Origin of the sequence: Myxococcus xanthus (assembly GCF_013116825.1) — a bacterium.
Classification (GTDB): domain Bacteria; phylum Myxococcota; class Myxococcia; order Myxococcales; family Myxococcaceae; genus Myxococcus; species Myxococcus xanthus_B.
The window spans coordinates 1-55,290 of record NZ_JABFNS010000041.1 but is presented as its reverse complement, the minus strand read 5'-3'; the positions used below and the strand labels follow the sequence as shown (position 1 = coordinate 55,290).

The following is a 55,290-nucleotide window of genomic DNA, read 5'->3' as shown; positions in this document are numbered from 1 at the left end:
TCGTTCCGTTCCTACTACTCCGAAACCGATCGCCACCCAGCGTCGCTTGAACAGGCTGGATTCAATCCACAACCAAACGGCAGGTACGTCTACCGAGCAGTCCCCGAAGAAATCGTCGGAGCAGAACACCGCACAGACCGCCCTGAACTCGTAGCAGAAGGGCTCCGCCACCTTGCGCGTTATGATGCGGAACCACACATAGCCACGCGTACCTTCCTGGTCATGGCGGTCACACGCATCGAGCCAGAAGAACTCTTCGACATCTGGATTGTTGACCGGTTTGGAGACCCCCGCTGTCTCACTCCTGAGACAACGAACTTGGCACTCCGACGTTTAACGCAAATGTAGCTATGACCGCAGACGAGAACGCCCTCCAACCAGAATTAGCAATCAAACGCCTGCCCTCGAGAAGAATCCCCCCTGGCGCCTTGTTCCAAGCGCTTCACAAAGAATGAGCGCGTTCACTTTCACCGCGCCCGGCCGCGCTTGGTCACTTTCCCCGTAGAGCTCCGGCCTGGCGCGCGGAAGCACACGCCTGGCGCCACAGGTCTCGTAGTTTCGCGGCGTTAGGCCGCCCGGCCACCAGGTGCTCGAGTGCCGCGGTACGAGTCCGGGCCATAATTCGGGCCCGGAAGCACACTCCGTCCAGAGTGCCGGACTCCTGCGCGCCGTTCACTTCCCCGGCCCACCTGCCCTCTTCTCGCTGGGGCCCAGCTGGCCGCCGCGTGGCCCGCCTGTGGCGCAGCCCGGTTTATCCCCGCGCGCCAGCGCCTTCGCCGCGTGACGCCCCTTTCGTGCGCGCGTGTCCCCCAGCGCTTCAGGCCGCAGGCCTTTGTCCTCCTCGTGAGCCCCACGAGCCCCCACGCAGCCCTCGAAGCCCCGGCCCTCCGCCCCGCGCGCACCTGGGCGCGCGTGCCGTTACCAGGGCCGAGCCGAATGGCCGGAAATGGGTAAAGGCGGCCATTCGGCGTCACCGCCCCCACGCTGTTTCGCGCGCTTACGAGCCCTCATGAAAGGCCGAAGTGCCGAGGCCGATTGCCGCTTTCCGCTGGTTGCGGCCGCCTGCCGCCCATTGCGCGGCCCAACTCGTCCCCAGTCACATTCACCGCCTGCCCCTGCCGGGCGCAACCATGCCTACCGATGACGCCAGCACGCCTACCCCGCCTACCCCTGACGCCAGGGTGGGGGGTGGTGCGTTTTTTCGTACGGGCCTCGCCGCCGGGGCATGTATCTGGGGCCCTTTTCGAGAGAGTCACCCCCGAAAAAGTGAACACCCCTCCCCTGTTCATTTGCGCTCGGTAAGTGAACGCCTCGCGCTGTTCACTTTCGCCGCCTGCGGCTGGGGCGGCCCGCATGGGCCCCGCCCACGTCCGCCCCTCACCGCCTTCGCGCAGCTGCCCGCCCCGCCCTGGGGCTCTCGCGGGCGCTCAGCGCGGAGGCGGCGTGCCCCATCAGCAGGGCAAGTCGTTCGTCACGCGCACCAGCTCGTCGTCCGAGGGGTGCGTGTAGATGACGGTGGAGTCGACGCTTCGCTGCCTCGCGAACTTTTGGGTGAGGCGGATGTCCTTCGTCCTCCGGTACACCCCGGTGCACGCGGTGTGGCGCACGGCGTGGAAGTTCAGGTGCCGCTCCAGCCCCGCGCGCTCCTGCCACACCGCGAAGCCGTGGCGCACCTGCCGGGTGGACAGGCGCAGGCCCTTGCGGCTCAGGAAGAGCGGCGCCAGGGGCCCCACGTCATGCCCCTGCGAGCGCTTCAGGCGCAGCAGCTTCTCCAGCTTCGCGCGCACCGTGTCCGAGAGGACGACTTCCTGGGGGCGCGGGTGCCGGCGGCAGCCCTTGAAGACATGCAGCTCCACGTGCCGGCGTGCGCGCCCACGCTCGTCGAAGATGTCGCCGATGTTGAGGGCCACCAGCTCGTGCTCTCTCAAGCCCGAGGCCAGCGCGAGGCTGTAGAGGCAGTGGTCCCTGAATCCATCCTTGTGCAACCCCGTAGCGCGCAGCAGCAGCGCCACCTCCTTCTCCGTGAGGGTGCGGGGTGCGCGAACGACAGCGGCATAGGCAGACATGGCGACTCCTTCGTGAAGAGGACGCGGCCATGCACGCTCTGTCGCCCCGACAAGACAAGTCCCAACCACGGCAGCCCATTGAATCCCGCGCCGGGGCCTCGCACGGCTTTTACCTCTCCCAACCTCAACAGGAAGGAATCCCTGTGAATCAGCTTGTTGCATTCGACTTCGAGTCGCACCACGTCCGCATCGTCCCCGACGTGCAAGGGGAGCCCTGGTTCGTCGCCAAAGACGTCGCGGCGGCCCTTGAATACCGCATGGCCAGCGACATGACGCGCATGCTCGCAGACGATGAGAAGGGATACGCAAACGTGCGTACCCCCGGAGGAGAACAGGAGGTGTCCATCATCAGCGAGCCAGGGCTGTATCGAGCCACCTTCGCGTCCAGACCCCAGAGTGACGAGAAGGCCGAGAAGGTGGAGCGATTCCGCCGTTGGGTGACCCACACGGTGTTGCCCTCCATCCGCAAGACGGGCAGCTACACGGCGCCAGGCGCACCGTCACCACAGCCACTCCCAGCGCTGCCCCCACCGCTCCAAGTCCAGGTGCTGGCCCACCTGGAAGTGGCCAGGACGCTCGCCTCCTTCGTCCCAGGCCTCAAGCCCGAGCTGGCAGCGGCCTGCGCGCTCGATGCCATCCACCGAGACACGGGGCTGACGATGGAGCCTCACCGCAGGGGGCTGCCGGCCGCCGCCGAGCCACCCGCGCGGCTCAACGCCACGCAGCTCGGCCAGAAGCTGGGGCTGTCCGCCCGGAAGATGAACCTCCGCCTGGCAGCATGCGGCCTCCAGCGGCGCAACGAGCGGGAGGAGTGGGAGCTGACGGACGCTGGCCGGGAGTACGCCGAGGCCGTCCCCTTCAGCCGCAACGGCCATGCCGCCTACCAGCTCCTCTGGCGACCCGAGGTGCTCGGCGTCCTGGAGGATGCCGCGCGTTCCTCGTCGATGAGCGCCGGCCTCGGCTGAAGGAGAACACCGTGACGCTCGGCATCGTCAAGCGCACCGAGGACGACCTCACCCAGTGGCTGGCCACCGAGTCCGGATTCATTTCCGGGCTGTGCCAGTACGACAACGAGCCGGTGGTGCTGGAGCCCTACCAGCAGTCCTTCCTCGGCAACCGCTCCCGCTTCCGTTGGGTCGCGAAGAGCCGCCAGGTGGGCTTCTCCTTCTTGTTCGCGCTCGAGGCCCTGGCGCGGTGCCATCTGCGCGACGGCCACACGGCGGTGTTCGTCTCGTACAACTTGAGCGACGCGGTGGAGAAGGTGCTCATCGCCCGGCAGGTGTACGAGGAGCTGCCGCTCGCCTACCAGAAGAAGCTCGTGACGGATGCCAAGACGGAGTTGGCGTTCGAGTCCAACGCCAAGGGCCGGCGCCTCTCGCGCATCATCTCCGTCCCCGCCAAACCTCCGCGCGGGAAGCGCGGTGACGTGTACCTGGACGAGCTGGCGCACCTGGTCAACGACCGCGAAGTCTACACAGGCAGCACTGCCCTCATCCTGCGCTCGCATGGCCAGCTCACCGGGGGCAGCACCCCGCTCGGCCGGCGCGGCATCTTCTGGGAGATAGACACGCAGGAGCTGCGGAAGTACCCGCATCACACCCGCCAACTGGTGCCCTGGTGGCTATGCCGCTTCTTCTGTCTGAACGTGAGGCGCGCCGCAGTGGAGGCGCCCCTCATGTCCACCGAGGAGCGCGTCGCTCGCTTCGGGCGCCCCGTCCTCACCGAGCAGTTCGACTCGCTCCCCTTGGAGGACTTCCAGCAGGAGTTCGAATGCCTTTTACGTCGACGAGTCCTACAGCTTCCTCCCCTACGAACTCATCCTCCCGTGCACCACGGACGAGCTGTCCTTGGCCCAGGATGCGTCCGACGTGCCCGTGCCCCAGGGCCGCCTGGTGGCGGGCTTCGATGTGGGCCGCACCCGAGACCGTTCGGAGCTGGCCGTCTTCGAGGAGGTCGAGGGCCGCTTCACGTGCCGCCTGCTAAAGAGCTTCGAGGGCGTCGCATTCGCGGAACAGGAGGCCCACCTGCGCCGCCTCCTCTCCGTCCTGCCCGTGGCGCGCCTCAGCGTCGACCGCAGCGGCATCGGCATGAACCTGGCCGAAAACCTCACCCGCGACTTCCCCCAGGTGGTGGAGGAGAACTTCACCAACGAGGCCAAGGAGCGCTGGGCGACTGACTTCAAGATTCTCCTCCAGCGCCGCGACGTCACGCTGCCGCGCCAGCGTGAGCTTGTCGGGCAGATTCACTCCATCAAGCGCCGCGTGCTGCCCTCGGGGAAGGTGTCCTTCGATGCCGAGCGCACGAGCCGCGGGCACGCGGACAAGTTCTGGGCCGTTGCCCTGGCGTGCCAGCGCGAGCGAGGGCCCGAGCGACGAGGTAGCGGGGAGATCGGAGTTCGGGTTCTTGGCTAGTCTCTCCAATCCAGAGCAGTCTAACGTCACCGCTGCAAGGACACATGGCGATGCCCACATCTAGGAACAAGAATCTTGCCTCAGTCTTCATCAGCGCTGCCAAGCGAGCACGGGCAATAGCCAGGAAGCAGTTCTTCCCCCCGTTCGCCAGGGAGCCCTGCGATGATCAAGCGGTCGCCACAGTGGAGTACACTGAAGACGGATTTCGCTTCGTGGCCGACGGCATCCTGCAGGAAACGCTCTGCCACAAGCGTTTCGAGCGTGTCGGCTTCGACACGAACAAGGGGTGGAATTTGGGAGGAGACGGCCTCCTGCTGATGGTGTTGGAGAGCCCGCATGCAAACGAGTTCACTCCAGACCTAAAGCCTCTTGGCCCGGCACAGGGGAAAACTGGCCAGAACATTGGAAACTGCATGAGGCTCCAACATCATCGCCTGGACCATCTTGAAAGGGTCGCCACGGGGCGCTATCGGCTGGTCCTAATGAACGCCATCCGATACCAATGTTCGCTGGGAGTAGCACCCACGTCAATCTACCGAGACATCGTCTTCCGCAACCTTTGGGAAGACGGCGGACGGGCGAACTTTGACGCAAGACTTAAAACATACACTAAAGACATTGAAAACCATCTAACCCTCATCTGCTGTACCAAGGGGAAAACGATTCTGAAACGCGGGAAAAGGTCAGGCAAAACAGACCTGAGCGACCTCGTCTACGACGCCGCCAATACGGTGGTCACAACGGACAGGCTCTTCCGACTTCCTCATCCAAGCAGCAGAGGGTTCTGCACATGACACGCATCTCGGAAATTCTCGGCCCCGACTATGACTCGCCAGCCACCCTGCCAGAGTCCTTGGCGTTCTACCAAAAGCCAAGAACAGTCACAAAGGCCCTAAGGCACGCAGAATCAACTGGCGATGCGGCAACCGTCGAACTTTTGAATTGGGAATTAGGAATCTTAACAATCTCTCTAGCGCCATCCACTGACGCTTCGCCATTTCAAGGACGCCCTTACGAAGCATACGCCCAGGCCTATCACCTCACAGACAGCACAACGGCATACGCTCGCGAGCGAGTTACAGAAACACAGGACCTCATCCTCAAAATCCACCACCTCACATTCATCCTTCTTCGCTCAGAACCTAGAGGCCGGGCATGGATTGAACTCCAGCAAGAACTCCTAGCGACCTACCGAACGTATATCGACAACTCCCTCTCAGCCTACCGAAAACACATCGACGACTCACTTAAGAGCCAAGACAAAGCTCCAAAGCGCGCCGCCATAGGTGGCTACATCGATCTAGCGCTAAGGGGAGCCGCCCCGCTCATCGCCCGCCCTGGAATTATAAAAAAGGAGGCCCAGGCCGAATGGGCACAATGGCTCATTTCATTAGCAGAACAGTCACTAACGTTCCCAGAAGACGCCGAGAAAAGTCCTTATCGCCATCGCTGGGTTGCGGACTACCTCGAACACCTAGCAGGCCTGCCACTAGCAACAACTCCGCAGGATGCTCGAACTAGGGCCACTGCGCTCCTCGGCGATGCCACGACATTTTACGAGTCCGACCCACTTGCAGACACAGGCTCGTACAAAGTGGCGGAAGTCGAGTGCAAGCTACGAAAACACTGGGGGGAGCCAGGCGACAAGGCGCACGAAGACAAGATCCGACGCATGGTCAATGCGACACTGCGCCGAGCGGAATTTCTCCGGAAGCAGGAAAACTGGCTTGTGTCGGCCCATTTCATCCGCGATGCGCGAAAGCTGGTCGAACAAGGACGACGGTTCTTTACGCAAGAGGACATCACTCGGCTTCAACTGGCTGAGCAAGCTGCAATCAACATAGGCACGACATCAGGGGAATTAACCCCATACAGCTTCTCAATTGAAGTTCCTGCAGAACTCATGGACTACACTCGCGAGACACCAGAACAAACGATCAACGCCCTCTTTGAGCAGGCGATCAACGAAATCCCCAATCGCCAGAAGATTGAAGAACAGGCACGAGAGACGAGTGCCGAAACACCGCTGTTCGCGATGCTCAGTCGGAAAATACTAGCCCCTGGAAAAGTTGCGGGCGAGAGCGACTCTCCAGAAGGGAATTTGGACCTCGACATCGAGAGCCGAGCAATGACTCAAGCGCTCCTCTTCGGCACAGCCGTAGCCAACACAGCAATCCACGCAGCGCAAGCCATAGGGCTAACAGAAGCGCACCTCGTCGCACCGCTCTCTCCGCTGGCGCTGGATGACGAAACCATGCTGCTGCTCCGACACGGGTGCGAGCGCCTCATTGCTCAAGACTTCATTTCCGCCTCGCACATTCTCGTGCTGAGAATAGAGGACGTCCTGCGCCAACACCTCCGCAACCTCGGAGTCGACACCACTGAATTCAAGCCAAACATCGGCGATGGCACCTCTCGAACCGATGACGCTACTCTCGGGCAGTTGATGCGCCGAGCCCTTCCAGATGGCCGAACAATAAAAGAGTACATAGGGAATGACCTCTGGATGCATATTGATTCACTTTTGAATTCACAAACAGGCCTCAACCTTCGAAACGAATTCGCCCACGGGCTTGCTCGTCCGCAGCATTGCACGGCAAATATCACTGGAATCACCCTCGCGCTTCTATACCAATTGGCAAATGCTGTAAGCATTGCACCCAAAGCCACCAGCAACCAGCCATAGCAGGTACGGCGAACAAGGCCCAGACTCCGCTTGGCCGCTACGGATGCGCGCCGAACGAGACTCCCTCGAAGGTTAAGTAATCCTCCGAGGGCCTAAATCGAGGCGTATTAGAAGTTCGACAGTCTGTGAGCCGTGACCTTCAGCCAGGCCTGCCGCCGGAAGGGGTACGTCGAGCAGATGCGGTGCCACGTCCACACCGCGCTCCGCGTCCACCACTGCGCAGGCGGCTGAAGGCCGACCTCCCGCAGGTTGCCGAGGCCACGAAAGCCGACGCCGTCGAGGCCGAAGCCAGCGTTGGACTCCAGCACCAACACCTTGTCCGTCTCCGAGTGGTGGTCCAGGACGAGGAAGGTGTGCCCCGAGCCCCACTGACTGCGCCACCCCTGGATGAGCGTCCAGGGGTGGGGCGGCACGTCCGCCGACGGCGCCGGCAAGGCCATGCCGGACTCGATGGCGGCCGTCACCGGGGAGAAGTAGTCCTCCGTGGAGGCAATCATCATCTGCCTGTGGCGTCGCATGTCCCACGAGAAGGCCGAGCCATGCGCCTCGGAGAAGGCCTTCACCAGCAGGGCCTCGACGAAGGTGCAGCAGTTGTTCAGCCTGGGCGGCGCCAGCGGGACACGGACGCCGGGCAGCGCCCACGGGTAGTACGCCCGGCTCACGTCGTACCTGTAGTCGAGGAACGCCCCCAGGAGCGTGGTGAGCCGTTCCTCCGGGACGGCCATCCGCTCGTCGTCGAACGACAGCCGGGCCATGGCAGGCGCGCGCTCCCGGGAGGCGAGCGTCGCGTAGCGCTGGGTACGCCAGCGCGTGCAAACCCAGGTGCCGAGCACACCCAATTGCGGCACCACCAGCCGGGAGTAGTCGGTGTCGGGCGTGGGGTATCGGGCCTTCTCCTCGAGCACGAGGTAGTCACCCGCCTCGACGTAGCCTTCGGGTGACGTGCTCGTGTCCGGTAGAGCGAAGCCACGCAGGCGCGCGGGCAGCCTCGCGACTCGGTAGGTGTCCATGGTGTCTCCTCCGCGTTGAAGAGGGCCATCAACGTGTTCGCCAGGGACGGCACCGCAGAGCCATCCCTGGTGTGTCGCAGTTCGTCTCGACACACCCCCAAAGCACTCCCACCCGATGTCCCCGAAATCGGGCCCGAGGCCTTTGTCCTCACTGGAGGTGAGGCGCGCGGCCCCTAACGCCCTCTCACGACGAGGGCACCCCTCCCACCGCGCGCCTTGCCTCCACCTGGTGAGGGAGGCCCGTGTGCAGCGTGACGTCAAAGTCTTCGTCCTCTCCTCTGGCTCGGGCGCGCCACGCCCCGGGCCAGGGTTCACCATCGAGGCTTCCACCCTCGACGGACTGCAGGAGGCCGCACGCGTCGAGTTGACGGCCCGCGGCCAGCGCGTGCGCGCCGTCTCTCACACCCCCACGGGCCTCCTGGCCTACGTGGAGGACCTCCCGTGACGGTGCCTGCGGATGTCCACCAGGCCGAGGAGCGCCTCCAGTCGATTCTGAAGGCAGTAGTGGTGGGCGCCCGTGTCGACGAGCCCGCAAGCCGCCCCGGTGGCGAGGAGTCCGTGGCCTTCAGCGAGGCGGGCGCCCTTCAGCCCCCATATGAACCGGAAGCCCTCTGCCTCCTCGTCGAGCACTCCAACTCGCTGAGACAGAATGTCGATGCCTACGCGACGAACATCGACGGCTTCGGGTTCCGCTTCGAGCCCGCCATCGACTTCGACGGGGATGGGGCGCAAGAGAAGGTGGCCGACGCCATGGCCCTGGAGCGCCTGGCCGCGCGTGACGCCGGCACGCTTCCTTCCGGGACGCCCCTACTTCCCACGGACGAGGAAGTCGCTGCGCATGCGGAGGAAGTGCGCCAGCAGGCCCGGGTGGAGAAGGCCCGCCTGGAGTCCTTCTTCGACTTCTGCTGCTTCGACTCCAGCTTCGTCGAGCTGCGCCGCCGCACCCGGCACGACTTGGAGGTAACGGGCAACGCGTACTGGGAGGTGCTGCGCGACGGAAAGGGCGACATCGCTCGCTTCGTCTACGTGCCCTCCTACACCGTGCGCCTCCTGCCCCTGGACAAGGAGGCCGTTGAGGTGCGCGAGCGCGTCCGCATCTCCGCCGTCAGCTTCGACACCGTCACCACTCGTCGGCGCCTGCGCCGCTACATCCAGGTGCAGGGCAGCGAGCGGGTGTACTTCAAGGCCTTTTCAGACTCGCGCGTCATCTCCCGCCTCACCGGCCGCGCATTCCCGGACGTCGCCGCCCTCAAGGCCGCGGACGCCTCGGACGGCCCCGCTACGGAGCTCATCCACTTCGCCATCCACTCCCCGCGCTCGCCCTACGGCATTCCTCGCTGGGTAGGCACCCTGCTGTCCGTCCTCGGCTCCCGGCAGATGGAGGAGGTCAACTACCTCTACTTCAACAACAAGTCCGTCCCGCCGCTCGCGCTCCTTGTCTCCGGAGGGCGCCTCTCCGACGCTTCAGTGCCGCGCATCGAGCGCTTCATCGAGGAGAACCTGAAGGGGAAGGCCAACTTCCACAAAATCCTCATCCTCGAGGCGGACGGCGCAGGCACGGGTGACGGGGGCCGCGCGAAGATTGAGCTGCGCCCGCTGACGGATGCCCAGCAGCAGGACGCTCTCTTCCAGGAGTACGACCAGCGAAACATCGACAAGGTGGGCAGCGCCTTCCGCCTACCGCCCCTGCTGCGCGGGGACGGGCGGGACTTCAACCGCTCCGTGGCCGAGGCTCAGCTGCGCTTCGCTGAGGACCAGGTGTTCCAACCCGAGCGCGACGAGTTCGACTTCTTGCTGAATCGGAAGGTGCTCGCCGACATGGGCGTGAGCTTCTGGAAATTCAGGTCGCAGACGACGGCCACGCGAGACCCTGAGCGCATGACGGAGATGGTGGAGCGCCTGGTGCGCGTGGGCGTACTGACACCCGAGGAGGGCCGCCACCTGGCCGGCGACATCTTCCACCGCGAGTTCCGGAAGATTTCGGATGATTGGGTCCGACGCCCCCTCACACTCACGTTGGCGGGCATCCAAACCGGCTCCACCGACTTGACGCCGCAGAAGGACAAGGGCTCGCTGCTGGGCGAGGCGAAGCGCCTCTTGGGGCTGCGAGAAGAGCTTCGCGCCGAGGAGGAGCGCCTAGCCCAAGGGCGCCTGGCGCTGGCCCGCCGCTACATGGACACCGAGCACGTCCCTGTCCCCCGCGAAGAGTTCGACACCTGGTTCTCGGGGCAACCCACATGACGCCCGAGCAGCTCCAACGCGCGTGGGTGCTCCAGGCCCAGGCTGACGCCGAGCGCGGTGTCCTGGAGTGCCGCATGTGCCATAGGCGCGGCCCTCTTGAGGAGACGACGACGCTGTGGCGCAACGGCCTCCTCGTCTTCGCGCTGTGTGACAGGTGCGCGACCAGCCACGACGTCGTCTTCTCCCCCACTCCGGCAGGTGTCGAAGTGCGCGCCAGGCGCCGCAGCCCCGTGGAGTTGGTGGCGCAGGAGGTGCCCCGTGTGCCTGGCCGCCGCTGACAGCCTGCTCGTCATCCACGAGGCGCGCGCGGTAGCGGACACCCTCCTGGGGGACGTCCTCCGGCTGCCAGTGGCCAAGGCCCTGGACGTCGGCACCGCCGCGGGCATGGACCGCGCCGTGGCCCTGCTTGCCGCGCGCCTCCGTCGCGCCGTCGGGCGCGCGGATGTGGACGCCATGCGAGAGGCGGTGGCTGTCCTCGACGTGGACTGGAGGACGACGACAGCAGTCCAGCGCAGGCGCCTCATCGCCCAGGCTCTGGAGGCCGCTGGCCGGCAGACAGCCGTCATCCCCTCCCGCATCCAGGCGCCCCTCGGCGACGCAGCCCAGGAGGTGGTGGCGTCCACCCGCAGCCACGCCCGACGAGAGCAGGGCCTCGCCCTCGCCGCCCGCTTCAATGCCGTGGACAGGCGCGTGGCGCAGCACATCGTCCGCCCCCAGGGCAACTTCATCCGGGACGAGTACGGGCGCCGGCTGGACGCCTTCGGCGAGGAGGCCCGGCGTCTCGTGGCCGAGGGGCTGGAGGCCGGCCTCGGGCGAAGCGACATCGCTGAGTCCTTGGAGAGGGCCGCGCGCGGCGCGCTCATCGAGCGAGCCCCCTTCTACTGGGAGGTGGTGGCAAGCCACTTCATCGGCCAGGGGCGCTCCTTCAGTCAGATGAGCAGCTACGCCGAGGCAGGCATCCGCCGCTACCGCATCGAGGCGGTGCTCGACGAGGCCACCACCCAGGTGTGCCGCTTCCTCCACGGGCGGACATTCTCCGTGGGAGAAGCGCTCCAGCGCTTCGAGCGCGTCGAGTTCCTCGAACGGCCGGAGGACGTGAAGCAGGAGTTGCCCTGGGTGCGAGAGCGCCTCGACGCGGACACCGGGCGTACCCTCCTTTACGTCAACCGAGGTGGCCAAGAGACACGCTTGGCCGAGGTGCTCCGCTCCGCCGCCGGCACCCGCGACGACGTCGGCGAGTTCCGCTCCCTCGCTTCGGACAGAATGTTGGTGGAGGTGGGCGTAGGCTTCCCGCCGTACCACGGACTCTGCCGCACCACGACACTCGCTGTCGTGTGAAGGACGGGCGTACCGCGGAGTTAACCCGAGGTGCGGTTGACGTGATCGGCGCGGTCTGAGCTTCATAGGGGATGAGTGTTGGCCTCCCCACCCCGGAGAAGCTGCGCCAGGCCATCGAGGCGGTGGGGGCGTACGTGGTGTACCTGCCGGCCTACAGCCTCGACCTCAACCCCATCGAGCTGTGGTGGGCCGACCTGAAGCGGCAGTTGCGCAAGCTCGCGCCTCGCGCCGTCGAAGAACTGGCCCGGGCAGTGCGTCGGCTCCGCGCGGGTACTCCTCTCACGAAGCTCACCGCCTGGTTCCGCCACTGCCTATCCTTCCTTCACCTCAACTGCTCTCCGGGTTAGCCCCCTCTGTGTCGGTTCCAGTAGTGCTGCCTCAGGTACTCCAAGGCATCCGGAGGCGTCTTAAGCAGTCCTTCCTTCATTCGCCACTCCGGAAGCTCGCCTCGACGGCCTCCAAGATGGACGCAGAAGTGCGCCTCTGCAGCAAGGTGCCAGGAGAGCTGGTGCTGCACAAACCCCTCGTCGAACCACTTCCCAAACCGCCTGAAGTATTCAGTCAAGATACCTTCGGCCCTATCGGCATCGTGGTGGAAGTAGTCCTGAAGAAAGCGCTCAGCTATCTCAATGATCAACAGCGTGTCAGGGTCATAATTATCTAGTTCTTGGCGCCAGCTCATCGGAGCCCCCGCTGAAAGAGTTCAATAGCCCTTTGAGTATGGATGCTCATTTGGCTATCCGAAGGCCACGGCCAATGGCCCACGGTACGGCCATCGGGACCAAGCCCGGATGGCGATAGCTTCCGCCACATCGGTCCGGAAACAATATCGTACGGCATTCCTCCGTGGAACAAGGTTATGGGCTCGAGCTGGCGGTGAAACCGAACGAAGTCCGCCCTAGGAAGCTCTGCACCAGATGCTCACGCTGCGTGTCCTGGTGGGCCAATGCGTCCCGGGCTGTGGGCAGCGAGGCGCCGCAGGTGGCGCACCAGGAGACGCGGCACCCGCCGGCCAGCAACAGAGCGGCCACCTCGGGGTGAAGGACGAGCATGTCCAGCGCGTCGGAGCGGTGGGCGCGGGGAATGCCCGCGCGGACGAGCTGCGTGACGAGGGCCTCTACGCAGGCCCATGCCGCGCGTGAGACGTGAAGTCCCTCAGCGCGGACGGTGCTGCCGGTAGCAACTACACTCGCTCGCCCTATGGACTCCATCGCATTCAACATCGTTGATGCTGACGTTGACGATGATTCCGCTGTCCCCCGTCGTCTCGGCCTCCGCATCCTCATCAACGGACGCCCGCTCATCGACTTGGTGCGCGAATTCGAACGCCCCATGGCAATGCGCGAGGGGAGCCTAAGCATCGCGGGTGCCTACACCTGGCTGGCCTACGGTGGAGCCACGAATGACCCGTCGCAGCACTTCTACGCCCCCCCTGGCAAGCAGGACGAAAATCACGACGACCGCATTTCAGTGCTGGCCTGCGGCGACTGTGGCCTATCTGGCTGCTGGCCTCTGGTATGCCGAATCGAAGTGCGAGAGGACCGAGTGGTTTGGCGTGACTTCGCCAATCCCCACCGCGGTCCAAACCGCGTGGCGGGCGAGTGGAGCTACGTAGGCTTCGGTCCGTTCGATTTCGAGCGCCGAACCTACGAGCACGCACTCAAGTCGCTCATCGCTGAAGACTGAAGCCCCTACACCTCCCCCCATTGCCCCTGGTGACTGAATGGGCCTTCGCCACGAACATCCAGTCGCCACCGCGTAGCGATGTCCCCGATTTCGCGCCGCAGGCCTTTGTCTCTTCCGGAGACGAAACGCCATGCAGGCCACCTCGACACCTACCCCCACCTCACCTCCGACGGCGGAGGGCAACACGACGACGCAGGAGTCTACCTCCACGGCCAAGGCCGAGGCGACGCCCGTCGTCTGGCCTCGCGACCTCAACCTCCCCACTTCGGGAGAGCTGGCGTGGGGCTTCGACCCGGAGGGACTCCGCGATGGGTAACACCCTCTCGAAGGCCCTCGCCCGGGCCCGGCATGTCCTGGAGTCCCTCCAGGGCGAGCCGGTGGAGAAGACCATTTGGGGCAGCCCCGCTGGCAAGAAGCGCCTGGCGAAGCGGCTCGTGGCCATGCTGCCCGCGCACAAGACGTATGTGGAGCCCTTCGCCGGCAGCGCCGCCGTCCTCTTTGCCAAGGAGCCCTCGGACGTCGAGGCCATCAACGACGCGGACACCGAAATCGCCGACGCGTACCGGCTCCTCCAGAAGCTGGCGCCCGCGAGCATGGCCAAGCTGAAGAAGCTGCCGTGGGTGGGCGACGAGAAGACGTTTAAGAGCCTCTTCGATGCGAAGCCGAAGGGCGACGTGGAGCGACTGCACCGCTTCCTCTATCTGACGCACTTCTCCTACGGGAAGTTGCGCGGACGCAGCTTCAGCCCCAGCGGCGCGGGCACGCAGGCGAAGACGCTCGCGCGGATTGAGCAGTTCGCCCCGCGCCTCAAGCGCGTGAAGGTGTACAGCGGCGACTATGAGCGCGTGGTCCGCAAGTACGACGGGAAGGACACCGTCCTCTTCTTGGACCCGCCCTACCCTGGCTACAACGTCGACGTCGGCGAGGGCCAGTTCGACGAGGAGCGCTTCTATGGCGTCCTCAAGTCGCTGAAGGGCCGCTGGCTCATGACGTATGGCATTCGGGGGAAGTTGCCCCAATTGCTGAAGGGCTCCGACTTCTTCGTGAAACGAATTCGCACGCCTCGCACCATCGCCGCCATGCGCGGCGTGGGCGGCTCCTCCGTGCTGACGCAGCTCCTCGTCTCCAACTACCAGCCCGCCGCGAAGGCGCTGGAAGGCGGCCCGGACTTCACGGTGGACGACTGGCAGCCGGAGGAGTCGCCCGACACCGCCTCCTTCGTCGCGACGAAGCCGCTCCTCAAGGGCGTCGAGCCCGACGACGAGCGGTACGTCCTGGGCGTCGTCCTGGAGCCGGAGACGGTGGACGCGCAGGGCGACATCTACTCCCCCGCGGAGATTCGCCAGGCCGCGCACCGCTTCATGGAGGAGTTCGGCGGACTGGGCCTCATGCACCAGATGCGCGTCAACGGGCACGTCAAGGTGCTGGAGAGCTACCTGGCGCCCGTCGACTTCAACCTGGGCGAAGTGCCGGTGCGCAAGGGCACCTGGCTTCTCGCCGTGCGCGTCCTCTCCGACGAGCTCTGGGGCCGCGTGAAGGACGGGCAGCTGACGGGCTTCAGCATCGGCGGCACCGCGCGCCGGCTCCCCGAGGCATCTCCCGCTTCCGAGACGCCTCCTTCCGACACACCAGCCGCTGACTCCCAGCCGGAGGCCGCATGACGAGCACCACCCAAGGCCCCGCCTCCGTCCACCGCCTCATCGACATGGTGGTGGAGGAGGTGTCCCTCGTGGACAGGGCCGCCAACAAGCACCGCTTCCTCCTCGTGAAGAGAGACGACATGCCCGACGCCCCTCAAGACACCTCGCAGGCCGAGGGCACCAACAGCGCAGCCTCGGACACCTCCAAGGCCGATGACGCGCTCGTCGCCACGGCCCAGCAGGCCCTCGAAGCGGTGACAGCCCTCGTCGAGGCTTTGGCTTCCACGGACGGCATCGACGGCGTGCGCGTGGTGGAAGTGGCCCAGCATCTGCGCACGCTAGCCGACGCACTGGAGGACGAAGACGAAGACGACGAGGAGGACGTCGAGGCGCGAGCCAAGGCCGCCAATCCCGCGTCCCCTCCGCAGCCGGCTGCGCCCGCGCCGAGCCCCGACGCCTCCGGCGTCATGGAAGGCCTGACGAAGCTCACCGACGCCGTCCGCGCGCTGGAGGGCTCCGTGAAGGAGCAGCACCAGCGCCTGGGCCGCGTCGAGAAGCAGTTCGGCCTGCCCAACAGCAGTGCTCCCGCGGAGCGCCCGCCCAAGCCCACCGTCGAGGACGTCGGCTGGCCGCTCGACCTCAACAAGCCCCTCAACCGGGAGAGCGTCGACAAGGCCCTCTCCTTCCACGACGTCTGAACGTCCCCACCCGCCACCAGGAAGCCTCAACGCCGAAGGAATCCCCATGAGCCGTCTCGACAACAGCACCCTCTTGGCCAAGGCGGACCTGGCCCTCGCCGACCTCACGGCCGGCGGCGGCATCCTCCAGCCCGCCCAGGCGCAGAAGTTCATGCGCCTGCTGATTAAACAGTCCGTCCTGCTGCAGCAGTGCACCGTCGTCCCGATGGCGGCCCCCAAGCAGCAGTTCAGCAAGCTCAAGTTCGGCAGCCGCATCCTCCGCCCTGGACAGGAGGCCACCGCCGTCCCCGCCGCCCAGCGCGTGAAGCCGGACCTCTCCCAGGTGGAGCTGGACGCCAAGCTCTTCAAGGGCGAGGTGCGCCTCTCCGACGAAGTGCTGGAGGACTCCATCGAGCGCGGCGAGCTGCGCCAGACGCTCATGGAGATGATGGCGGACGCCATCTCCCGCGACATGGAGGAAATCCTCGTCAACGGGGACACCGCCTCGGCGGACCCCTTCCTCGCCACGCTGGACGGCGTGTTGAAGCAGGCCACCAGCAACGTCGTGGACGCGGCCGGCGCGCCCATCTCCAAGGACGTCCTCGGCGACTTGCTCAAGTCGCTGCCCTCGGAGCACCTGCGCGACAAGAGCAGCATGGGGTTCCTCTTACCAGCGTAGACGCGGACCTGGACTACCGCAGCACGCTGGCGGAGAGGGCCACGGCTGTAGGCGACAAGTTCCTCGAGGGTGACGCGCCCGTCCTCTACTCGGGCGTCCCGCTGCGGCCCATTCCCCTCTGGCCGGAGAACCTCGGCGCGACGAATGACCGCACGGCGGTGTTGCTTTGCAACCCCAAGAATATCCACGTCGGCATCTGGCGGCAGATTCGGCTCGAGTCGGCGCGCGACATCTCCGAGGGCACGCTGAAGGTGGTGGCCACGCTGCGCTTCGACGCGAAGTTCGCGGAGGAGCCGGGCACGGCCAAGGCCATCAACGTGCAGTTGTGAGGCCCACCATGGACAACACCTATCTCGTCCGACTCAAGGCATACGACGCGCGCCGCGGCCACGTGCTGCGGCGCTACACGTATGCCGGAATCAAATTCCAGGAGGAGCGCGGCTGGTACCGGGTGGAGAAGCCGGTGGCGGACTACCTGCGCACCGTGCACCAGTTGCCCGGTGACACCTACTCGCCGCTCGCCTTCGACGTCTGCACGGAAGCCGAGGCGAAGTCCCTCGACGCCACCGAGGCCGACGAGGCCCGCGTGAAGCGCAGCGCCAGCGACGAGCTGAAGCTGAGTGCGGCGCGGCCCGCCGGCACGCTGACGACGGAGGACCTCCCGAAGGCAAGCGAGGAGAAGGACACGCGCCGCGCCAAGCGGGAGAAGGACTGACGTGTACGCCACGGTGGCCGACATGCGCGCCGAGGGCGTCACAGCGGCCATGGCGGGCGACACCCGCCTGGCCGTCCTCCTCGAGGAGGCGACGCGCACCATCGACAAGGTGACGGGGTGGTACTTCGAGCCGCGCTCGGCGACGTTGCACCTCGACGGGCGTGGCACTCCGTCCCTTTGGCTGCCGGTGCCACCCATTCGCCTCAACCGCCTGGCCCTCTACGGGACGGACGTGTCCTTCTCCAGGGAGCGCCTGGTGGTGGTGGGCGCTCCGGTGGGCCCGGGCTTCGACGGGCCTCGCCTCACCTTCCGCCATGGCCGTGTCTTCCCGCGTGGCGAGGGCAACGTCACGGTGGGCGCGCGCTGGGGCTACACCGAGGCGGACGGGACGCCCGAGGGACGCACGCCGCCCGCCATCCGCCGCGCCTGCATGCTCCTCGTCCTTCGCAGCCTCTCGCCCTTGGCGGACGAGGCTTCCCTGGAGGAGCGCACGCGCTGGCGCGTGGTGGAAGAGAGGACGCGCGAGCAGAGCTACCGCCTCGACACTGTCCGCCCCGCGGTGCGGCCTCTCACCGGAGAGCCGGAGGTGGACACCCTCCTCGCCCCCTACGTGAAGCCCTCCTTGCCCGGAGCCGCGTAGTGAGAGGCAGGCTCATCTTCCCCATCTTGGCCGAGCTGCATCGCTTGGACACCGCCGCCATGGCGGGCCCCGGCCCGGGCCCCCATGCCAGCGGGTACGACGCGGACTTCCGCGAGCCGGTGCTGGTGGACGAGGACGACGACGGCCTGGCCGAAGCCTTCCGCCGCGAGTTTCCGCCCATACGTGTCCCCTGCCAGGTGGAGCCGGATGCCTTTGAGTCATTGCGCATGACTCCTTCCGGCAACAGCCCCCGGACGAGCTTCGAACTCGTCTTTCACTTCCGAGACTTGGAGCGCCTCGGCCTCGTCGATGCGGCCACTGGCGACGCCCTCATCCGTCCCAGTGACAGGCTGGGGGCCCTGTACGACGTCACGGGCACCCTCGTGCAGGCGGTGAGGACTCCTCCCGGGCTGTACGTCACCGAGGCACGCCCCACGGGCTTCGGACTCCATCGCCGGAGGCCTCGCCGCAACCTCCTTCTCGTCACCTTCAACGACAGGCCCCAAGCCCGAGGACTCACATGAAAGCGCTGCTACTCACTTCACTTCTCGCCACCGCCCTCCTTGTCCGCTGCCGCGCGCCGGACGGGTGCGCGCCGGTGTCCACCCGGTGCGCCGGCAACGTCGCCGAAATCTGCAACGGCGACGGCAACTGGCAGACGCTGGCCGACTGCGACGCCATCAGCGAGCACAGCAGCACGGCCTTCACCTGCACCTACGTCAACGAGGAGGGCATCGCCGGCCACACCTGCCTGCCCACCACCGTGGACGCAGGCACCGAGGCCGGAGGTGTTCTGTGAAGGGCTACCTCCAGTCCCTGCCTGGCGTGGGCACCCTCTTCCAGCGCGACATCCAGCCCGCGGAGGTGTGGGCCTTCTGGAAGTACATGCAGGAGCGCTTCCGCACCCAAACAGCCAACAAGGCCGACTCCCTCGAAATGCAGCTTGCGGCCGAGGCGCTGCAGCGCATGGGCATCCTCGACAGGCAGCGCTTCCTGGAGAAGTACGCCACCACCGTGGGCCGCACCCTCTACGTGCCCTTCGAGGTGGGCGTGCCGAAGGGCGGCTGGGACTTGTGGGCCCAGGTGGTGGTGTGCGTCCACGAGCACCAACACGTCGTCCAGCATGACGAGGAGGGCCCCAGCTACGAGTTGGCCTACCTCACCAGCGCTTCCGCGCGCGCCCGCTACGAGGCCGAGGCCTACACCTGCAACCTGGAGCTGCACTACTGGCGCTACGGCACCTTGCCCGCCGTGCGCCCCATCGCCGAGGGCCTCAAGCATTACGGCTGCCGGCCGGAGGACGTAGAAGTCGCCGCGCACACGCTGGCCCTCACCTCGGTGTCCGTCCGCCACGGCGCGGTGGTGAGTGAAGCCACGCACGTGGCCCTCGAGTGGCTCAACTCGCACGTCCCCCACCTGCGGGCCAAGCAGGGCTGAGGCGTCCATGGCCGTCTCGCGCACCGGAGACTGGGCACGGGCCCGCCAACTGCTGGCGGCGGGCTCGTCGCGCCTTGAAGGGGCGATGCAGACGGCCCTGCGGCAGGAGGCGCACGCCCTGCGCAAGGAAGTCGTACAGGGCCTCACCCAGCAGGCGCCTGGTGGCGAGCCGCTCCGCCCGCCTTCCCCGCTCACGCTGGCGGCGCGCCAGCTCGCGGGCGTCAGCGGGACGAAGTCCCTCCTCGTCTCCGGTGCGCTGCGCAACTCAATCAGTGTCGTCGTGGAGGGCGACGAGGCCTTCATCGGCGTGTCCCGCACGGCGAAAGGCCCCGACGGAGAGGCACTCGTCGACGTGGCGCAGCTCCAGGAGTACGGGGGGCCGCCCGTCATCGTCCCGATGACGCCGAAGATGCGGCGCTTCCTCTTCGCGCTGCTGCGCCAGGCCGGCCTGGCTGGCCAGTCACGTAACGGCGGCGGCGGGCGCGGGGTGGTTGTGACGCAGACGCCCGCGCGGCCCTTCCTGCGTCCCGCCTTCGCACGGTTTCGCCAGGGGGCGAGCCGCCGGTTCCTCGCGCGGGTGGCCAAGGAGCTGGGCCTCGGAGGGCCCGGGTAATGGCCCTCCCCTCCCTCACCTCCGTGACGCCCTCCTCGGGCCCCACCAGCGGCGGAGACATCCTCCGCCTCTCTGGCACTGGCTTCGCCTCGCGGGTCGCCGTGCGCCTGGGCGGACTGCGCGCGGAGGTGCTCTCCGTCCGTGAAGAGGCGGGCACTGCCCATGTGGACGTGCGGACGCCCATGCATGAGGTGGGCAACGTCGACGTGGAGCTGCTCAACCTCTCCGCGGACGGACACCCTATTCCGGGTGAGGCCGCTCTCCTTCCGGGCGCGTACCGTTACCTGCGCCCGCGCGTCGCGAAGGAAGCAGACCTCACCCGCCTCGTGCGCACCTTGCTGCGCGAGCTGAAGCGCCAGGTGGTGGCCAACGTCAGCGCCAGCGTCTCCGTCGACTACGACGACACGGTGGCAGACGGCCTCAACGTCATCGCCATGGCCTCGCTGCCCTCCGTGGTGCTGTCAGGCCCCACGCTACGCGAGAGTCGTCGCTACTCCACCAACGTGTTGCACGAGGACGTCGTGCAAGGCCCCTCCGGCGCCGAGTTGGTGCGCAGGCGCCCCGCGTACACGGTGGACTTGGCCTTCACCCTCACGGTGGCCGCCAACCGCACCGCCGAGCTCTTCAACCTCATGGCCGCCGTGGCCACTTTCATCAACCGCAACCGCTGGCTCTCTATGGCCCGGGACGCGGAGGACGACTCGCGCGGCACCGTCCGCTGGGAAATGGACGCGGACGGCGAAGTGCGCACGCAGCTCGGCAGCCGCGACGACGTACGCGCCTTCACCTGGGGCCTGGTGGTGCGCGGCTTCGACGTGGACGAGGGCCTGCCTCTCGACATCGGCAAGGCCGTCGCTGGGACGCACCTCGAAACGGACTCACTCCCTGGAGGCACCACATGAGTGTCACCCTCACCAATACCCTGGGCAGGCTCGTCACCTTCCTGCTGCCCCATGAGTCGTACTGCCTTGCGCGTGGCGCGTGTGCCTGCGGAGTGCAGCTAGGCCGCAGCGGCCGGCGCCTGCCCTCCTCTCTCACGCTGGCCACGGGCGTCACGCTGGAGGACGTGCCCGAGGCCGCGCTCTCCGTGCCTGCAGTGGCGGCTGCCATTCGCCGGGGCGAAGTCGCCCTGAAGCGGCAAGCCCCCACGGCCACGCCGTCGTCGCCGCCCTCTGCCGCGCCGGAGGTGTCGGCGCGTGTGTCCCGCAAGAAGCGAGGTGCCTCGTGAGTCGTGAGTTGCTGTCGTCGAAAGTCGTCGTGGAGGAGGAGGAGCCGCGCGTCCGTGGCACTCCCTCGGCGCCCACCTCCGTGGCCGGCGCCGTGGGCCTGGCGGAGCGCGGCCCCATCGGCCAGGCCGTGCTGTGCACCTCCTTCGAGGAGTACCAGGCCACCTTCGGCGGCTTCACGCCGGACTCGGACTTGGCCCTCGCCGCCATGGGCTTCTTCGAGCAGGGAGGCACCAACCTCTGGGTGGTGCGCACCGCCCACTACGAGGACGCCTCCGACCCCGAGTCGCACACGGCCACGCATGCTGCGGCGGCCCTCACCACGGGCGGCGGGCCCACGCCCGCCGTCGTGCGCGGCACCATGCGTCCCCCCTTCACCCTGGCCGACGGCCAGCGCCTGGAGGTGTCCGCTAACGGCGCCGAGGTGGTGGACGTCGTCTTCTCCGGCACCGCGGCTTCCGTCTCCGCGGGCCGCCCCGGCCCCTACACCCTCACCGCCGGGCAGTCGCTCCGGGTGCGCGTCGACGACGGGCGGGACGTCTTCATCCCCTTCAGCGAGGAGGACTTCGACGACATCGCCCAGGCCACCGCCCAGGAGGTGGCCGCCGTCCTCAACGCGGGACTCATTGGCGGGCGCGCCACCGTGGAGGCCGGTGTGCTGAGAATCGCCAGCGACACCCAGGGCGCCTCCAGCCGCCTGGAGGTGGGCGACGCGGTGGCCAACACCGTCTTCGGCTTCGCGGGCGGCCCGCAAGTGGGGAGCGGCAACGTCCAGAGTCTGCGCGCCGTCGAGTTGGCGGAAGTCCGCGCCCTCGTGGAGGCCGCCGTGACGGGTGTCCGCGTGGCGCCTTCTTCCCTCGGGACGCTGCAACTGCGTACCCAGTCCACGGGCCCCTCCGCGTCCCTGCGCGTACAGGGCGACGCGGGCCCCGGCCTCGGCCTGGACGCGCTGCCGCATACGGGCGACGCCTCCGGCGCCACCGACGTCCTCCACCTGGAAGCCAAGGACGCGGGCGCCTACGCCAATCGCCTCGAGGTGGAGGTGCGTCCGGCGACGAATGGTGCGCCCGACACCGTCGACATCCTCGTCCTCGAGGACGGCACCTACCGCGAGTCCTTCCCCAACCTCTCCTCGGCCCGGGGCGACGCGCGCTACGTCGAGCGCGTCCTCAATGACGAGCGCACCGGCTCCACCTACGTCCGGGCCTTCATGGTGCAACCCGACGCCCTCCCTGACGTGCAGACGGTGGCCCTCTCGGGCGGCGCGGACGGCCTCGTCGGCTTGGACGACACGGACTTCATCGGCTCTGAGGCCGGCCGGAGCGGCCTTTTACGCGCTCGACGAAGTGCAAGACGTCTCCCTCCTCCTGGTGCCCGGGCGCGCCACGCCCGCTGTCCACAACGCCATGGTGCGCTACTGCGAGGTGGCGCGCGACGGCCTCGTCTTCGCCGTCCTCGACTCGCCCGCGGGCTACAGCGCCACGGACATCGTCTCCTACGTCTCGCAGGAGGCCGCCCTCGAAGGGCTCTCTGAGCACGCGGCCCTCTACTGGCCCCGCGTCAAGGTGCTCAACCCCGCCCGCGGCGTCTTCGGCAACGTGGAGCAGCTCGTCGTCCCGCCCTCCGGCATCATCGCCGGCGTCTTCGCACGCAACGACGGCGCTCGCCCCGGTGGTGTGTATGAAGCGCCCGCGGGCATCGAAGCCGGGCGCATGTTCGGCGTCCTGGGCTTCGAGTCCAAGGAGACGTTGGAAGAGAAGAAGCGGGACGTCGTCTACCCCCGCCGCATCAACCCGCTCACCACCGGGCCCGGCCTGCCGCGCTTCATCGACGGCAGCCGCACGCTGAAGGCCAGCGGGAACTTCCCCTACGTCGCCGAGCGGCGCGGGGTGTCCTTCATTGAGAGGTCACTCCGTGCTGGACTCGAATTCGCGAGGCACCGCAACAACACGGAGGGGCTGCGCGCCCAGGTGCGGCGCTCCATTGCCGCCTTCCTCCTCGCGCAGATGAAGAATGGCGCCTTCCGCAGCCAGGAGCCCGCCAAGGCCTTCTTCGTCGACGTCTCGGACGCCCTCAACCCGCCGTCCGTCGTTTTCGCCGGCAAGCTGGTGGCGCGCATCGGGCTCGCCACCAACAAGCCCGCCGAGTTCATCGTCCTGCGCATCGCCCAGGACACCCGCGCCCTCGAAGCCGAGCTGGCCTCGGGAGAGTAGCCATGCCTAAAGGGACTCCATGGAGCGGCCTTTGGCGAGGCAGGGAGTTGATCAAAGATTGGCTCGCGAAGCAGCAGGCTCCACTCTGCGCGTGCGGATGTGGAGAACAAATTGTCCTGAAGCCTGCCCATCGACATGCAGGCATCCCCCAGTTCATCCTCGGGCACCATGCACGTGCGAGACGGGGCAATTACAAGGGTGTCGATTTGTGGGTCGCGGCCAATGCAGGCCAGCATCGTTGTCAGTGTGGCTGCGGCAAGCCAATCGCACTGAAACCTCGACACCACGCGACGGGAATTCCTCGCTACCTCAAGAACCACCACCCAAAGCCGCAACTGGGATTCGGCGCTGAACATCCGCTCTTCATCAAGGACCGCTCCAAAGCGAAACGCCCGTGGCAATTTCCTGCATGGATAAAGAAGCTGGCCATTGAGCTCTACAACTATCGCTGTGCTTGGTGTGGAGCATTCGAACTCGTCGACTGCGACCACATCACCCCTGCGTCTCTGGGCGGAGCACCCACGGTCGAGAATGCACAGCCTCTATGCCCCACCTGCCACAGGTGGAAATCCGGTATTGAGCCAACCTCTCGGCTTGGGAAAACGCCCCAATCTCGAAGCAGAAAGCGAAGAGGAGAACGGCAGTGACCGTCATCGGAAGCCCGAGGTCGTTCCATAAGCGTTTCAAGTTTTTGGTCGAGATTGATTCGGTCGCGTCGGCCGGTTTCCAGAAGTGCTCCGAGCTGTCTGTCGAGGTCGCCAACGTCCAGTACTTCGAGGGCGGCAGCCTCATCCCCAACAAGTCCCCGGGGCGCCTCACCTTCTCCGACGTCACCCTAGAGAGAGGCGCCACGCAGGACCATGAGCTCTTTGACTGGTTCCAGGACGTCGTCCACACCGCCAGCGGCCTGGGCTCGCCGGACAGCCTCTACAAGAGGCACCTCGACATCGTCCAGCAGGACCGGGACGGCACCACCCTTCGTCGGTGGAGCCTCGCGCACGCTTGGCCGGTGAAGTTCCTCGCGGGGGAATGGGACAACGAGTCCGATGAAAATGTCATCGAAAGCGTTGTCCTCACCTACGATTTCTTCGAGCTGTCCAAGTAGGACTCAGCCAGCGACGTAGCATCCATGGGCATGGCATGCGGGCGGGCGGTTCCCATTCAGAAGGGGCGCCCGCTCCGCCCATGAGCGAACAAGCTGATTCACGAGCGTGACTTCTGCGCAACGGCTGCACCAGGACTTCTTCGTGGCCCAGCCCAGGTAGAGCGACCCCGGGTGCACTTTGTTCTTGCTGCACCAGTCATAAAGCTTCTGCCCGCCGCTGTGGTGCCCCGTCCCACCGTCATAGAAGCCATGCAGGTCGGCAATGAGGTCTCCGATTCGCGTGCAGAACCGCTGGGACTTGCCGGTGTTACTCCCCACGTAGAGCGGTTCGCATTCGGCCCCTGGCGCGCCCGTCCACGCGTTCCGGGAGACGAGGTACACGCCACTTCCTGCTGGGGGCCAGGGCTGGTCCTTCTCCATGCACCGCGCCAGCAACTCTGAAATCCGAAACGGCCCTGACCAGACCAACGCGCTCATGAGTCCCCCACCCAGGTTGGGTACCGCGTCCATCGATGTCCCCGATTCGTAGTTCGAGGGCTTTGTCCTTCCCGGAGGAAGGACATGGCGAACATCATCTCATGCCCCTCGGGGCTGACAGGCCGTATTCGGGGCATGCGAGTGCGGGAGGAGCGCGTCCTCGCGGACCGGAAGCTGGCAAAGAGTGGCGGCCAGGTGGATGAGCTGCTCTCCGCGTGCTGGGAGGAGATGCAGGAGGCAGGCCCCTATGCCTTCGCAGACGGGAAGGTGGATTGGGGCCAGGTGCTGCAGGGAGACCGCTTCTTCGCCCTCCTCCAGGTGCGCGTCCTCACCTACGGCCCCGAGTACGTCTTCGCCGTCCCCTGCCAGAATGCCGCCTGCCGGGCCCGCATCGACTGGGAGCTGGACCTGACGCAGTTGCTGGTGCGCGCCCTCTCGGACGTCAGCCGCGCGGCCTTCATGGCCGGCAACCGCTTCGAGACGACGCTGCCGGACGCCGGCACGCGCGTGCGCTTCAAGCTACTGACGGGGGAGGACGAGCGACGGCTGCCGCAGCTGCAGCGCGCGGCGCCTGAGAAGCTGCTGTCCTCCGTCCTCACCTACCGGGTGCAGGACATCGACGGCGTGGATTCGCGCGACAAGCGCCGCTTCCTCGAGGACCTCACTCTGCGCGACGCCGACTTCCTCGTCGACGAGTTCGACCGCGTCGACTGCGGGGTGGACACCACCCTCGAAGTCGAGTGCCCCGAGTGCCTCATGCGCCAGGAGGTGGAGCTCCCTTTCGACCGGGGCTTCTTCCTTCCGGGGCAAGCCCGGACGACGAGACGACGGGAGCGCTCCACCTCTTCCCCGGTGTGACGCTGGAGACGTGGCGCGAGGGCCTCTTCAACCTGTGCTGGCACCAGCACGGCGGCAGCGGCCTCGCAGTTCCTCTCGGTGATGCCTTGGAGCTGCCCACCTCGGACAGGGACTGGCTCCTCGAGCGCATCGGCCAGCAACGCAGTCGCGAGGCGAAGGCCTTGGAGAAGTCCGCGAAGCGGAGGTAGCGCGTGCTCAACAACCTCGGCCTGGGCTTCGTCTTCACGGCGCGGGACTTGGCCTCTGGCACCTTCCAGGGCGTGGAGCGCAACTTCATGAGCCTGGACAGGCGAGTGGGGTTGGGCACCGCGCGTATTGAAACCGCCTTCCAGCGGCTCGGCGTGGCCATGGCCATCTTCACGGCCGGCGCCGTCACCGTGGGTGCATCCCTCTCGCTGGCCAACGTCGCCGGCCAGTTCGAACAAGCCCTGGCGGGCGTGGCCGCCGTCTCCGGCGCCTCGGCCGAGGTGCTCGGGCAACTTCGTGACGCGGCCATCCAAGCCAGCCTCGCCACGCAATTCACCCCCACCGAGTCCGTGCTGGGCCTGCGCGAGCTCACCCAGGCCGGCTTCACCGCTGCTGAGGCCATGAAGCTGCTGCTGCCGGTGTTGGACCTGGCGGGTGGCTCGCTGGGAGAGCTGACACCCCAGGGCGCAGCGGGCCTCGCGTCGCAGGCGATGAAGGCCTTCGGCATCTCCACCGACAAGGCCGCCATCTCCGTCGACCAGATGCTCCAGGCCGTCAACGTCTTCGCCTTGAGCGCGAACGAGTTGCCCCTGGCCCTCGGCACCGCTGCGCGCGGCGCACAGGCCCTCAACCAATCCCTGCCCGAGACACTCATTGCATTGGGGTTGGTGAAGAATGTCGTCCCCGGCGTGGAGCGCGCGTCCACCGCCGTCGCCGTGGCCATGGAGCGCATGGCGGACCCGCAGGTGCAAGAGCACCTACGCGGTCTGGGCGTTGCCGTCACCGACTCCAAAGGCAACTTCCTCAGCTTCCTCGGCATCCTCGACAAGCTGTCGCCCGCACTCGAGCGCATGACGGAAGCGCAGCGCTCCGCCTTCCTGCTGAAGTCCTTCGGCCGCGAGGCGCTCGGCGGCGTGAATGCAATCCTCACGCAGTTCACCAATGGCATTCGCAAGGACACTGGAGAAGTCGTCCGCGGCGCCAAGGCCCTCAAGTACCTGCGCGATGAGTTCGAGAATGCGGGCGGCACGGCCACGAAGTTCCGCGAGCAAATGCTGGACACGTTTCAGGGCCAGAAGACGCTGCTCGCCGGCAACTTGGAGACGCTGGCCATCGTCCTGGGAGAGTCCTTCACCCAGGTGTTGAAGCCCCTCGTCACCATCCTCGCGAGGGCAGTGCAGCAGGTGCTGGGTGTATTCCAGGCATTGCCCGGCCCGGTGAAGCGCGCCTTCGCCGCCTTCGCGCTGGGGGCCGGCGGAGTCATCACCCTCGTCGGCGCCGTCATCTCCGCAAAGGTGGGCCTGGCTCTGCTGGTGGTGGGCCTCAAGGTGCTGGGCCTCACCCTGGGCAGCCTCCTGGCCACGGTGCTTCCGGCGGTAGCCGCTGTCGTCCTCCTGGGCGTCGCCGTGGCCGGGCTCGCCTACGCCTTCCGGCACAACCTCGGGGGCCTGGGCGACTTCGCGCGGCGTGTGCAGGAGCAGGTGACGCTCGCCTTCCGCAGCCTCGTCCAGCTCTTCGAGGACGGCGGCTTCTCCGGCGCAGTGAGGGAGGAGCTGGGCCGCGCTGAGAACGCCGGCCTGAAGGACTTCCTCATCAACGTCTACCTGTGGACACACCGCGTCCACAGCTTCTTCTCCGGCCTGGCCGATGGCTTCTCCGCTGGCCTGGAGGCCGCGCGCCCCTCCCTCGACGCCTTCCAAGCGACGTTGCGGCGGGTGGGTGAAGCGCTGGGCTTTCTCTCCGAGAGGGACGACGCAGCCACGGCCGCCGCGAAGTTCGCTGCCTTCGGGGCCTCCGGCGCCACGGTGGGACGCGCCCTCGCCCGCGTCTTCGACTTCGTCGTCAGGAGCCTGACGGCCGCCGCGGAAGTGGTGGAGGGACTGGCGGGGCAGTGGGGCTACATGAAGGCCGGCGTTGACGTCCTCCTGGGCAGCCTGGCGCACCTGGGCCGCGTCCTCGGCGGAGCCCTCTCCGGCCTCTTGGGCACCAACTCCGCCTTGCAGCAGGGCAGCAGTGGGTGGGCACTCATGGGGCAAGCCATCGGGTTCGCCATCGGCAACATCGCCACCGTCGTGGGCGTTTTGGTGTCCGCGGCCTCCCTCGCGGTGTCCGTGGTGGGGGGCATCCTCAACGCAGCCCTGGCGGCCTTCTCCGGCATCGTCGACGTCTTCTGGGGCGTGGTGTTGACGCTCAGTGGCATCCTCACCGGCAACTGGGCCGAGGCGTGGACGGGCATGAAGCTCGTCGTCTTCGGCGTGGTGGACGCCATCTCCGGAGTCCTCCTGGAGCTGGTGGGCGCCATCCTCGGCGTCGTGGACGCGGTGGCGAGCCTCTTCGGCACGGACACCGTCCTCCAGCAGGCCCTGCGGTCAGCTCGGCTGGGCCTCCACCGGGATTTGTCCGTCGCCTTCGGCCTTGGGGACTCGCCTGGGGCTGCCCCGGCGCCCGTCGTCTCCACGGCCACCACCTTGCCGGTGGACTGGCCCCTGGAGTCGTCGTCCATGCCGGCGGTGGCAGCCCTCCAGGCCTCGCTGCCGCAGTCCGAGGTGCTCTCCTCGCAGCCGGACGCGCCTCCTGCGCCGCCCGTCCTCGTGAGTGTCCAGGTGGACGGCGAGGTGCTTGCCCAGGCCACGGCGCGCGCCGAGAGGGACGCTGCCTCCCGCAGCTTCTCCCCCATGCCGGCTTACTGATGCCGCCCTTCTCGCAGCCTATGAAGCGGCGGTGGGATTGAAATAGCGAAGTACCTCGGCATCCTGCTGAAACACCTGCTCCGTGATGAGGAAGACCTCTTTGAGCCACGGATGGGCCAAAGCTTCCTCTCTGTCCAACATCTGCCCCAAGAGGCGAATGCGCTTCCACGGTGAATCGACGGAGTCCGTTACAGTCATCTCAAGGTTGTCTTCGCCCTTACGAAGCGCCAGTACGAATGCCACACGTTTTCCCTCTGGGCCTCCCTTCCCCCATTCACCAAGGCTCACGACAAACGAGACAATCCGCTCGGGATGGATGTCCGTGTACTGCGCGAAGTAGACGGCATGGTTGACACCGTCACGGTAGACGTAGCCCTGCAGCCGCGTCGCTGTCCCGCCGCAGCAGTCACAGCGGGAGGTACGAGGTGGAAGGAACTGGAATGAGAGCATGGGCAAGAAATAGAGGTTATCGCACTCTGGCCAATGTCCCCGAGCAGAGTCCGAGGCCTTTGACTGAGGCATGGAGGAATCTCTGCCGTGTCCCTCGCCTCTTCCCTCGCCCGTAGCCCCCGCTGCATCCTCGTCAACGTCCTCACCGGCGAGGCCATGGAGTGCCTCTTCAACCCCACGCAGTTGGTGGAGAAGGTCCAGGTGAACTGGAATCGCCTCGCGGTGCCGGGCCTCTCGCACCAGGTGCTCCAGTTTCAGGGCACCTCCAACCGGCAGTTGGCAGGCGTGGAGTTCTACCTGGACGCCTTCTTCGCCACGCAGCAGGCCGACACGTCCAACGTCATGGCGTTCCGCGCCTTCTTGCGCGCGCTCACCGTGCCTCCGGCGGGCACTGAAGGTGTGCTCGCGACGGCACCTCCGCGCGTCCTCGTCCTCTGGCCCGGCGTCATTACCGTGGAGTGCGTCGTCGCTAGCGTCGAGTTCCAGTACCGCCAGCTCGCCGTCGACGGCCGCGTCCTCGTCTACACCGCCACCGTCACCTTCGAGGAGGTGCTCGACACCCGCGTCACCTCCGAGCAACTCCGCCAGGAGGTGCCGTAGTGGCCCCTCACGCCGGCAGCCGCTACTCCTTCTCCCTTTGCCTGCGGGACGAGGCCGGCCGCCTCTTCCTCACGGAAAGAGTCCCCTACGGCTTCCAGCCGCACGCTGACACGCGCGTCCACCTCGTTGCGCAGGGCGACTCCCTCTGGGGCCTCGCCGGCCGCTACTTCGCGCCCCTCCCGCGCGCCTGCGGCTTCTGGTGGGCGATTGCGGACTACCAACCGGAGCCCATCATCGACGCGACGCTGGAGCTGGAGGCGGGGCGGCGCCTCTACATCCCCTCGCTGCGCGTCCTCACCGACGTCATCCTCAGTGAGCAGCGGCGGAGGGCTAGCGAATGACGCGCCCCTTCGACAGGAGCGCGCCTGGCGTGCGCCTCACGCTGCTGGCACACGAGAAGGCCCGCGGCGGTGAGCCCCTCTCGCTTGAGGGGCGCGTCCTCGGGCTCACCTTTGAGGACAGCGCGACGAAGGCCGACAAGCTGTCCCTCCAATTGGACAACTTCGACCTGGCGCTCTTCGACAGGGCCGAGCTGGTGGGCGGCACGGTACTGGAGGTGTCCTGGGGCTACCCGGGCCTCATGGCGCCGCCTCGGCGGGTGGTGGTGAAGAAGCTGAAGGGCTTTCAGGTGCTCACCGTCGAGGGCCAGGCGCTCAGCGCCCTCATGCACCGCGAAGCGAAGACGCGCACCTGGTCAGGGAAGACGCGCGCTCAGGTGGTGCGGGAAGTGGCCGCCGAGTACGGCTACGAGGAGGCCTCAGTCCACGTCGAGGACACCGGAGAAGCCTTCGACACCATCCACCAGGCAGGGGAGACGGACGCGAGGTTCCTCCGGCGCCTGGCCGCGCGGGAGGAGTTCGAGTTCCACGTCGACGACAGGGGCCTCACCTTCGGCCCTCGCAACCAGGCCGCCACGCCCACCCAGGTGCTGTGGTGGTACGCGGACGCAGGCCGGGGCGACATCCTCTCCGTCAACGTCGAGTCGGAGCTGGGCCGCCGAGTGGGCCAGGTGGGCGTCCGTGGCCGGGACGCCATGGCCAAGGCGAACATCGAGGCCGAGTCGAGCAGTGCCACCGTAGAGCGCACCACCCTCGCGGACTTCCTCGAGGTGGTGGACAAGCGTACGGGCACCACATCGCTGCAGCTTCGCAGCAGCACCACCAGTGTCCAGCCCACCTCGGCATCGACACCTGCCCAGGCCCAGCGCGAGTCCGCGGCTCGCTTCCGGCGCGCAGAGTCCGGCACCGTGAAGCTGTCCCTCCAGGTGGTGGGCAACCCCAGCTTGCGCGCGAAGTCCGTGGTGGAGGTGCGCGGCATCTCCAGCTTCCTGTCCGGGAAGTATTACGTCACCGAGGCGAAGCACGTCCTCTCCTCCTCTGGCTACACCTGCGAGTTGAAGCTGTCGCGCGACGGCACCGGCCGCCGGCAGCAAGCCAGCCCGGAGAAGCAGGGCCAGCCCCAGGGCGGACAGCCCAACACCAGCGCACCCGAGACGACTGGTGCGCTGAAGGAAGTGGAGGCATTCGAGAGGGACACCGGCACCCGGTACATCGAGTACCGACGTGACGGGCAGCCCATCGGTGTCGAGGACCCCGAAGCCGGAATGAGTCTCCCCAGGTAGCGAGCCCACCATGAGCACCTTCGACGACGACATCCTCGCCCACGACACGCGCCTGTTCGGCATGTACGTGGGCTACGTCACCAGCCGCGACGACGAGGCGCAGCTCGGCCGCGTCCGCGTGTGCATCCCCGGTGTCCTTGAGCCCGAGTCCGCCTGGGCCTGGCCCCTGGGCACCTCCGGGGGCGGCGCCAAGGACACGGGCTTCTTCGCGATTCCCATGGTGGGCGCCGAGGTTGCCGTCTTCTTCAACCAGGGCGACGTCGACGCGCCCTACTACCTCAGCGCGCACTGGGGGCGGCCCGGCGGCCAGAGTGAGGTACCCGAAGAGGCCCAGGTGTCTCCGCCCGACAATCGCGTCCTCGCCACGCCCACCTTTCGCGTCGAGTTGGACGAGTCCGCGGGGAAGCGGAAGCTGAAGCTCACCAACCGGAAGACGGGCGACTGCCTCACCTTCGACGCGGAAGCCAACTCCGTCACCCTGGAGGCCACCACCGCCCTCACCCTGCGCGCGGTCGGCGCCATCTCCGTGGAGGCCGCACAGGTCACCATCGCCGGGCGTGTGGTGCGCCCCATCGCCGAGCCGATTTGAGGAAGCCCATGACGCTGCCCATCTGCATCCACATTCCGCCGTTGCCCGAGGCGCCCACGCTCACCCTGCCCGGCGGCGCCACCTTGCAGCACCACCAACTCCTGCAGGCCGTCCAGCCGGCGCTCGCGCCGCTTATGCCCATTTTCGACGTCATCGGCGCGGTGCTGGCACTCGTCGACGTCGTGAAGGCGATACCTGACGCACTGGGGGCGCCGCCGGACCCGACAGCCATCGCCGCGGCCCTGCCGAATCTGGCCGAGAAGGTGTCCAAGCTGCTTCGCCTCGTCCCCCAGCTCTCGGTGCCGTACACCGTGGTGGGCGTCATCGACATTGTCCTGGGGGAACTGGGCCAAGCGCGAAACCAGCTCGCCCACCTCCAGCAGCGCCTATCGAGTGTGGCGCGGGCCCGGCAACGTGCCGCCCAGCTTGGGGACGCGGGCCTCCTAACCGTGGCCGGCTGCGCGGAGGCCAACGTCGCCCAGGAGGCCGCCAACGTCGGCAAGGCCTTGGCCGCTCTCTCCCAGCTCATGGCCCTCCTCAACGTCCTCCTGGGCCTGGTGGGCGGCCCCCAGGTGCCGGACTTCTCCAGCCTCGAAGGCCCGCTCGACGGCGCCATCGCACCACTCGACGCCATCGTCCGCACGCTGCAGCAGGTGCGCGCGGCCATTCCCGTTCCATGAGGAGGACGTAATGAGTCGAGCCCCCCAGAATCTCCTCGTCCCTTTCCGGCGCGACCGAAAGCGGGACTTCGCAACGGGGACCGGGGCCGAACTGCTCGCCTCGAAGGTACGGCAGGTCCTGCTGACGGAAGGCGCCACTCCCCATTCCACCGGCGAGCTGCCCTGGCGCACCAGCTTCGGCGCGGGCCTCTCGCGGCTCCGCCACCAACGCAACGACACGGTGCTGGCGGAGCTGGCGCGCGTGTACATCCGTGACGCGCTCGCGCGCTGGCTGCCTGGCGTGCGGTTGGTGGAGTTCGAAGTCGAGCAGGGCGAGGCAACAATATCGCTCCTCCTACGCATTTCTGAATATGACGTCGAAGTGGCGGTACGCGTGCCTGTCACCCAATAATGGCGTATTCCTCCCCCAACCCAGCCCACTGACCGGCTCATGGTATAACCATATTGCCTAGCCGAGCCCCTTCCATCCCGCCAACAGCCACAGAGAACGAGCACCAAATTGCCTAGCTACAAAAACGACGCCCGGTACCAGGAGCTACAGCTTCTCTCCGTGCTAGAACAGACTCGCGCGATTCAGAGGACCTACCCAGCGCGCGGCGGCACGCTCGAAAGCGTCAAAGAGCGCCAAATGGTTCTGTCCCTCATCATGAGGGGGATGCTCAACGGACCAGACACCCGAACCAGTCCATACGCCAACGCATACACAAACAACATACACGACATCGCCAATAACATGGAGCAGGTGATTCGCATCGAAAGAACGCGCGTCACCGAGGCGATCCTGAACGGCGAATACGTAAACATCGAAATTGGACATCTGGGACGTCTGCGCCTCTACGAACTACAAGACCAATTGAGGGCAACACGCCTTCGCGAAGCATTTGGCATCCTCTACGATGGCCGTTATGTCGAGCGAGATCTTTCGGTGGCCATCATGAACTGCCGCACCGACGATCCAGTTTCACTTGCCTATCTCGACATGAATGGTCTCAAAGCATTCAACGAAGATGGGGATCACGCCACGGGTGACACCGCAATCAAGGCCTTCTTTCATGCGATAGAGGAGGCACTCTCGGGTGAGGGAGAGGCGTACCGCAAGGGTGGAGACGAGGTGGTGGTTATTTTTCCGGGGGTTGAGATTGATGCAGCTCGACAGCATTTGCGACGGGCCCTCCTATCCATCTCAAAGGAAGAGGTCAGCGTAAAGGGAGAGGGCCGCAGGTTGACCGCGTCCTGCGGACTGCTTTCAATCAACAATCCCCAGACGGATGCTGAATCCGAACTTCAACAGGCCGATCACCTCCAGAAGAAAGCCAAAGAAGCATCCAAGCTCTCCGATGGCTCGAGGACAAGCGCATTGATTGTTCCGGACGAGGAGGTCGAACTGCTCCAACTCAGACCAAGCATTCCTGCCAACACTTGAAGCCCCACTAAAATCCACCCCAAGAGCCCTCCTTCAACCAACAGACACACCACACAAACCACACTCAAAAAACGAGAACACAATTGCGTTGGCGCACATCGCAAACACAGATCCCCAGAGACGAACCTCTCACCCCTGGCGGCTTTGAGGAAAAGCAGTACGAGATGGCTGCCAACATCGAACTATTCCAGATGGGCGACGTTTACCCCAGCGGGCAAGTGCTTGAGGCAATCCTTGGATACGATGTTGCGGCAACTCCACGCCGAGAGAGTGCCATCTGGAAGCTACTTGGAACATCTGCTCCCAAAGGGATTCTGTTGCTGCCATCTCACTGGGGGAAGCCCAACTCTTCGCGACTCTCAACCCAACTCCCAGACAAGAAAACAAGCCTATTCTTCCAATACAAACGCTCCCGCCACATCAAAAGCAAAAGAGCCAAGCAATGGAACTACTGGAGATGCCCTTATTTTCGATTCACCATAGATGAAGACCAGCAATCAACCCTTGAGGACCTTGAAGCAAAAATTGAAAAACTCGCAATTATCCGATACGCAGCCCCAGCATTTTGCAAGTACCGCGACCTCCTCAGATTACAGCGTGAGAGTAATATCCTCAACAGGAGCACGTTCATTTCCCCATCTTTGCTTCGAGGTCACCAAACATGGTCCTTCATTTCCGAGGGCCTTCGAGGCTACGCCAATGCCGAACCTCAAGAAATTGAGCTTGAGAACATCGACACTCTTTTTCTCAAACTGCACGACCCTATCCCGCAAACAACATTACCAGGACACCTACGGCAATTGGCTTTGGCTCTTGGACTCCCCACCCTTAGTGACAAACAAAATCCACCCAACTGGGTGCTTGAGCTAATTGACGAGAACGCCGAACACTCGCGAGAACTATATCAAGCCATCCTCGACTTCGCGAACATCAGCACAGTACTCGGCGGACTAGGCATCTCCTGGTCAGTGTACTCGCGGAGCGCTTGATCCCCTAAGTCAGCAAACCCATGATTACAGCAGATAACATTTAGCGCCTTTCCTGACTGGAGAGACTTCGACGTCGCCAGCTTCGGCAACCTCCTCATGAAGATGCACGCCTTCAGCGGCGATGTCCTCGGCTTCTACCAGGACAACCTCGCCCGCGAGTCGCGCCTCTCCACCGCCACCCAGCGCAGCAACGTCATCGCCCTGGCACGCATGATGGCTTCCGGCTTCACGGCACCTAACCTGTTTCGGGGAAGTCCGGTAAGGAGCAGGCTCAGCCCCCGGAGCCGTGGCATCGCTTGAACTTCCGGCCACTACCGCAGGGGCACGGTTCGTTGCGGCCAACTTTCCCATGAGCCGCTCCGCTTCCACCACCGAGTGCAGCCATTGCGCCCAGGAGGTCCTGCGGCGTTGCCATGAGATTTCTGAGTTGTGCGAGAGGCTCGTCAAAGATGATTCGTTCGACAATCGTCGCATCGCCTACCAAGTACGGAACATAGCGCGTGTCCACGCCACGCGAGAACGTAACCGTTCACCGGCTCAGGCGGCGTTCGCGAGCTGAAGCGTTTCCGGAGAGGGCAGCAGCGAGGGGGGCGGAAGGCCGTTCCGATGTGCGTGCAAGGTGTTCGTCAGGAAGTCCAGGGCGTCGCGCCGTTGCAGTTTGAGCGTGGTGACGGCCGTGAGGATTCGCTCCACGAAGCGACTGCCCTCGGGGCTTTGCGTTCCAAAGGACGTCTTCCTGTACATGACGGCGTGACGCAGACATCTCTCGCCGAAATTGTTTGTCGGCTCCAGGCCCGGCACGTCGACAAATGTCCACAGGCACTTCTCAAAGCGCAGAATCTCCCGGGCCATCCCGGCCGTCTCCTTCTCCGCGTGCACGGCGGCGCGGCGCAACAGGCGGCCCACCTCGCGCTCCACCTCGGGCATGCGTTTCTCGAAGTCCTCGCGCGTCATGGTTCCGTCGCGTACCCGGAGGTACCACTTGAAGAAGCGGTTGCGCTGGCGCATCAGCTTGCTGCCAAGGCGGCCGCCTTGGCCACCCCGGTCGATGAAGCCCTGGAAGTCGCGGGTGAGGTGGGCCCAGCACACCTGCCGCAGCCCCACGTCGTACCACTCGTACCCGCTCCACCTGTCGCTGACGAGAAAGCCGGCGAAGCCCTCCCCCAGCAGGGCCCGCGCCACCTTGCCGCTTCGACTCCTGGCGATGTGAAAGACAGCCACCAGCGCCGTGGCCACCATCCACAGCCAGGCGCGTTTGCCTCGCCCCTCCTCACGCCCTTCCACCCAGCCCGTCTCGTCGGCGTGTGCCCTGTCGGCGGCCTGCACGTACTCGGTGGCCTCGGCCACCGCAGGGGCGAGCGCGCCTGCCATCTCCTCTTCGAGATTCACCACGCTGCCCACGGACAACTCCACGCCCACCATGTCCGAGAGGGCGTCCTTCACCATCCGCTTGGACAGCCGATACTTGCCCACCAGCAGGCTGGCCAGCGCGCCCAACCGGTCGCCGAAGGCGCTGCGGGCATTCGCGGGCACGGGTTGCCGCGTCACCGTGCCGCACGAGCGGCACGGTGACGCGTGGCTGCGGTACTCGGTGACGAAGGCAGAAAGCGGCGGCACTTCCACCACCTGGTGGCGGCTCGGCTCGGAGTCTCTGCCGACCAGTCGACTTCGGCAGCCCTTGCACTCCTTGGGGACCAGTTCGACGAAGCGCTGCACCGCCTCGGGTGGCAGCAACCGTCGCTCATGCTTCTTATGCCCGGGCTGGCCGCCGGGACGCCGTCCCGTCGTCTTCTTCGGCGGGCGCGGCGTGCCGGGGACATCCGAGGAAGGCGGCTTCGAGGAGTTGCTCGAATTCTGGCTCAGCCGTGCCTCCAACTCCGCCACGCGCGCCGTGAGGGCATCCACCTTCGCCAGCAACTCGACGATGACCGCGTCGCGCGGCCACCTGCGCTTCCAGCTCCGCGATGCGCGCATCCTTGGGGTCGAGGTCCGCCACGAGTGGCGGTGTGTCACGCCACAACCGCCACCGTCGAGCGCCGTCCCGCCCACCGTCCGCTGCCCGGCAGTTCCTTCAAGCAAGCACCAACCGGTGAACGGTTACCATTGGAATACTGGACGGGTCTCACGATGCGCAGGCCACTCCCGTTGCGCGGCCCCCTCGTTCTGCGTAGCGTCCATCGCTCCACGGATGGGGACCAGGCGCGGTTGCGACTGCCGCAATCGTGCGCGAGCAGGCCGGGATCGCATTCACGCCGGGAACGCGTCGCAACGCGAACGGGGGAGCCGCATGTTCGACTGGTTCGAGAAGCTGGTCCGCGAAGCGATCTGGAAGGCGTTGAACGACTTCTTCAACGACCTCTCGGCGCTTGCCGAGCAGAAGATCCGCGAGAAGCTCCAGAGCCTGCAGGCGGGCGACCAGCTCTCGACGACGCCGTTGATCCGCGTCACCGGCGTCGATCTCGCTGCCGACACGTTCCAGGTGCTGGTCCGCGGCGCCTTCACGTTCTCGGGCATCACGCCCTTCATGCGGCTGGAAGTGGCGGTGTCGCGGTCCGAGATCGATCTCTCGTCGGCGACGTCGGCCGTGAAGATCAAGCGGTGGATCGACGTGCTCGGCGAACTGCGCGTCGAGAAGAAGTCCGCCTTCGAGGGCAGCCTCGGCTTCGGATACGACAGCGGTGCGTGGCTGGGACTGGGCTCGCTCAAGCTCGTGCCGCTGAAGATCGGTGCGGCCATCTACGGGGGCATCAGCGAACGCGGAATAGTCCTCGAGCTCAACGCGGAGCTTCCACCGGGCGCGGCGATTCCGCTCGGACCGACCGGACTCGGCCTGCGAGGCATCGGCGGCGACTTCGCGTACAACTTCGTCGCGCATCTCGAGACCGACACCGGCCAGCCGGTCACGAGCCCGACCGCGAAGGACTATGTCGCATGGGCGCGCAACCATGCGATCGATCGCTGGCAGCCCGGGCCGATCGACCGGACGGCGGTCGGCGTCGGCATCAAGACGGTGTTGTGCACGATCGCCGACCAGGGCTTCATCTTCGAGCTGAACCCGATCGGCCTCGCGTTTCTCGTCCCGGGCGGCGCGATCATCCTCGGCGGCAAGGGCGTGCTCCTGCGCCGGAAGGGCTTCGGCGTCGAGGGCTATTTCGTCATCGATATCGCGTCCGCATCGCTCGCACTCGGCGCGGGCGTGAAAGTCGAGATCAAGGCGCCGCCGGAGGATCTCTCCGACGGCGGCTTCGCCACGCTGCTCAAGGGCTTCGGCCAGCTCGACGGATTCTTCTCGTTCAGCGATCCGACCGCATGGTTCTTCGATCTCGGCACCGAGACCAAGCCGTGCTACCTTGAGGTTCTCACCGACGTCCCGGTCATCAACATCCTGTTCTCGGAGAAGGCCGAAGCGTACCTGCGCATCAACCACCACCGCGTCGCGTTCGGTGCGAAAGTCGGCCTCGGCGGCGAGTACAGGATCGCGAAGATCATCCGCCTCGTCGCTCGACTCGCGGTCGCGCTCGCCGCCTACATCGGCTGGGATCCGATGCTCGTACGTGCACGGCTCAGCGTGCTCGGCGAGCTCGGCATCAAGGTGTGGAAGTTCTCGTTCCTGCTGAAGGGCGAGGCGACGCCGACCGTCTACCTGCCTCAGCCGACGCTGTTCACGTTCGAGATGAAGGTCACGCTCGACCTTCCCTGGCCGATCCCGGACGTGTCGGGCTCGAAGAAGTGGGGCGACGACATCGCGACGCCGCCGAAGATCAGCGCTCCGCTGCTCGCCGGCGAGGCGATCGCGGGCGGGTTCCCGACCATGCAGGCGCAGCACATCATCGCCACGCACGTCGTGTCCGACCAGCAATGGGATCTCGACGGCGCGAAGCCGTGGCCCGATCTCGAGCTGGTCGTGCCGTTCCAGGCGCGCGTCACCGACGCGACCGGAGCGATCATCGGCCCGATCGTCAGCCCGGTGAACCAGGCCGGCTACAACGTCGCGCACACGCTGACGAAGCTCGAGCTGCGCGACCTCACGCACGACACCCTCGTCCCGAACGTGAAGGCGCTCTGGGCCGACGGACCGGGTGGCGGCACGACGCAACTGCACGTGCTCGGTACCGATCCGCTCACCTGGCTGACGCCGCACACCGACATCGCGACCTGGACCAGCGCGACGCCGCCGAAGGTCGTCGACGTCTTCTTCGGCTACGGTCCCGCACACACGTTCTCGGCGGACCGCGCGTTCGGCGACCTGCACGTGGTTCCGAGAGCGGGAAGCGCCACGCTCGACCCGAGCTTCGCGCCGGCCGTACCGACACGCGTGCTGCGCGGCAACGACATCAAGCTGCGCGTCGTCGACGCGCTCGGCAACGAGATTCCGGTCGACGAGATCATCCTGTTCGTCATCACCGCGCACGAGAAGCTCGACGGCGAGTCGCTGGTGACGTCGCCGACCGCATCGGTGGCCGGTGTCTTCCCGGTCGGGCAGCTCTACGGCTCGTTCAACCTCGTCGCGCAGTACTTCGCGTTCACGACGCCTGTAACGCACTTTGCGTTCGCGAAGGCGAGCGGCGGCGATCTCCTGGTCTACGCGGTGAGGTATCGCGAAGCGCGCAAGACGGTCGGCGGGGCGACCGAGAAGACGATCCTCGTGCCGGGTCGCTATCGGTTGAGCGTGGCGGGCAACTCGAGTGCCGTCCACGAAGAATTCAGCGCCCATCCGGATATCTATCCGTCCGCGCCGGCGATCGCCTGGCATGCCGAGCAGGAGTTCGAGGTCACGTACCCGGAGACCACGCGGCCGTACGTCCATCACTCGACGTTCGGCGATGTGCGGCCGTTCGCGCGGCAGCAGCATCCGTGGACGACGTGGACCGCGTCGGCATGGAATCCGACGCTCTTCGGCATCGGCTTCCCGCTCTACCGCAGCTACCACGTCGCGGTGCGCTTCCTCGTGTCGTACATCGGCGCGATCTTCTCGTCGGCGCCGCTGAAGCTCCACCTGATCTATGAAGCGGGCGGCGAAGTGAAGGAGCAAGTGGCCCCGACCGCCGTACCGGACGGCTCGAGCTCAATGTTGCCGCAGAGCCAGAACTGGATTGCGGCGAACGGCGGCACGGTGCCCGCCGATGCCGAGCTGGTGATGGCTGCGCTTCCACCGCAGGCCGGCATGGCGAAGCTCGAGGTGCTGGTCGCGCATCCCGGACAGGGCGAGCTCAAGCTCGACGAGTGGACCGGATACGTTTCCGCGTTCGCCGACTTTCGCTCGCACCTCGCCTGGCCGCAAGGCTGCGTCGCCGTGCGCTACGACGCGGAGGGCCGTCACGTCGCGCCTGCATGTACAACGATCGCGCCGAAGAAGTTGCCCTGGCACGCCGAGGTCTACGAGCTGGCCAAGGGCATCGATCCGCTGCCGAAGCTCCAGGCGAAGGTCGCGTTGCCCTACGAGCCGCTGCTGCCCCTTCCCGACGTGATCTTCCCGCTGCCGCCGTATCCGGTCGAGCTGACGTCGCCGCCGATCTCGTGGCGGCTGCCGGCGAGCCTCTCGGCCGAGCTCGGGCCGCTCGACGCGAATGCCGCGGTTCGCTTCGCGCGGTTCGCCGCCGCCACCGGCGCCCGCTTCGGCAGCGCAACCGATCCGCTGATCGGCGTGCAGGATCCGGTCACGGCCACGACGATCGAAGCGATCGTCGACAGCGCGAACCGTCCGTTCGCGTTGTGGTTGCGAACGCCCGAGCCGGTCGACTGGCGGCGCGTGACGATCGCGCTCTCGGTGTCGCACGTCGTTCCCGCCAACGGCTGTCCCACCGGATACGCGCATCGCCGCAAGCTGCAGCTTTCGGTCGGCGTCCTGCCGAACGCGGACGGCAGCGCGGCGCTGCTCACCGGCTCGCTCGCCGGCGTTCCGACGCGACTGCCGCGCGGCGAGTACCTGTTGACGCTCTCGTTCGACGCATCGGCGGCGGGCTTGCCGTCTCTGCGCCCGTCGGTGCTCGTCGGGCCCGGACCCGAAGTTGTGAAGCTGCGGTTCATCCAGCCGTTCGGCGCGGACTGGCCGTTGCCGGGCACGCACGGCGGCATCCGGTTCGACCTGATCGAGCTTGCGCTGAAGTACGTCAAGTTCGATCCGAAGATCTGGGAGGAAGCCGCGCTGCTCGATCTTCCCGCGCACGAGGTCGAGGCGCGGCTGGTCGCGTCGATCGCGCGCTTGGGAGCAGGCGATGAAGCCGCGCCAGCCAGCCCGTTCATCGGCCAGCCGAGCGAAGGAGACGAAGCATGAGGATCCATCTTTCGGCGCTCGGCTGGATCGACGACAAGCCGCGCGGTCACCGGTTGCGCTGGCACTACCCGGTGCAGGCGATCGTCGCCGGCAGCTATCTCGGCCTGCCGAAGCGGATCGTCGTCGAGCGCGCGCCCCTGGATCCGAAGGATCTGTACCAGCATCCGCTGGCGTCGGCGCAGTATCCGTACGATTGGTGGGAAGCGCGACCGGACGTGTCGGTGTTCGGCTTCGTGCCGCCGTACGCGTACACGCTTCGGGCGCCGGTGCAGGGCATCCGCTTCGATTACCAGGGGTCGCCGGCGCGCATCGTGATCCGCGATGCGGCGAGCGGCGTGGTCGCATACGACCGGCTCGTCACGAGCGGCGAGTCGGTGTATGCGGAAGCCGCGCTCCTCGACCGCGTCGACATCTATGCGACGTGGGCGATGCTGTCGAACCTGCACGTGCTCGACCTCTTCAAGAGCCACGGCCTTCCGTTCCAGCCGATCGCCGAGATCGAGGTCGCGGCGACCTATGCCGAGCCGCTGGCCACGATCGCCGCGCGCTACGGCATGCCGGTCACGATCGCCACGACCGAATGGAGCGAGCTCGTCGATACCGTCGATGCCGCGAACGTCTCGTCACCCGCGACCGAAGAGCCCGGCACGCCAACCGCGTGGGAAGCTGTGCAGATCGTTCTCGGCCTGCGATGGGAGTTCGCGCTGCTCGGCGGCTTCGCGTTCTTCGACGGTCCGCGCGAGAGCGTTTGCGCCCTCGACCACCTCGGCGACGCGATCCTGAAGGAACCACCCGGCACGCTGATGGCGTATCGCGTGCGCGATCGGGACGGTCCCACCGGACGCAGCAATCTCGTCGTATGCGCGCCCTGGCCGGCCCCGGCGCTGGCGGCGCCGAGTGCGCCGTGGTACGTCGACCCCGAGGTCCGGCTGCGAGCGAAGCGCACGGTGTTCCCGGGTAGCGGCGTGCCCGGCTCCTCTCCGTCGCTCGCGCAGTTCACGCCGATCCTCGCGTTCGACGGCGACTACAACGTGCGCGCGACGCTCGCATGGCTGCAGAGCGATCCGCGCGCGCTCGGCGTCGAAGTCGAGGAAGTCGTCGGCGCCAGCGCCGCGACCGGCTCGCCCGCGCGCACCACGACGTTCATGAGCCGGTCGCGACGCATCGACGATCCGCCGCTGCAGGGGAGCGTCGCGCGCAACTTCGACGTCGCGTTCATCGACGTGACGCTGCGATCGCGCGCCCGCGCCATCGATGCGTGGGATCGCGTCAGTGCGAAGTCGGCGTGGTCGACGGTCACGCCGCTCGCGTTGCACCACGCGCCGATGGCGCCGCCGCTCGAGAGCGGCGTCCACGAGTCGGGATTGACGCGCATCCGGCGCGCGAGAGGGCGCCCGGACATCCCGGATTGGCAGCCCGATCCGATCGTCGAGCATGCCGGCGGCCAGGTGTTCGTCTATCGCCGCACGATCGCGCCCCGTACGGCGAACGCCACAGCGAGCGGTCCGTGGCCGGTTTCGCCCGGCCTCTATCGCGTCAACGTGACCGGTGTCGCCGGGCTGGCCGATTTCGTCGGCGGCACGTTGTCGGTCGGTGCGTTCAGCGACACCATCGTCGCCTCCGGTGCGTCGACCGTCGACATCGCGATCCCGGACAACGGCTCGCCGGTCACGCTCTTCGGCGCCGACACTGCGCGGCTCGCGCAGGACCCGTTCGCGCCGGCCCTCTGGATGCACGTCGCGACGTTCGCAGCGGTGGGATTGCCCGACGAGCTCGTGTTCGCCGAAGCGTTGCCCGCGCCCGGGGGCCTCGTCGTCGAGTCGTACAGCGCGCGCGTCGCGTTCCTCGGCCGCGTCGGACCGTTCGGAACCGCCGCCACGATCGTACGCGTTCCGACGGTGCCGGTCGTGCCGCCGCCGTTCGTCGTCGACGTGCTGGGACTCGATTTCTACCGGCGCACCATGATCAAGCTGCGCTTCACGACGCCGCCTTCCGCCGGGCTCTACACCGTCTGGTGGGCCGACGGCAACATCCCGGCCGCGCAGTTCCCTCGCCGCGGCGCGACCGGGACCTACGGTGCGCAGCAGCCGGCGGGCGGCGACGTGCTCTACGACGTACTTCCGCTTCCGATCCCCGCGCACGTCGATCGCACGGTGACGATCGGCGTGCAGCGTGTCCTCGAAGGCGGCGTGCAGGGCGATTTCGTCACGGTGTCGATCGTGCTGGCGGCGCTGGGGGCGTGACTCGGCTCAGAGTCGACGAGACGGCATCGATGCCGTTTGCGCATCGACGACCGCGAGACGCATCGACCGGGCGAGATCGCGGACGATCCCGGCGAAGCCGAGAACCAGCGGCGGCTGGTCGACCTCCTTGCGGTAGAGCAGGCTGATCGGCGCGAACTCGCCGTCGAGCTTCGCGCGCAGTAGCGCGAGCTCGCCGTGCGCCTTGCCGTGCAACGCCAGCGGACGCGGCAGCACGCCGACGAGCGCGCTGTGCGAGACCACATGCCGCGTCTGCTCGTAGCCGCTGCATTCGACGACGGCCCGCGGCCGCAGGACGCCGTTGCGAACGAAGATTCCGTCCATCAGCTGCCGCAGCGGCGTGCCCTGGACCGGAAGCGCCCAGCCGGCGTCGACGAGCTCCGCCCAGCGTACGCGGCGGCGCTGCGCGAACGGATGGCGTGGCGAGCACACGATCGAGAAGGCTTCGGTGTACACCGGGATCACGGCCAGCGTCTTCGCCGCTGCGTTGCCTCCTCTGGCGAGGCAGTCCGTGTTGCGAATGCGCGCTCCACCGCAGCCCTCACCAAGAGTTGCTGCGCCGCCAGGTGCTCACGAACTCGCCTTTCAATCTTCGCTTCCAGCGTCGCAAGTTTTTTCGTGTGCATCGCCACGGGTGGCACACCGCGACGTGGGCATCAACACCACCCTGAACAGTTACCAACCGACTTCTACGCCGCATGTTTGAACGCGTCAAAGTACTCATCAACGTGATGCATCGAGCAAGCTCCTATGTCATGCCGAACACGCGATCCAAAGTATAGAACAGACGGGGGCCCGTTTGAGGGCGGCGGGCGGGTGTAGAGGGGCTGAGATTAAGCGGCCACGGCTGAGATGACTCTCAGTCCCCCTACAGTGACCCCTTGGAAGGAGGCTTGGTGCCGTGGCCTTCGAGGATCCACCCCACACCGAGCGCCACGAACGCTAGCCCAGCTAGCAGAAAGTTCTCTGGCCTACGCAACAACGGCAGAAACGGTCTCGGGCTGAAGAAATCTCCGGTGGACTCCGGTTGCCCTTCCGCCAGCATCCGATTGCCTCGTCCATACCTGAGAAAGCGTCTGACGAAGGCGCGCATTGAAGGCTCGAAGTCATGAGCCACACTGGCGTCAGCACACCACCTCAACTCCCCTATCTGCGACAGCCGCAAGCCCAGGTCTACGTCCTCGCCGGCAGCAAGAGGAAAACGTTCTCCAAACCCGCCTATTCGCTCCAATGCATCCCGATGCACGAGACAATTCGCTGAGATGAGGTACTGAGGGCGGCCATCTTCGGTCCAAGCCATGGGCCGAAGGACGCCCTGGCTCTCATAGTAACTCGACAGCCAATCCTTTCCCATCGCCCGTACGGCGCCCTGGACAGCAACCTCCCCCCTCCACCCAGCCGCGAAGCTAGCAGGCCACCCGGCAGCAGGCAGACAATCCGAGTCAAGAAAGGCCACCCACGGCCCCTTTGCTGCGCGCCACCCCACGTTGCGAGCACATGCTGGCCCACGGCCTCCCCCTTGGAGAATGCGAACCTCCTCAGCTACGAACTCAACAGGCACATGAGAGGCGTCATCCACAACGATGAGCTCTAACGGCCGTTGGTCTTCACCAAGCCCTCGCCACCACGTTCCCAACCGAGCGAGTCCATGTGGGTTGTCCCGAACTGGGACGACGACGGAAATGCTCTTCAATCGAGGCATCTCCTCCAGTTCGAGCGAGGAAACAGCAGCAGAAGCAACCGGAAATCCACGAGGACGGCGGCTGAAGAGGGCAAGCGTCATGTCGCCAACGAGTTTGTCCGCCCCATGGCCAACATAGAAGCGGGAGAATCGCAGAGCCCCCGCTGACTCACTGTCTTGCCACAGCGACGCCGCCGCCACCCGAAGCCGGCTGAAATGTCCCCGAAGGGAACTCAGCCCAAGGCCTTTGTCTCCCGGTGGAGGCCTTCGCCGACGTGCCACTTCTCCCCGCGTCCACCGACTACACCCACCGCGACTTCGACGCCCTGCGCGCGCGCCTCGTCGCGCTCGTGAAGAGCGTCTTCCCGGACTGGACGGACTTCGACGTCGCCAGCTTCGGCAACCTGCTGCTGGAGATGTACGCCTTCGTCGGCGACGTCCTTGGCAACTACCAGGACCACCTCGCCCGCGAGTCTCGCCTCGTTTCGGCCACCCAGCGCCGCAACGTCATCGCCCTGGCGCGCATGCTGGGCTACCGGCTTCACGGCGCGCAGGCGGCCACGGCCGAGGTAGAGCTGCGCTTGGCCCAGCCTCCCGCCGCCCCCGTCACCTTCCTCGCCGGCACCGTTGTTCGCACCCAGGAGGTGACGGAGGCCGTCCGCTTCCAGCTCCTCTCGTCCGCCACCATTCCAGCCGGCGCCAACCCACCGCACGCCCTCGCCGTGGTGGAGCACTCGAAGACGCACACCCAGCTCTTCGACGCCCGCGGCCTCGCCGACTTCGAAGCGCACCTGGACTTCGCCCCCTACCTCGACGGCTCCGCCCGCGTGTCCTCCGCCCAGGGTGCCTTCACCGAGGTGGACACCTTCCTCAACTCCCGCGCCTCGGACGCCCACTTCCTTGCTTCGGTGGATCAGGGGGACAAGGCCATCGTCCGGTTCGGCACCGGCACCAACGGCCTGCCTCCCGCCGGCACCGTGGCGGTGGTGTACAAGACGGGCGGCGGCGCAGCCGGCAACGTCGACGCGGGCCGCCTCGTCGTCGTGGAGGGCAGCTTCCGGGACGCCCACGGCCACGCGGTGCAGGTGTCCGTCCACAACCCCGCCCCCGCCTCGGGTGGCGCGGACAGGCAGACGGTGGCCTCGGTGAAACTGCTCGCCCCCGAGAGTCTCCGGGCCCTGACGCGCACCGTCTCCCGCGAGGACTTCGAAATCAACGCCCGACGCCTGCCCAGCGTGGCGCGCGCCCTCATGCTGACGTCCAACGAGGACGCCAGCATTCCGGAGAACGCCGGCATCCTCTACGTGGTGCCCAAGGGCGGCGGAGTCCCCACGCCAGCCCTCAAGGCCCAGGTGCTGCGCCAGGTGACGGAAGTCTACCCCTGCACCCTCACCTTCCAGGTCAGCGTCCAGGAGCCGGTGTACCGGCGCGTGGACGTCTCCGCCCGCCTCTTCCTGCGCCAGGGCGCTTCGGCCCAGGACGTCGCCTCGCGAGTCCGCCAGGCGCTGGCTGCGTACTTCCGCGTCAGCGAGCCGGACGGCACGCCCAACCCGCGCATCGACTTCGGCTTCAACCTCAAGGACGCCCAGGGGTTCCCCGCCGGAGAGGTGGCCTGGTCGGACGTCTTCAACGTCATCCGCGACGTGGCCGGCGTCCGGAAGCTGGGCGACGCGCGAATGGACCTGACGCTCAACGGCCTGCCCGCGGACCTGAAGCTGACGGTGCGCGAGCTGCCGGTGCTGGGCAGCGTCACACTCCAGGACGGGGACACCGGAGGGCTGCTCTGACATGGCCCTCCTCAACCCCAGTTTCGAGGACGCGGGCGCCTGGCCCGGCGAGGCTGCGCACTGGACGCTGACGGCGGTGACGCGCCTTGAAGTCCTGGCGGGCGTTGGCGTGCCGGAGGAGGCGTGCGAGGACTTCGAGCGCTGGTACGTGTGGCGCGCCGCCCTCTCCGACGTCCCTGTGGCCCTCGCCTTCTTCTCCGGCCAGCGTGAGGGCTTCGAGTCCTTCTCCCGAGGTTGGGACAACGACGGCTTCCTCTTCGAGCCGCCGCCCGCGCAGCTCGTCCCGCACCGCTTCGAGGGACAGGCCGTCGAGACGTGGGGCCCAGGGCCCTTCCTCGCTGACTGGGCGGACGCAGCTTCCGTGGAGGGCCTCTTCAGCGACTCGCCGCAGGAGGACTTCGAGCAGCGCTGGCACACCAACGAGGCCTACGCTTGGCGCTGGGAGGACGTGACGGCGCGCGGGGCCCTCTTCAACACCACTCAGCCCACCGAGGACTTCGACACCGGGTGGCCTGTGGCCGCCACGCAGTGAGGACACCATGGCACTCGCAGACTGGACTTACCTCAATCAAGGACTCGACATCGCCACCGTGGACAGGGGCGTGACGGCGGGCATTGCCCGTCCCCCGGGCGGAGGCAACTTCCTCTTCGCCTTCAACTCCCTCACCGCCGCGCAGGGCGCCGTTGCCCTCTTCGCCAACCTGCCGGACTTCGCCCCCATGGCCCGGGGCGGCAGCATCCGCGGCTGCCTCCAGCGCGGGCCCGGAGGAGGCCCCACCGGCTTCTCCCCCTTCCTCTTCCTTTGCGGCCAGGGCACCTCCGTCAACGACTCCGCCTACCTCCTGGGCCTCTCCGACGATGAGCCGCACCGGGTGGTGCTCCGCAAGGGTGCGGTGGCCACGGGCCTGCCCGACGCGGACGGCCCCGGCGTCCTCCTGAAGTCCTCGGCCAGCTTCACCCAAGGCACCTGGCTGCACCTGCGGCTGGACGTCATTGTGAACGCCAACGGCGACGTCGTCCTCAAGTCCTTCCACAACGACTTGGCCGCGCACCCGCTCGGCACGCCTCCTGACTGGCAGCCCCTGCCGGGCATGGCCGACTTCATCGACGACGCCCTCGGCATCAACTCCGGCAGCCAGCCTCTCAGCTCCGGCCGAGGCGGCTTCGGCTTCGCGGTGAAGGACGTCACGCGCCGGGCCTACTTCGACTCGCTCGAGCTCTCCCGGCAGGTGTGAAGCCATGGCCCTCACCGCCTTCACCAGTCGCCTGGGCCTGGGGCAGGGCCGCATTCGGCCCCAGCGGGCCGCGCCCGCCTCGGGCGAGTACCTCTTCGTCCTCGGAGACGAGGACCCCGGACGCCGCTTCGAGCTGGCCCCCGGGGACTTCACCGAGGTGACGCAAGCCGTGGACGTCACCGGCGTGGACCTGGTCCGCACCGCCTTGCGCTTCCGTGTGCCGGCAGGCGCTCCGGCGGGCCTGGCCTGGGAAGCGTCCCTCGTCGTCGACGGGGTGAAGCACGCCCGCACTCTGGGGCGCCCCGGCCGCGAGCGCCTCGTCACGGACATGGCCGCCAACGTCTCGAAGCTCTTCGGTGTCCACACAGTGGGCGTCCGCCTGGAGCTCGTCTCCCCTTGAGGAAGCCCCATGGCCACGGTTGAGCTGCCCGCCCTCTACGTCGACACCGTCTCCCTCTTCGCCGAGACGCGCCGGCCCCTCCTCCTCAACCGCGCTCCAGCCCCCGGGGAGGAGGCCGTCCCCATCGATGCCGCGCTGGAGCTGGAGCTGGTGGACGTCGGCACGGACGGCGTTGCGCGGGCGGCCACGCGCGTCTGGGTGGACGGCTTCCTCGCCTTCGAGGGCGGAGCCAGCATCGAGGTGCAACCCGCCTTCACTGGGCCGCTGGCGGAGGTGACGCAGACGGCGGACTCCCTGCGCGTGGTGCTCCATCCGGCGGTGCCGCTGGTCAGCCAGGCCACCGTCTCCGTCCGCGTCGTCTCGGCCACGGCCGGCGGCGCGCACCTCCTCGACGAGACGTACACCTTCACCGTGGAGGACAGGACAGCGCCCCGTCTCGTGGGCGCCCAGGCCCTGGCGCCGAAATCGGTACGCCTCGCCTTCGACGAGGACGTGCGGGTGCCCCCCTCCGCACGCTTCACCTTCACGCCTCGTGGCGCGCCAGCAGTCCCGGTGGCCGCCCTCGAGGCCGCGGCCGACGGCCCCCTCGTCCACCTCGCCCTCGACACGGAGCTGACGCCGGACGTGGGGTATGAGGTCCTCGTGGAGGGCGTAACGGACGCCCACGGCAACCTGGTGCTCGCTCCCTACCACCGCGCCATCCTCACGGGCTTCCGGCCGGCCAGGCCGCCCTCCCGGAGCTTCCAGCTCTGGGACATGCTGCCCCGCCACAACCGCCGCGACGACGTGACGGGCGACCTGCACCGCTTCATCTCCTGCCTCCAGGAGGTGACGGACTTGCTGCTCTCCGACTTGGACGCCTTCCCCGACGTCTTTGACCTGGAGCGCGCGCCAGAGCCCTTCCTGGACGCCATCCTCCAGGACATGGGCAACCCCTTCGCGCTCGAGCTGGACGTCCTCGCCCGGCGACGCCTGGCCGCCATCCTCGTGGACATGTACCGCCAAAAGGGCACCGCCCTGGGCCTGCGCAACGCCATCCGCTTCTTCCTCGGCATCGAGGTGAGGGCCATCTCCCCCTTCGCCTCGGACACCCTCGCGCTGGGGGAGTCCGAGTTGGGCGTGGACTGGGTGCTGGGCCCCTCGGAGCGCTTCGCTCGCTACGCCTTCAACGTCGAGGTGGAGCGCCTCCTCTCGCCCGCGGAGCGCCAGCGCCTGCGCACCCTCGTCGACTACCTCAAGCCCGCGCACACCCACTTCGTGGACCTGGTGGAGCCCCTGCCGCCCATCCTCCCCGAGCACTGGGAGCTGGGACTCAGCGAGCTAGGGGAGACGACGACGCTGCACTGACGGTGAACGCCGCCCACGTGGTATGCTCACACGCCATGGAAGACGGAGGAAAGAGCTCGGGCCTTCGGCCCCGACAAGTGGTGGAGCGGTGGGTGGAGCGCTTCAACGCCGCAGATGTCGACGGGCTTGTCGCCCTCTATTGTGAGAACGCGGTGAACCATCAGGTGGCGAACGAGCCCGTAGAAGGCCGGGCTCGAATCCGCGAGATGTTCCAGCGGGAGTTCGCGGCAGCCAAGATGGTCTGCATCGTCGAGCAAATTCTCGAAGATGCCCCTTGGGCGATTCTGGAGTGGAAGGATCCGCTCGGCCTTCGAGGTTGTGGCTTCTTCCAAGTCGAGGACGGGTTGATCCGCTTCCAACGCGGCTATTGGGACAAGCTCTCCTTCCTTCGCATGCACGGGTTGCCAATCGAGTAGGCCACATAAGCGCCCTGTCCCTGAGAGCCGTCGCGGCTGGATGTACTTCCCCGGAGGGGCGCGTATGCCCCGAGGTAAGAACATCGCGGCTCGCATCGACTGCGAGTCTGAGCTTGGCGTGGACTGAGTGCCAGGCCCCTCGGAGCGCTTCGCCCGCTACGCCTTCAACGTCGAGGTGGAGCGCCTCCTGACGCCTGCGGAGCGCCTGCGCCTGCGCACCCTCGTCGGGTACCTCAAGCCCGCCCACACCCACTTCATCGACTTGGTGGAGCCCCTGCGGCCCATTCTCCCCGAGCACTGGGAGCTGGGACTCAGCGAGTTGGGCGAGACGACGACGCTGCACTGACTCTGCGGAGGCCTACTGCGACGAGCAGAGGCAGCGGGCACGCCCCCTACCGCCGCAGCTTCCGCTCCTTCGCAAGCTTCGCGAACTCGGCCTTATGCTTCGCACAGAAGTGGGTGGACTTGAGGTCGATGTGCTGAATGCGAACGGGCGCGCGGAGCACACACACCGGAGCATGGCACGGAAAGCTCATGCCCATCAGCTTTGCGATGCTACTGGTGAGCTGGTTCTGGAGGCGAAAACGCGCGAGTTCGAGCGCCTCTCCCTCAAGACGAGTATCACGCGGCATGGAGAGGCCTTCCAGACTGCGCATGCGTGACACCGACGCAACGGCGCGTGCTGTGGGCAAGTCATAGATGGCGTACATGAAGTTGGCGCCATTTGCGCCGAGGTCCTCGTTAATCACATAGAGGGTTCCCTGTGCGGTTGGCAGCTTCGGCAGCAACTCATCCCAGATGACCTGCTCCCGGCGTTTCGAGTACGTGCCGTCTGGTAGCGGCTGAAGGCTTTTCAAACGGATGTCGAGCCCCGGGAATCGCTCGGCAAGAACCGCCACGATGCCATCGAGCTCGGCCGGGACCCGGTTTCCAAGGGGAACCAGCTCGACCCGCTTAATCGGCGGAGGCTTTGGAACCGTACTGGAATCCGGCTGCACGTAAGGACGCATGGCCCCTGCCTGTGCAAAGGCAGGAAGAGAAAGAACACAGGCTAGCCAGACCATCCAGGACACGACAGGCGTGAGGAACCGGTGCATGTGGGAAGCCTAGACCTCGTGCGACGGGAACTCCAGCCGTGAAGCCTGCCATATCCATCCCTCCTCAGTCTGCGCCATAGCTGGCCCCATCGCGGACACCTCCGCGTACGAGCCTCGCGGACTCCCAGGCGTAGAATGCAGTCAGGCCAAACGCAGCTACGTAATGTCCCCGATTTCTCGCGCCATGCCTTTGCCTTCATCTGGAGGGCGCAGGCATGAGCAACCGGTTGGATTTTTTCTTCAGGCAGCGCGTGACAGAGGCCGAGCTGGACCTGGCCTTCGCGCAGTTGGAGCAGGCGGACAGAAACCTCGCCTCAGACTTGGGCGTCCACGGCGTCATCTCCGGGGCCGTGCCCGCGCCGCATTCCCCCGTCCCCAACCTCACCGTCGACCTGACGGCCCCGGGCCGCGCCTACGACAACCTCGGCCAGCGCATCTTCTTTGGCACCGGGCAGACGGTGGACTGCGCAGTGGACTTGTCGGGCATCCCCACCGACGTCTCCACCTCGGGCAGCGAGCGGTGGGTGGGCATTTTCCTGCGCTTCACCCGCCTGCTGTCCGAGCCGCGCACGGATGGCAACTCTCAGCAGGTGTACTTCCGCCGCGACGAGTCCTTCGAGCTGGTGGTGCGCCAGGCGCCGGAGGGCCCCGTCGGCCAGGCGCCCAAGCCCGCCCTCCAGCCCGACGAGTTGCTGCTGTGTGACGTCCGGCGCCGCCCTGGGCAGACGCAGATTCTTGCTGCGGACCTGGACACTTCCCGCCGCCAGTCCTTCATCTTCGCCCGGGGCACCTCCGTGGCCGTGGAGAGCGGCACGTGGGACGTCCTAAGCCCTGGCGCGGACACGGTGCAGGCGACGCTGGACGAGGTGGACGCCGAGCTGGCCGGCCACTTCTCCGGCGCCAGCCGGAGGCACGAGGCCAGTGCCGTGGACTACGCGCCCCACGGTTTCCTCACCTCCAGCACCGTGCAGGAGGCCGTGGACGAAGTCGTCGACAAACTCTCCTCGGCCGCCGCTAGCACACCGGGCGCCTCCCGCGTGGGCGCGGACGCGGTGCCCGGCACGCCCAACCTCCTTCCGGCGGGCACCGTGGACGCGCAGCTGTCCTCGCTGCTGGGCTTCGTGAATGCCCACCAGGGCGCGGCCACTGGGGCCCACCACGCCAGCGCCATTGGCGCCACGCCCCACGGCTACGTCAGCGGCACCAGCGTGCAGGCTCAACTCCAGGAGGTTGTCACCCGCCTTGGAGAGACGACGGCCGGAAGCCCCGGGGCGTCTCGCGTCGGAGGGGACGCACTGGCCGGAACGCCTCACACCCTCCCCGCCAGCAGCCTGCGGCAGCAGGTGGCCGCGCTTCTGGGCTTCCTCAACGGGCACCTCACCCAGGGCGCGGGGGCCCACGCGGCCTCCTCCGTCTCCGTCGCGGACGCTGGCAACCTGCTGACGGCAGGCACCGTCGAAGCGGCCCTCGCGGAAGTCCTCTCGGCCTTCAGCGGCGGGCACTTCCGCGGCAACGAGACGGCGGCAGGCCAGCACAAGGCCATCCTCCAGCCCGTCCTGGGCACCGGCCGCGTCCTTCTCCTCGACGCCCAGGGTGCGGGCGGCGCCGCCGCGCGGCTGCGCCTCTACGCCGACAGCGACTCGGTGTGGTTCACCCTCAATGCCGCCTGGAATGGAAATGCCTGGGCCCGGGACACCAGCGGGACGGCCTCGGGCGGCTTTCGCCTCTCACGCAACGAGGCGGAGTTCCTCCACGACGCCAACACTGGCGTCACCTTCACCACCTGGACGCGCACCTGGCGGATTCCCATGAGTAGCACCGCGAGCAACACGGCCTTCGAGATGGCGGGCAGCGTGCGCGAGGTGGGCCGGCTCGGCCTCCAGTACAGCAACAGCGACACCGCCGCGCACGACAACCTGGCTGGGGGCGGCTCGGTGACGTTCCGCAGTCGCTTTCCCACCGCGCCCTCCTCCATCACCCTCACCCCCTACGCCACCAGCGGCAGCTTCGTCGGCAACCCCACCGTCATGGTGCCCGACAGAGACGGCTTCGCCTTCTACAGCCACCAAAACCTCTCAGGGCTCGCCGCGACGTACTGGTACGGCTCGTACACCGCGGTCGCGTGAGGACGCCCATGGCCATTCACGAAGTCACTGCTGAAGACGTGCTGCAGCGCTGCGCCCGGTGCGGTAGCGGCAATCGCCTCTCCCTCGACACCCTGGAGGTCGGCGTCGCGCGCCGGGAGGACGTGGACGACGGCCTCGTTCAGCTTCCGCCCTGTCCCACCTGCAGCTCCACCGAGTTCCTCATCCGCGCGGCCGAGGGCGAGCCGGAGCATCCCGCGCTTGGCAGCTTCGGGCACCTGCACCGGCTCCTCGTCGGCCACCTTCATGCCGAGTTGGTCCAGCGCGGGCGCTTGCACACCACGCTCAAGCCCAAGGGGGGCGGCGCCGGCACGGTGGTCGTGCGTCCCCTGTCGCAGGAGACTCTCGAGCGCTGGTTTCCGCAGGGCCTCCGAATCGAGCTGCCGCCCGACGAGCAGCCCCACGCCCCGGGGGAGTCCAGTCAATAGGCATACACTGCCAGCGAAACAAGGCCTCCTGCGCCCGCCATACTCCGGGGCGCCTCGAATCCCTCTCTCCTCGACTTGCTATGTCTCGAGAACAGAGCGCGTATGTCTTCGCGCGCTGCCCACTGCGCGCCAGGGAGACACCTATGGTTATCGGCAGCTCCACCACCTACCTCGGCAACGAAATCCCCGGCCTCAAGGGACAGCAGGTCCGCATCTTCGCGGTGCTGCGCGGCGGCCTCCGCCCCGACGCCAACCCGGACGCGGACGACTACTACGTGAATGACAACGAGACGCTGGCGCGCCTCGGGGGCGTCACGGCCGAGGACTGCATCGACGCGGCCCCCATTCGCCCGGACGGCACCACCTCCTTCGTGCATGTCGACCCGCGCGCCGTCGACTTGGAGTGCTTCGCGCATCTGCAAAAGCCCAGCGCACAATGACTTGCCATACGCGCGCAACAGAGCGTGTATGCCTCACGCACGCCACCCAAAGGCGCACCAAGGGATGAAACAATGACACCCCGCAAGCCCCGCACCGCCAAGCCTGCCCGGGCGCCCGAGGCAACCCTCGAACGCATCGCGAGCGAAGCGCTCAACATCGACACCCTGAAAACACGAAACAGCGACAGCCTCGACTTTCACGACGTGGCGGTGTGGCGCCTGAAGGAGGCTCTCGAAGCCGCCTATCAGGCCGGCCTGAGCGCCGCCAGCAACACCCACAGCAAGTAGCGCCTCCTCTCACCACCCACGCCCCGCCCAGCGGGGCACCAGCGCATGAGGGTCGCCCGGCCGCCCTTGTGAATGGCAGACGTGTACCAACGGCCCGGAAAGTAAAACACCACCATGCCCCGCACCACCGCCCCGAAGACGAAGAAGCTGGAGTCCATGAACCTGACGGAGCTGCGCGCCCGCTTCCGCGAAGTGGTGGGCGAGGAGACGCGCAGCCCGAACAAGACGTACCTCATCCGCCGCATCGAGGAGTCCCTCGCCGCCAAGAAGCGGCGCAGCCCCTCCCGCCGGGCGACGGCCACCGCCCCCAGCGCCCCTCCTCCGGCCCCTGCTGCACCGGCCACCACCTCGGCCGAGGGCACGCAGCCCGCTCGCCAGCGCGGGCGCTTCGCCGGAATGTCGCTGCAGCAGTTGCAGGAGAAGTACCGCGAAGTCGTCGGGCGCCCGACGGGCAGCAGCAACGTCGACTACCTCCAGTGGAAGATTCGGGAGGCGGAGGCTGGACGAATCAACGTAGGCCCCCGCCCCGAGCGCGAGGTGAAGGTT

The 55,290-nt window shown here is 66.8% G+C and carries 64 protein-coding genes and 1 pseudogene (1 of these 65 only partly in view); 56 read left to right on the top strand and 9 right to left on the bottom strand.

The features are described 5' to 3' along the window. Positions 1–348, top strand: the final stretch of a protein-coding gene (locus HNV26_RS14445) for an AlbA family DNA-binding domain-containing protein (RefSeq protein ID WP_171452811.1). 771 nt of this gene lie to the left of the window's left edge; the window shows 348 of its 1,119 coding nt (coding positions 772–1,119); the start codon falls outside the window, past its left edge; it ends in the stop codon at positions 346–348. Between the two features lie 1,103 nt (positions 349–1,451). On the opposite strand, the gene HNV26_RS14440 is transcribed toward HNV26_RS14445, so the two are convergent. Then, on the bottom strand, positions 1,452–2,066 hold the full coding sequence (locus tag HNV26_RS14440) for a tyrosine-type recombinase/integrase (RefSeq protein ID WP_171442079.1): 615 nt from the start codon (positions 2,064–2,066) through the stop codon (positions 1,452–1,454). A gap of 143 nt (positions 2,067–2,209) precedes the next feature. Between HNV26_RS14440 and HNV26_RS14435 the strand changes: the two genes are divergently transcribed. Further along, positions 2,210–3,031 (top strand): BRO-N domain-containing protein, encoded by an 822-nt coding sequence (locus HNV26_RS14435; RefSeq protein ID WP_216612255.1) that lies wholly within the window; start codon positions 2,210–2,212, stop codon positions 3,029–3,031. A 127-nt stretch (positions 3,032–3,158) separates the two neighbouring features. Here HNV26_RS14435 and HNV26_RS14430 read toward each other — a convergent pair whose 3' ends face one another. Next, positions 3,159–3,335, bottom strand: coding sequence for a hypothetical protein (locus tag HNV26_RS14430; RefSeq protein WP_171442077.1), 177 nt, complete (start codon positions 3,333–3,335; stop codon positions 3,159–3,161). Positions 3,336–3,913: 578 nt separating this feature from the next. Here HNV26_RS14430 and HNV26_RS14425 point away from each other — a divergent pair. Genes HNV26_RS14425 through HNV26_RS14415 form a run of 3 tightly spaced genes read left to right on the top strand, consistent with a single transcriptional unit; the run spans position 3,914 to position 7,163 of the window. After that, complete coding sequence (locus HNV26_RS14425; RefSeq protein WP_171442076.1) at positions 3,914–4,477, top strand: phage terminase large subunit family protein; 564 nt, start codon at positions 3,914–3,916, stop codon at positions 4,475–4,477. 44 nt (positions 4,478–4,521) lie between these two features. After that, positions 4,522–5,271, top strand: coding sequence for a hypothetical protein (locus HNV26_RS14420; RefSeq protein WP_171442075.1), 750 nt, complete (start codon positions 4,522–4,524; stop codon positions 5,269–5,271). A gap of 59 nt (positions 5,272–5,330) precedes the next feature. Then, positions 5,331–7,163 (top strand): DUF4209 domain-containing protein, encoded by a 1,833-nt coding sequence (locus tag HNV26_RS14415; protein ID WP_171442074.1) that lies wholly within the window; start codon positions 5,331–5,333, stop codon positions 7,161–7,163. 107 nt (positions 7,164–7,270) lie between these two features. Here the strand turns inward: HNV26_RS14415 and HNV26_RS14410 are convergent, their stop codons facing one another. After that, positions 7,271–8,173: a hypothetical protein gene (locus tag HNV26_RS14410; protein WP_171442073.1), complete on the bottom strand. Its 903-nt coding sequence runs from the start codon at positions 8,171–8,173 to the stop codon at positions 7,271–7,273. 229 nt (positions 8,174–8,402) lie between these two features. On the opposite strand from HNV26_RS14410, the gene HNV26_RS14405 reads away from it, so the two are divergent. The 28 genes from HNV26_RS14405 (at position 8,403) to HNV26_RS14275 (ending at position 28,594) form a co-directional block, all read left to right on the top strand. Further along, the gene (locus tag HNV26_RS14405) at positions 8,403–8,618 is read left to right on the top strand and encodes a hypothetical protein (protein ID WP_253816559.1); all 216 of its coding nucleotides are present in this window, start codon (positions 8,403–8,405) and stop codon (positions 8,616–8,618) included. Beyond that, positions 8,615–10,414 (top strand): phage portal protein, encoded by a 1,800-nt coding sequence (locus HNV26_RS14400; RefSeq protein WP_171442072.1) that lies wholly within the window; start codon positions 8,615–8,617, stop codon positions 10,412–10,414. Before HNV26_RS14405 ends, HNV26_RS14400 begins: the two co-directional genes overlap by 4 nt. Continuing rightward, positions 10,411–10,692 (top strand): hypothetical protein, encoded by a 282-nt coding sequence (locus HNV26_RS14395; protein WP_171442071.1) that lies wholly within the window; start codon positions 10,411–10,413, stop codon positions 10,690–10,692. The genes HNV26_RS14400 and HNV26_RS14395 overlap by 4 nt, the downstream gene beginning before the upstream one ends. Further along, positions 10,673–11,752 carry a head morphogenesis protein gene (locus HNV26_RS14390; protein WP_171442070.1) on the top strand — a complete coding sequence of 360 codons (1,080 nt, stop codon included), beginning with the start codon at positions 10,673–10,675 and terminating at the stop codon, positions 11,750–11,752. The genes HNV26_RS14395 and HNV26_RS14390 overlap by 20 nt, the downstream gene beginning before the upstream one ends. Positions 11,753–11,823: 71 nt before the next feature. Next, positions 11,824–12,099, top strand: a complete 276-nt coding sequence (locus tag HNV26_RS38965) for a transposase (RefSeq protein ID WP_171442069.1) — start codon at positions 11,824–11,826, stop codon at positions 12,097–12,099. A 116-nt stretch (positions 12,100–12,215) separates the two neighbouring features. Then, complete coding sequence (locus HNV26_RS14380) at positions 12,216–12,416, top strand: hypothetical protein (protein WP_171442068.1); 201 nt, start codon at positions 12,216–12,218, stop codon at positions 12,414–12,416. Between the two features lie 253 nt (positions 12,417–12,669). Further along, positions 12,670–12,894 carry a hypothetical protein gene (locus HNV26_RS14375; protein ID WP_171442067.1) on the top strand — a complete coding sequence of 75 codons (225 nt, stop codon included), beginning with the start codon at positions 12,670–12,672 and terminating at the stop codon, positions 12,892–12,894. Between the two features lie 58 nt (positions 12,895–12,952). After that, positions 12,953–13,438 carry a hypothetical protein gene (locus tag HNV26_RS14370; RefSeq protein ID WP_171442066.1) on the top strand — a complete coding sequence of 162 codons (486 nt, stop codon included), beginning with the start codon at positions 12,953–12,955 and terminating at the stop codon, positions 13,436–13,438. A 130-nt stretch (positions 13,439–13,568) separates the two neighbouring features. Beyond that, positions 13,569–13,754 carry a hypothetical protein gene (locus tag HNV26_RS14365; RefSeq protein ID WP_171442065.1) on the top strand — a complete coding sequence of 62 codons (186 nt, stop codon included), beginning with the start codon at positions 13,569–13,571 and terminating at the stop codon, positions 13,752–13,754. Further along, entirely contained in the window at positions 13,747–15,099 is a 1,353-nt protein-coding gene (locus HNV26_RS14360; RefSeq protein WP_171442064.1) for an XkdF-like putative serine protease domain-containing protein, read from the top strand. The genes HNV26_RS14365 and HNV26_RS14360 overlap by 8 nt, the downstream gene beginning before the upstream one ends. Continuing rightward, the gene (locus HNV26_RS14355; RefSeq protein WP_171442063.1) at positions 15,096–15,776 is read left to right on the top strand and encodes a hypothetical protein; all 681 of its coding nucleotides are present in this window, start codon (positions 15,096–15,098) and stop codon (positions 15,774–15,776) included. Before HNV26_RS14360 ends, HNV26_RS14355 begins: the two co-directional genes overlap by 4 nt. Positions 15,777–15,822: 46 nt before the next feature. After that, positions 15,823–16,434: a phage major capsid protein gene (locus HNV26_RS14350; RefSeq protein WP_171442062.1), complete on the top strand. Its 612-nt coding sequence runs from the start codon at positions 15,823–15,825 to the stop codon at positions 16,432–16,434. Positions 16,435–16,592: 158 nt separating this feature from the next. Then, on the top strand, positions 16,593–16,763 hold the full coding sequence (locus HNV26_RS14345; protein ID WP_171442061.1) for a hypothetical protein: 171 nt from the start codon (positions 16,593–16,595) through the stop codon (positions 16,761–16,763). A gap of 8 nt (positions 16,764–16,771) precedes the next feature. Next, positions 16,772–17,149, top strand: a complete 378-nt coding sequence (locus HNV26_RS14340) for a hypothetical protein (protein ID WP_171442060.1) — start codon at positions 16,772–16,774, stop codon at positions 17,147–17,149. 1 nt (position 17,150) lies between these two features. Continuing rightward, positions 17,151–17,789, top strand: coding sequence for a hypothetical protein (locus tag HNV26_RS14335; protein ID WP_171442059.1), 639 nt, complete (start codon positions 17,151–17,153; stop codon positions 17,787–17,789). A 26-nt stretch (positions 17,790–17,815) separates the two neighbouring features. After that, complete coding sequence (locus HNV26_RS14330) at positions 17,816–18,313, top strand: hypothetical protein (protein WP_253816558.1); 498 nt, start codon at positions 17,816–17,818, stop codon at positions 18,311–18,313. Further along, positions 18,310–18,588 carry a hypothetical protein gene (locus HNV26_RS14325; protein WP_216612253.1) on the top strand — a complete coding sequence of 93 codons (279 nt, stop codon included), beginning with the start codon at positions 18,310–18,312 and terminating at the stop codon, positions 18,586–18,588. Before HNV26_RS14330 ends, HNV26_RS14325 begins: the two co-directional genes overlap by 4 nt. Continuing rightward, positions 18,585–19,226 carry a hypothetical protein gene (locus HNV26_RS14320; RefSeq protein ID WP_171442057.1) on the top strand — a complete coding sequence of 214 codons (642 nt, stop codon included), beginning with the start codon at positions 18,585–18,587 and terminating at the stop codon, positions 19,224–19,226. The genes HNV26_RS14325 and HNV26_RS14320 overlap by 4 nt, the downstream gene beginning before the upstream one ends. A 7-nt stretch (positions 19,227–19,233) precedes the next feature. Then, positions 19,234–19,839, top strand: a complete 606-nt coding sequence (locus HNV26_RS14315) for a hypothetical protein (protein ID WP_171442056.1) — start codon at positions 19,234–19,236, stop codon at positions 19,837–19,839. Then, positions 19,839–20,741 (top strand): IPT/TIG domain-containing protein, encoded by a 903-nt coding sequence (locus HNV26_RS14310; RefSeq protein WP_171442055.1) that lies wholly within the window; start codon positions 19,839–19,841, stop codon positions 20,739–20,741. The genes HNV26_RS14315 and HNV26_RS14310 overlap by 1 nt, the downstream gene beginning before the upstream one ends. Next, positions 20,738–21,067, top strand: a complete 330-nt coding sequence (locus HNV26_RS14305; RefSeq protein ID WP_171442054.1) for a hypothetical protein — start codon at positions 20,738–20,740, stop codon at positions 21,065–21,067. The genes HNV26_RS14310 and HNV26_RS14305 overlap by 4 nt, the downstream gene beginning before the upstream one ends. Then, positions 21,064–22,599 (top strand): phage tail sheath protein, encoded by a 1,536-nt coding sequence (locus tag HNV26_RS39290; RefSeq protein ID WP_366816867.1) that lies wholly within the window; start codon positions 21,064–21,066, stop codon positions 22,597–22,599. Before HNV26_RS14305 ends, HNV26_RS39290 begins: the two co-directional genes overlap by 4 nt. Next, complete coding sequence (locus HNV26_RS14300; RefSeq protein ID WP_366816870.1) at positions 22,490–23,278, top strand: phage tail sheath family protein; 789 nt, start codon at positions 22,490–22,492, stop codon at positions 23,276–23,278. The genes HNV26_RS39290 and HNV26_RS14300 overlap by 110 nt, the downstream gene beginning before the upstream one ends. Positions 23,279–23,280: 2 nt before the next feature. Further along, positions 23,281–23,925 carry an HNH endonuclease gene (locus HNV26_RS39285; protein WP_171452809.1) on the top strand — a complete coding sequence of 215 codons (645 nt, stop codon included), beginning with the start codon at positions 23,281–23,283 and terminating at the stop codon, positions 23,923–23,925. After that, positions 23,922–24,383 (top strand): phage tail protein, encoded by a 462-nt coding sequence (locus tag HNV26_RS14290; RefSeq protein WP_171442051.1) that lies wholly within the window; start codon positions 23,922–23,924, stop codon positions 24,381–24,383. The genes HNV26_RS39285 and HNV26_RS14290 overlap by 4 nt, the downstream gene beginning before the upstream one ends. 561 nt (positions 24,384–24,944) lie before the next feature. Beyond that, positions 24,945–25,718: a T4 family baseplate hub assembly chaperone gene (locus HNV26_RS14285; protein WP_171442050.1), complete on the top strand. Its 774-nt coding sequence runs from the start codon at positions 24,945–24,947 to the stop codon at positions 25,716–25,718. Beyond that, positions 25,715–25,906, top strand: a complete 192-nt coding sequence (locus tag HNV26_RS14280; protein WP_002617553.1) for a hypothetical protein — start codon at positions 25,715–25,717, stop codon at positions 25,904–25,906. Before HNV26_RS14285 ends, HNV26_RS14280 begins: the two co-directional genes overlap by 4 nt. A gap of 3 nt (positions 25,907–25,909) precedes the next feature. Beyond that, positions 25,910–28,594 carry a phage tail tape measure protein gene (locus HNV26_RS14275; RefSeq protein ID WP_171442049.1) on the top strand — a complete coding sequence of 895 codons (2,685 nt, stop codon included), beginning with the start codon at positions 25,910–25,912 and terminating at the stop codon, positions 28,592–28,594. Between the two features lie 18 nt (positions 28,595–28,612). On the opposite strand, the gene HNV26_RS14270 is transcribed toward HNV26_RS14275, so the two are convergent. After that, on the bottom strand, positions 28,613–29,044 hold the full coding sequence (locus tag HNV26_RS14270) for a hypothetical protein (RefSeq protein WP_171442048.1): 432 nt from the start codon (positions 29,042–29,044) through the stop codon (positions 28,613–28,615). 87 nt (positions 29,045–29,131) lie between these two features. On the opposite strand from HNV26_RS14270, the gene HNV26_RS14265 reads away from it, so the two are divergent. The 9 genes from HNV26_RS14265 to HNV26_RS14225 all read left to right on the top strand — a co-directional run bounded on the left by HNV26_RS14265 (position 29,132) and on the right by HNV26_RS14225 (position 35,246). Next, positions 29,132–29,644, top strand: coding sequence for a CIS tube protein (locus HNV26_RS14265; protein WP_171442047.1), 513 nt, complete (start codon positions 29,132–29,134; stop codon positions 29,642–29,644). Further along, positions 29,644–29,985, top strand: a complete 342-nt coding sequence (locus tag HNV26_RS14260; RefSeq protein ID WP_171442046.1) for a LysM peptidoglycan-binding domain-containing protein — start codon at positions 29,644–29,646, stop codon at positions 29,983–29,985. Before HNV26_RS14265 ends, HNV26_RS14260 begins: the two co-directional genes overlap by 1 nt. Next, positions 29,982–31,265 carry a phage late control D family protein gene (locus HNV26_RS14255; protein ID WP_171442045.1) on the top strand — a complete coding sequence of 428 codons (1,284 nt, stop codon included), beginning with the start codon at positions 29,982–29,984 and terminating at the stop codon, positions 31,263–31,265. Before HNV26_RS14260 ends, HNV26_RS14255 begins: the two co-directional genes overlap by 4 nt. A 10-nt stretch (positions 31,266–31,275) precedes the next feature. Next, the gene (locus HNV26_RS14250) at positions 31,276–31,854 is read left to right on the top strand and encodes a phage baseplate assembly protein V (protein WP_171442044.1); all 579 of its coding nucleotides are present in this window, start codon (positions 31,276–31,278) and stop codon (positions 31,852–31,854) included. An 8-nt stretch (positions 31,855–31,862) separates the two neighbouring features. Then, positions 31,863–32,534: a hypothetical protein gene (locus HNV26_RS14245; RefSeq protein ID WP_171442043.1), complete on the top strand. Its 672-nt coding sequence runs from the start codon at positions 31,863–31,865 to the stop codon at positions 32,532–32,534. A 10-nt stretch (positions 32,535–32,544) separates the two neighbouring features. Then, complete coding sequence (locus tag HNV26_RS14240) at positions 32,545–32,925, top strand: GPW/gp25 family protein (protein WP_171442042.1); 381 nt, start codon at positions 32,545–32,547, stop codon at positions 32,923–32,925. A 159-nt stretch (positions 32,926–33,084) separates the two neighbouring features. Next, positions 33,085–33,957, top strand: coding sequence for a GGDEF domain-containing protein (locus tag HNV26_RS14235; RefSeq protein ID WP_171442041.1), 873 nt, complete (start codon positions 33,085–33,087; stop codon positions 33,955–33,957). Between the two features lie 164 nt (positions 33,958–34,121). Next, complete coding sequence (locus HNV26_RS14230; protein WP_171442040.1) at positions 34,122–34,946, top strand: hypothetical protein; 825 nt, start codon at positions 34,122–34,124, stop codon at positions 34,944–34,946. 96 nt (positions 34,947–35,042) lie between these two features. Further along, entirely contained in the window at positions 35,043–35,246 is a 204-nt protein-coding gene (locus tag HNV26_RS14225) for a hypothetical protein (RefSeq protein ID WP_253816556.1), read from the top strand. On the opposite strand, the gene HNV26_RS39280 is transcribed toward HNV26_RS14225, so the two are convergent. Beyond that, on the bottom strand, positions 35,218–35,331 hold the full coding sequence (locus tag HNV26_RS39280; RefSeq protein WP_366816869.1) for an SEC-C metal-binding domain-containing protein: 114 nt from the start codon (positions 35,329–35,331) through the stop codon (positions 35,218–35,220). The genes HNV26_RS14225 and HNV26_RS39280 overlap by 29 nt on opposite strands. Before the next feature lie 152 nt (positions 35,332–35,483). Next, a pseudogene (gene tnpC / locus HNV26_RS14215) lies at positions 35,484–36,942 on the bottom strand (IS66 family transposase). Between the two features lie 291 nt (positions 36,943–37,233). On the opposite strand from tnpC, the gene HNV26_RS14210 reads away from it, so the two are divergent. Both HNV26_RS14210 and HNV26_RS14205 read left to right on the top strand, forming a co-directional pair. Next, positions 37,234–41,220 carry a hypothetical protein gene (locus HNV26_RS14210; RefSeq protein ID WP_171442039.1) on the top strand — a complete coding sequence of 1,329 codons (3,987 nt, stop codon included), beginning with the start codon at positions 37,234–37,236 and terminating at the stop codon, positions 41,218–41,220. Continuing rightward, on the top strand, positions 41,217–43,463 hold the full coding sequence (locus HNV26_RS14205; RefSeq protein WP_171442038.1) for a hypothetical protein: 2,247 nt from the start codon (positions 41,217–41,219) through the stop codon (positions 43,461–43,463). Before HNV26_RS14210 ends, HNV26_RS14205 begins: the two co-directional genes overlap by 4 nt. Positions 43,464–43,469: 6 nt before the next feature. Here the strand turns inward: HNV26_RS14205 and HNV26_RS14200 are convergent, their stop codons facing one another. Next, entirely contained in the window at positions 43,470–43,946 is a 477-nt protein-coding gene (locus tag HNV26_RS14200) for a LysR substrate-binding domain-containing protein (protein WP_436410042.1), read from the bottom strand. A gap of 403 nt (positions 43,947–44,349) precedes the next feature. After that, entirely contained in the window at positions 44,350–45,183 is an 834-nt protein-coding gene (locus tag HNV26_RS39275; RefSeq protein ID WP_366816868.1) for a glycosyltransferase, read from the bottom strand. 236 nt (positions 45,184–45,419) lie between these two features. Between HNV26_RS39275 and HNV26_RS14190 the strand changes: the two genes are divergently transcribed. The 7 genes from HNV26_RS14190 (at position 45,420) to HNV26_RS14160 (ending at position 50,693) form a co-directional block, all read left to right on the top strand. Further along, positions 45,420–46,949 carry a baseplate J/gp47 family protein gene (locus HNV26_RS14190; RefSeq protein ID WP_171442036.1) on the top strand — a complete coding sequence of 510 codons (1,530 nt, stop codon included), beginning with the start codon at positions 45,420–45,422 and terminating at the stop codon, positions 46,947–46,949. A 1-nt stretch (position 46,950) separates the two neighbouring features. Further along, positions 46,951–47,481: a hypothetical protein gene (locus tag HNV26_RS14185; protein WP_171442035.1), complete on the top strand. Its 531-nt coding sequence runs from the start codon at positions 46,951–46,953 to the stop codon at positions 47,479–47,481. A gap of 7 nt (positions 47,482–47,488) precedes the next feature. Continuing rightward, on the top strand, positions 47,489–48,184 hold the full coding sequence (locus HNV26_RS14180; protein WP_171442034.1) for a hypothetical protein: 696 nt from the start codon (positions 47,489–47,491) through the stop codon (positions 48,182–48,184). Positions 48,185–48,188: 4 nt separating this feature from the next. Next, the gene (locus HNV26_RS14175; RefSeq protein WP_171442033.1) at positions 48,189–48,584 is read left to right on the top strand and encodes a hypothetical protein; all 396 of its coding nucleotides are present in this window, start codon (positions 48,189–48,191) and stop codon (positions 48,582–48,584) included. 9 nt (positions 48,585–48,593) lie between these two features. After that, positions 48,594–49,931 carry a phage tail protein gene (locus tag HNV26_RS14170; protein WP_171442032.1) on the top strand — a complete coding sequence of 446 codons (1,338 nt, stop codon included), beginning with the start codon at positions 48,594–48,596 and terminating at the stop codon, positions 49,929–49,931. A 92-nt stretch (positions 49,932–50,023) separates the two neighbouring features. Continuing rightward, positions 50,024–50,347, top strand: coding sequence for a nuclear transport factor 2 family protein (locus tag HNV26_RS14165; protein ID WP_268783972.1), 324 nt, complete (start codon positions 50,024–50,026; stop codon positions 50,345–50,347). 127 nt (positions 50,348–50,474) lie between these two features. After that, complete coding sequence (locus HNV26_RS14160) at positions 50,475–50,693, top strand: phage tail protein (RefSeq protein WP_253816555.1); 219 nt, start codon at positions 50,475–50,477, stop codon at positions 50,691–50,693. A gap of 46 nt (positions 50,694–50,739) precedes the next feature. Here HNV26_RS14160 and HNV26_RS14155 read toward each other — a convergent pair whose 3' ends face one another. Further along, positions 50,740–51,444 (bottom strand): hypothetical protein, encoded by a 705-nt coding sequence (locus HNV26_RS14155; protein WP_171442030.1) that lies wholly within the window; start codon positions 51,442–51,444, stop codon positions 50,740–50,742. Between the two features lie 215 nt (positions 51,445–51,659). Between HNV26_RS14155 and HNV26_RS14150 the strand changes: the two genes are divergently transcribed. From HNV26_RS14150 to HNV26_RS14130, 5 genes are all read left to right on the top strand, one after another. Then, entirely contained in the window at positions 51,660–53,570 is a 1,911-nt protein-coding gene (locus HNV26_RS14150; protein WP_171442029.1) for a hypothetical protein, read from the top strand. 8 nt (positions 53,571–53,578) lie between these two features. Next, the gene (locus tag HNV26_RS14145) at positions 53,579–54,016 is read left to right on the top strand and encodes a hypothetical protein (RefSeq protein ID WP_171442028.1); all 438 of its coding nucleotides are present in this window, start codon (positions 53,579–53,581) and stop codon (positions 54,014–54,016) included. 143 nt (positions 54,017–54,159) lie between these two features. Further along, the gene (locus HNV26_RS14140) at positions 54,160–54,456 is read left to right on the top strand and encodes a hypothetical protein (RefSeq protein ID WP_171442027.1); all 297 of its coding nucleotides are present in this window, start codon (positions 54,160–54,162) and stop codon (positions 54,454–54,456) included. A 72-nt stretch (positions 54,457–54,528) separates the two neighbouring features. After that, entirely contained in the window at positions 54,529–54,744 is a 216-nt protein-coding gene (locus HNV26_RS14135) for a DUF6900 domain-containing protein (protein WP_171442026.1), read from the top strand. A 114-nt stretch (positions 54,745–54,858) separates the two neighbouring features. Beyond that, on the top strand, positions 54,859–55,290 hold a 432-nt coding region (locus HNV26_RS14130; RefSeq protein WP_171452808.1), incomplete at its 3' end, for a DUF2924 domain-containing protein.

Bases quoted from the DNA above. Each gene is read 5' to 3' on its own strand.
- HNV26_RS14440 (WP_171442079.1), bottom strand. From the start codon at position 2,066: ATGTCTGCCTATGCCGCTGTCGTTCGCGCACCCCGCACCCTCACGGAG.
- HNV26_RS14430 (WP_171442077.1), bottom strand. From the start codon at position 3,335: ATGAGCACCTTCTCCACCGCGTCGCTCAAGTTGTACGAGACGAACACC.
- HNV26_RS14420 (WP_171442075.1), top strand. From the start codon at position 4,522: ATGGCGATGCCCACATCTAGGAACAAGAATCTTGCCTCAGTCTTCATC.
- HNV26_RS14410 (WP_171442073.1), bottom strand. From the start codon at position 8,173: ATGGACACCTACCGAGTCGCGAGGCTGCCCGCGCGCCTGCGTGGCTTC.
- HNV26_RS14395 (WP_171442071.1), top strand. From the start codon at position 10,411: ATGACGCCCGAGCAGCTCCAACGCGCGTGGGTGCTCCAGGCCCAGGCT.
- HNV26_RS38965 (WP_171442069.1), top strand. From the start codon at position 11,824: ATGAGTGTTGGCCTCCCCACCCCGGAGAAGCTGCGCCAGGCCATCGAG.
- HNV26_RS14380 (WP_171442068.1), top strand. From the start codon at position 12,216: ATGGACGCAGAAGTGCGCCTCTGCAGCAAGGTGCCAGGAGAGCTGGTG.
- HNV26_RS14375 (WP_171442067.1), top strand. From the start codon at position 12,670: ATGCTCACGCTGCGTGTCCTGGTGGGCCAATGCGTCCCGGGCTGTGGG.
- HNV26_RS14370 (WP_171442066.1), top strand. From the start codon at position 12,953: ATGGACTCCATCGCATTCAACATCGTTGATGCTGACGTTGACGATGAT.
- HNV26_RS14365 (WP_171442065.1), top strand. From the start codon at position 13,569: ATGCAGGCCACCTCGACACCTACCCCCACCTCACCTCCGACGGCGGAG.
- HNV26_RS14360 (WP_171442064.1), top strand. From the start codon at position 13,747: ATGGGTAACACCCTCTCGAAGGCCCTCGCCCGGGCCCGGCATGTCCTG.
- HNV26_RS14355 (WP_171442063.1), top strand. From the start codon at position 15,096: ATGACGAGCACCACCCAAGGCCCCGCCTCCGTCCACCGCCTCATCGAC.
- HNV26_RS14350 (WP_171442062.1), top strand. From the start codon at position 15,823: ATGAGCCGTCTCGACAACAGCACCCTCTTGGCCAAGGCGGACCTGGCC.
- HNV26_RS14340 (WP_171442060.1), top strand. From the start codon at position 16,772: ATGGACAACACCTATCTCGTCCGACTCAAGGCATACGACGCGCGCCGC.
- HNV26_RS14325 (WP_216612253.1), top strand. From the start codon at position 18,310: ATGAAAGCGCTGCTACTCACTTCACTTCTCGCCACCGCCCTCCTTGTC.
- HNV26_RS14315 (WP_171442056.1), top strand. From the start codon at position 19,234: ATGGCCGTCTCGCGCACCGGAGACTGGGCACGGGCCCGCCAACTGCTG.
- HNV26_RS14310 (WP_171442055.1), top strand. From the start codon at position 19,839: ATGGCCCTCCCCTCCCTCACCTCCGTGACGCCCTCCTCGGGCCCCACC.
- HNV26_RS14305 (WP_171442054.1), top strand. From the start codon at position 20,738: ATGAGTGTCACCCTCACCAATACCCTGGGCAGGCTCGTCACCTTCCTG.
- HNV26_RS39285 (WP_171452809.1), top strand. From the start codon at position 23,281: ATGCCTAAAGGGACTCCATGGAGCGGCCTTTGGCGAGGCAGGGAGTTG.
- HNV26_RS14285 (WP_171442050.1), top strand. From the start codon at position 24,945: ATGGCGAACATCATCTCATGCCCCTCGGGGCTGACAGGCCGTATTCGG.
- HNV26_RS14270 (WP_171442048.1), bottom strand. From the start codon at position 29,044: ATGCTCTCATTCCAGTTCCTTCCACCTCGTACCTCCCGCTGTGACTGC.
- HNV26_RS14255 (WP_171442045.1), top strand. From the start codon at position 29,982: ATGACGCGCCCCTTCGACAGGAGCGCGCCTGGCGTGCGCCTCACGCTG.
- HNV26_RS14250 (WP_171442044.1), top strand. From the start codon at position 31,276: ATGAGCACCTTCGACGACGACATCCTCGCCCACGACACGCGCCTGTTC.
- HNV26_RS14245 (WP_171442043.1), top strand. From the start codon at position 31,863: ATGACGCTGCCCATCTGCATCCACATTCCGCCGTTGCCCGAGGCGCCC.
- HNV26_RS14240 (WP_171442042.1), top strand. From the start codon at position 32,545: ATGAGTCGAGCCCCCCAGAATCTCCTCGTCCCTTTCCGGCGCGACCGA.
- HNV26_RS14230 (WP_171442040.1), top strand. From the start codon at position 34,122: ATGGCTGCCAACATCGAACTATTCCAGATGGGCGACGTTTACCCCAGC.
- HNV26_RS14225 (WP_253816556.1), top strand. From the start codon at position 35,043: ATGAAGATGCACGCCTTCAGCGGCGATGTCCTCGGCTTCTACCAGGAC.
- HNV26_RS39280 (WP_366816869.1), bottom strand. From the start codon at position 35,331: ATGGCTGCACTCGGTGGTGGAAGCGGAGCGGCTCATGGGAAAGTTGGC.
- HNV26_RS14210 (WP_171442039.1), top strand. From the start codon at position 37,234: ATGTTCGACTGGTTCGAGAAGCTGGTCCGCGAAGCGATCTGGAAGGCG.
- HNV26_RS14205 (WP_171442038.1), top strand. From the start codon at position 41,217: ATGAGGATCCATCTTTCGGCGCTCGGCTGGATCGACGACAAGCCGCGC.
- HNV26_RS39275 (WP_366816868.1), bottom strand. From the start codon at position 45,183: ATGCCTCGATTGAAGAGCATTTCCGTCGTCGTCCCAGTTCGGGACAAC.
- HNV26_RS14185 (WP_171442035.1), top strand. From the start codon at position 46,951: ATGGCCCTCCTCAACCCCAGTTTCGAGGACGCGGGCGCCTGGCCCGGC.
- HNV26_RS14180 (WP_171442034.1), top strand. From the start codon at position 47,489: ATGGCACTCGCAGACTGGACTTACCTCAATCAAGGACTCGACATCGCC.
- HNV26_RS14175 (WP_171442033.1), top strand. From the start codon at position 48,189: ATGGCCCTCACCGCCTTCACCAGTCGCCTGGGCCTGGGGCAGGGCCGC.
- HNV26_RS14170 (WP_171442032.1), top strand. From the start codon at position 48,594: ATGGCCACGGTTGAGCTGCCCGCCCTCTACGTCGACACCGTCTCCCTC.
- HNV26_RS14155 (WP_171442030.1), bottom strand. From the start codon at position 51,444: ATGCACCGGTTCCTCACGCCTGTCGTGTCCTGGATGGTCTGGCTAGCC.
- HNV26_RS14150 (WP_171442029.1), top strand. From the start codon at position 51,660: ATGAGCAACCGGTTGGATTTTTTCTTCAGGCAGCGCGTGACAGAGGCC.
- HNV26_RS14145 (WP_171442028.1), top strand. From the start codon at position 53,579: ATGGCCATTCACGAAGTCACTGCTGAAGACGTGCTGCAGCGCTGCGCC.
- HNV26_RS14140 (WP_171442027.1), top strand. From the start codon at position 54,160: ATGGTTATCGGCAGCTCCACCACCTACCTCGGCAACGAAATCCCCGGC.
- HNV26_RS14135 (WP_171442026.1), top strand. From the start codon at position 54,529: ATGACACCCCGCAAGCCCCGCACCGCCAAGCCTGCCCGGGCGCCCGAG.